Here is a 57,671-nt window from a genome sequence, read left to right as displayed (position 1 = left end):
AGAATATTCATATTCATCAGGGAATCAGTAAAACTGAATTTGCTCAGATGCGAAATCAGCGGGATTCAGGACTGAGTATGCCTAAACTGATTCTACCGGCGATTCAGATCAATATGAAAGCAGGGCAGTTTCCTGAGCCAGAAGAAAATGGTGTTTCTTACCTCAAGCTTCCTCTTAACTACTTCAAATAAGCTTGTGTCGTGATTCAACAAAAAGTTCAACCTTTATTGAATCACTTTTGTGGATAAGGGAGAGGGCGATGTGGGCATTAATACTTGAAGGGCTGGTTATCGGAGTGCTATTGGGTTTGACTGGTGCCGGTGGCGGTATTCTGGCTGTACCGGCACTGATGGCGAGTCAGGGTTGGACCGTGGCCCAAGCTGCGCCGGTGGGATTGCTTGCAGTCACGCTGTCCGCCTTGGTCGGAACGTTCGAGGGTTTGTTCAAGCGTATTGTGCGTTATCGTGCTGCGCTCTGGATCGCGCTGATCAGTATTCCTTCAGCCCGTTATGGCGTACATCTGGCTGATATCGTTTCTCCGGTCTGGCTAACGCTGGCTTTCAGTCTGGTGATGCTGATTGTGGCTTACCGGATCTTCTTTAATAAAGTGACCGATCATGGCAATGCACCGTGCAAGGTCAATCAAACCACCGGTCGTCTGATCTGAAATGTCAAAACTGCTTCGTTCCTAGCAGGTATTGGTGTCGTGGCAGGTTTATTAACCGGTCTGTTGGGGGTGGGGGGTGGTTTTGTCATTGTTCCAGCCCTGCGTAAATTCACCGACCTTGATATGCGCAGTATCGTTGCGACTTCCCTGATGATTATTTTTCTGATTGGTGGGGTGAGTATTTCTGCACACGTGCTGGATGGCTTTCAATATCCTGTTTCGGTTACGCTGACTTTTGTTCTGGCCTGTATTGCGGGGATATTAATTGGACGCAGTCTGATGCAGCGGATTGACAGTAACAAGGTACAGAAAATATTTGCCACTACCGTGGTTGGGGTAGCGATGTATTTAATCTATTCAGCGCTCATGGGCTAAATAGCCAGTTGGAAATTTAAACTCAAACGCTTTCAATCTACCTGAGCATCGTTTATACAAAATATAATTTTAATGGCCGAGGAAGAATGAAAATGATGAAAACTGCAGAGCAATTGATCCAGAATGCAAAAAGCCGGATTCAGGAAGTCAGCGTAAATGAACTGTTTGAAGCGATGCAAAACCATCAACCAATTGCTCAACCATTTTTATGTCAGCAACATGTCCATTCGATAAAGCAGAACAACTAATTTCACCAAATTGGTTCATCACGATATGTAATTTACAGCCATAAAACCAACCCATAGAACTTTTGCCACGTGATGCGATTTGGGCTAATGATTTATGGCATTGAATACGTTGATTTTTACAAACAGGTAGCGTTGTTGAATCAATCTATAAGTATTGTTTATCTTTGCCTTTCATCAAAGCTACATACAGGGCATGTAATGCTAATTCATGCCTATTGATCAAGTGAATCATGCGTTGGCAGCAAGGCAAGTGCTTAAATAAAAAGCTTTTATCCAGCTTTAGCCATGTAAAAAAGGCTTTGAAATTATTGAAATGAGAACATTTGTACCAAATGGTGATAAAGCAGATTTCTGAAATTGTGAGCTGAGCATTTCTGATTCTTAGAGAATGATGACTTTGTTTGAGGAACTTCCAATAAGTTGCTTCAAATTTAAGAAAGAAATCATCAATTAAGCAGAATCGGTACTATTGAACATCAGGACTAGAGTTGTGAGTTTGGTTTGGTAACTCAACTGATGGCTCTAGTCCTCTTATTTTTCAAGTCAATTTCTTATCCGTGATTCGGGTTAAATTATTTAAATGATGATTCATTCTGTATTCAGATCTTCATAAATTTAAAGGATACTTATTAGGGATATATTCTGTTTTAGACTTAATTCAGGATGCATAAATGAAGTACTCATTTATACAGCAGGCTTTCACTGGTCCCGTGGACATCGTAGGGGATATTCATGGTGAGATTGCCGCGCTGGAACAACTGATCCAGGTATTAGGTTATGACCGGAATGGTCATCATCCAGAACAGCGCAAACTAATTTTTGTCGGTGATCTATGTGACCGGGGGCAAGACAGTGTTGCGGTGATCAAACGCGTCAAACAGCTGGTAGATGAAGGCTATGCACAATGTGTGATGGGTAATCATGAATTGAACCTATTGACCGATACTTTGCGGGAAGGCAATGGCTGGTTTTTTGGTTCACCGCATCAGGATGATCTGAAACCTTTTGATTCGATCCAAGCCTCAATCAAAGATCGACAATGGATTCTGGATTTTTTAAATAGCTTACCGTTGGCTTTGGAGTCGGAGCAGCTGCGTGTTGTACATGCCTGTTGGCATCAAGGATCAATTGATCAATTACGCAATTCTGGTTTTACTTCGCTTGGCGAAGCCTATGCTGATTTCGTTCAACATACAGCGCTGGATCTGCAAGCCTTAGGTATTAATGAATTCATCCAGATAGAGCAGCAACGCTACCAACACCAGTTCAAAGACCCGGCTACAACTTTACCTTTATTGCAACATCTCGCAGAAAAAGAGCTACGTGAGCAAATGCACAATCCGATTCGGGTCATTACTTCTGGTGCGGAAAAAATCGCCTTAGAACCGATTTATGCCGGTGGAAGGTGGCGGATGATCGACCGCGTGCCATGGTGGGACAGCTATACCGACCAAATTCCAGTCATTACTGGACATTATTGGCGGAACTTTAAATCTACTGAAGAAAAAACCGGTTTACTCAAATCGATCGATGCACTGCAATGGTATGGACAGCAACAAAACGTATTTTGTGTGGATTATTCAGTGGGTAAACGCTATCTCGATCGTCAACAGGGTGTCGCGTTCAGACATCGACTCGGCGCCTTAAGATTTCCAGAAAATATCTTGAGCTTTGAAGATGGCAATCAGTATTCAGTTCAGCGGTTCTGAGAAAAGGCAATTTTCTGATACAAAAAAAGCAGCTTTTCCAGCCGCTTTTTTTACAGAATCTAGATTTTATTCTGCTTCGATTATTTCATAATCATGGGTGATTTCAACACCGCCATCAGACAGCATTTTGCTGGCAGAGCAATATTTTTCAGCAGAAAGTTCTACGGCTTTTACGACCTGTTTCTCTTTAATCGCTTTGCCGATCACTACAAAATGCAAGTGAATTTTCGTGAATACTGCCGGAATTGTATCTGCACGTTCAGCCTTTAATTCGCAGCGTACATCGGTAATATCCTGACGAGCCTTCTTTAAAATGGTAACAATATCAAAAGACGCACAACCGCCCAAACCCGTTAAAAGCAGTTCCATAGGACGGGGACCACGGTTTTCACCACCGTATTCAGCTGAACCATCCATGATAAGGCTATGACCACTTTGAGTTTTTGCTTCAAAAGCAACATTCTCTAACCAATGAACGCTTGTTTGCATTGCAACTACCTAAAAAAAGCTATAAATTTGTCAAGTAACTGTACACTAACATAAATTGGGTTGATACGGAATTTCAATCCCACTGTGTGACAAGTTCACATTAGGTCTTGTGCGATCTATAAATTATCCATAATCGGAACTGTTAGCATGACTTCAAACTTTTCACAATTAAGCACTGATGCGCTTTCTCCGGGGCAATTACCAGAATCCGTGAAAGCACTGTTAAAACGTGCATATATTAATCGTTATCCAAAACGTACCACGATCATTGATGCAGGATCAGAATCTAAATCTTTATATTTAATTCTGAAGGGGTCTGTATCTATCATTCTTCGTGAAGATGATGATCGTGAAATTGTCGTGGCTTATTTAAATGCGGGTGACTTCTTTGGGGAAATGGGTCTATTCGAGGTTAATCCACAACGTACTGCGGAAGTTCGTACGCGTGATGTGTGTGAAATTGCCGAAATTACCTATGAAAACTTTCACGAAATCAGCAAGCAATATCCTGATCTGAGCTATGCGGTATTTGCTCAATTAGTACGTCGTTTGAAAAATACCACACGTAAAGTCACTGATCTGGCATTTATTGATGTTTCAGGCCGGATTGCACGTTGTCTGATCGACCTGTCTTCACAGCCAGAAGCGATGATTTTGCCAAATGGTCGTCAGATCCGTATTACCCGTCAGGAAATTGGTCGCATTGTTGGCTGTTCCCGCGAAATGGTCGGACGTGTACTAAAAACCCTGGAAGAGCAGGGCATGATCGAAACCGATGGTAAAGCCATCCTGATCTTTGATGCTTCATTAGAAGAAGCATCTGAAGCAGTGGCAGATGGTGCCATAGACGAATAATCCAGATATTAAAAAGCAAATCTTCGGATTTGCTTTTTTTATGCGTCATTACTCAATACATAAAAATTTAGAACAAGCTTCTCAGAAAAGATGATTTAAGTCTCCCTTATAATTCCGATAGGCTATAGCCCACTTAATCTCAATTCACTGAATAAAATTCACAGGATGTTTTTATGCAATTCAGACCGTTGGCGGATACCGGCATTCTTTTGCCAGAAATTTGTTTGGGCACCATGACCTTTGGTGAGCAGAACATGCAAGAACAGGCTTTTCAGCAACTGGATTATGCCTTAGATCAGGGACTGTATTTCTGGGATACTGCGGAAATGTACCCGGTACCGCCAAAACCCGAAACGCAAGGTGCTACCGAGCGTATTATCGGGAACTGGATCGCTGCACGTGGTGGCCGTGACAAACTTTTTTTAGCCTCAAAAATTGCCGGACCCTCGCAAGGTGGTAGTCATATTCGGGATGGAAAAACCCGTTTTGTTGCCGATGAAATTTCAGCAGCGATTGACCAGTCGTTGTCACGCCTGCAAACGGATTATATTGATCTGTATCAGTTACACTGGCCGCAACGCCCAACCAATTTCTTTGGCAAGCTGGGTTATGGCAATGCTGAAGCGGCAGAAAATCGTGCCGTCACAGATCTCGAAGAAACCCTGACTGCCTTGCAGTATGAAATTAAAAAAGGTCGTATCCGTTATATAGGCCTTTCCAATGAAACCCCGTGGGGCACGATGAAGTTCCTGCATCTCGCAGAAAAATTAGGTTTGTCCAAATTCGTCAGCGTGCAAAACCCCTATAACCTGCTGAACCGTACTTATGAAATTGGCATGTCAGAAATTGCCCGATATGAAAATGTAGGTTTGTTGGCGTATTCACCTTTGGCATTTGGTTATCTGACCAGTAAATTCCGTCATGGTGCGCGTCCTGCCAATGCACGTGTAACGCTATTCTCCCGCTTTAGCCGCTATAGCAATCCGCAAAGTGAATGGGCAACCGAGCAATATGCCCAGCTGGCAGAACAGCATGGCTTAAGTCTCACTCAATTGGCTTTGGCCTTTATCAAGCAGCAGTTCTTTGTGACCAGTACGATTATTGGTGCCACCAATCTGGATCAGCTGAAAGAAAATATTCAGGCATTTGAAATTGATCTGTCTGAGGAAATACTGAAAGGTATTGAGGCAATTCACCGTCAGCAACCGAATCCGGCACCATAATCATGGTGTTGTTATTTTAAAGCACCCTCCAAGCGAGGGTGTTTTAATTTTATGAGAAATTAAATTTGATGATAAACAACATGGCCGGAAAACAATAAAAGCAGCATAATCGAAATAAGACGCATCAAGATGATTTGATAAAAATGAATAGTGAAACAGGTATTTCTAAATCCCAAGTATTAGCTATAGCAGTATTCAACTTAGCTGAGCAGTTGCAACTGAAAGAATTCGAACTTGCATTGATTCTGGGTTTATCTGAGGCGGAATTATCTCTGGTTATAAATGAAAAAGAATTAGAACCAGATACTACAGCAGGCGAAAAAGCTATAGCTTTAGTAAATATCTATCAAAAGTTATTTAGCTTGCATGGTGGAGACTTGAGCTGGATGCGCCATTTTATCAATTCACCTAACAAGCTTTTGAATCATCAAACGCCAAGATCCTTGATGCAAAAAGAACATGGTTTGAGTGAAGTATTGCGATTACTAGGAAGGTTGCAACCGTACTAAAAATATCTCTCTATTCTCTACTAAGCTGAAAAATAGCAGAGTAAATTAAATAAAATATGAATTGTTTATCTTCACCTTAAAAATTCTTCTAACCTCACTTGAAATCTGCTTTATATATACCAATATTATTACTGATATCTGTCTCCTAATATAAATTAAGTTTTTGAAAAATATATAAAAATGATTTGAAATTTTATCAACCGCACCCATATATCCATCAAGTAGAAAATTTGTTGTGAGGAATAACAAGAATGCGTTTTGAAAAATTTACCAATCGCCTGCAGCAAACCCTTTCCGATGCGCAATCGCTGGCCATGAGTAAGGACCATACTTCGATTGATGGGATCCATATCTTGGCCACCTTGATGGATGAGGCATCCAATGTCAGCCTGCTGCAACAAGCCGGTGCTAATCTACGTGAGCTACAAACCAAGCTGCAAACAGCATTGAGCAATGCAGCAACCCTGACCAATCCATCAGCAGATATCAACCTCAGTCCTGAAGCGGCAAAAGTATTGCATCTGGCAGACAGCTTTGCGCAAAAAGCCGGAGATGAGTTTTTATCTACGGATTGGGTGCTGTTGGCGCTGGCAGAAACCGGAAATACCAAAACCTTATTAAATAGTGTTGGCGTAAAGGCAGAGACTTTAGGTCAAGTGATTAATCAATTTCGAGGCGATGAAAAAGTCATGAGCAACAATCATGAAGATCAGCGTGATTCACTGAATAAGTACACCATTGATTTAACTGAACGTGCATTGGCAGGCAAGCTTGATCCTGTGATTGGCCGTGATGATGAAATCCGCCGTACCATTCAGGTCTTGTCACGTCGTACCAAAAATAACCCGGTACTCATCGGTGAGCCAGGGGTGGGTAAAACTGCAATCGTCGAAGGTCTGGCGCAGCGTATTATCAATGGTGAAGTACCTGAAGGACTCAAAGGCAAACGTGTTTTATCGCTAGACTTGGGTTCATTGCTGGCCGGTGCCAAATACCGTGGTGAGTTTGAAGAACGCTTAAAAGCCGTTCTGAAAGATATTGCCAAACACGAAGGCGAAATCATCCTGTTTATCGACGAGTTGCATACGCTGGTGGGTGCTGGTAAAGGTGATGGCGCAATGGATGCCGGTAACATGCTGAAACCTGCGCTGGCACGTGGCGAGCTGCGCTGTGTCGGTGCGACCACACTGGATGAATATCGTCAGTATATTGAAAAAGATGCAGCGCTAGAACGTCGTTTCCAGAAAGTGCTGGTCGATGAGCCAAGCGTGGAAGACACCATTGCGATTCTGCGCGGTCTGAAAGATCGCTATGCCACCCATCACGGGGTACAGATTCTGGATTCCGCGATTATTGCGGCGGCGAAAATGTCGCATCGTTATATCACAGACCGTCAGTTGCCGGATAAAGCCATTGATCTGATTGATGAAGCAGCATCACGCATCAAAATGGAACTCGATTCTAAGCCAGAAGCTTTAGATAAACTGGAACGCCGTCTGATTCAGTTAAAAATGCAGCTGGAAGCGGTGAAAAAAGATGAAGACTCAGGTGCCAAAGCTGAGATTCAATACTTGTCCGATCAGATCGCCACAGTTGAAAAAGAGTATCAGGATCTGGAAGAAGTGTGGCGTGCAGACAAAGCCTTGGTTGCTGGTAATAAAGACATTCAGGTCAAACTGGATCAGGCTCGTATTGCACTGGACAAAGCGCAACGTGAAGGTGATCTGGCTGAAGCAGCACGGTATCAATATGGTGTCATTCCGGAGTTGCAAAAACAGCTGGAACGTATTGAAGCAGCTGAAGAAAGCGAAGCGCCAAAACTGCTACGTGATAAAGTCACTGACAATGAAATTGCAGAAGTGGTGAGTGCAGCCACCGGTATTCCGGTTGCGAAAATGTTGCAAGGTGAGCGTGACAAGCTGCTGCATATGGAAGAATTCCTGCATAACCGTGTGGTGGGGCAAGAAGAAGCCGTGGTGGCAGTCTCCAATGCGGTACGCCGTTCACGGGCAGGCCTGTCAGACCCGAACCGTCCAAGTGGTTCTTTCCTGTTCCTGGGGCCAACAGGTGTCGGTAAAACAGAACTGACCAAAGCCCTGGCGAACTTCCTGTTTGACAGTGACGATGCCATGGTGCGTATCGATATGTCGGAATTTATGGAAAAACATTCGGTCAGCCGTTTGGTCGGTGCGCCTCCGGGCTATGTCGGTTATGAAGAAGGCGGGGTACTGACTGAAGCGGTACGTCGTAAACCGTATAGCGTGATCTTGTTTGATGAAGTCGAAAAAGCGCATCCGGACGTATTTAACATCTTGCTACAGGTACTGGATGATGGCCGTTTGACTGATTCGCAAGGCCGGGTAGTGGACTTTAAAAACTCTGTGATCGTCATGACTTCGAACCTGGGTTCGCAGGATGTACGTGAATTGGGCGGTAATGCCACTAAAGAAGAAGTCCGTACGGTGGTGATGAATGCGGTATCGGAACATTTCCGTCCGGAATTTATCAACCGTATTGATGAACTGGTAGTGTTCCATGCGCTGGAAAAAGACCAGATTCGCGGTATTGCCGATATCCAGTTGGACCGTTTACGTCAACGTCTGGCAGAACGCGATATGCGCTTGTCGGTAGATGACAGCGCTTTCGATCAGCTGATCGAGGCCGGTTTTGATCCATTGTATGGAGCACGTCCACTGAAACGTGCAATCCAGCAGCGGATTGAAAATGGTCTGGCGCAGAAAATCCTGGGCGGAGAATTCCAGCCGGGCGATACCATTCTGGTGAAAGCTGAAGCAGGTGAGTTAATCTTTGAAAAAATGAAACTTAACTAAACCGCTTCTCCTTGCAACAAAAAACCCAGCCTAGGCTGGGTTTTTTTTAATCTTATTTTAACTTCGAGCATTGCAACACTTTTGTATTCTTGTTGCGGCGAGCTTTAAAGCATGGCTTAAAACTCAGCTCAGGGAAAATAAAGAAGATATCAATCGTGATAAAGACAGTTAATTCATCATCAAATTACACTTGCGGATGACGGATTTTCCAGGCACGGTGAATCTTTTGATTCCGCTTGAAGTCAGGTCCAATGGTTTCCTGGGTAATTTCTTCAACATCAAAGAAGGCCAGAATTTCTTCATCCATCTCAAAACCACGATAGTTATTTGAGAAATACAAGGTACCATCAGTGGTTAAGCGGTTCATCGCACGTTTTAACAGGGACAAATGGTCGCGCTGTACGTCAAAGGTCCCATAGAATTTCTTCGAGTTTGAGAAGGTTGGTGGGTCGATAAAGATCAGCTCATATTGCTCATGACCTTCTTTTAGCCATTCGAAACAGTCAGAGGCAAAGAACTGATGCTGTTCATCCGCATGATCCACGGTTAAGCCGTTCAGAACAAAATTTTCTTTAGACCAGTTCAAATAAGTATTCGACAGATCGACGCTGGTTGTACTTGCAGCACCACCCAAAGCAGCATGTAAACTTGCCGTTGAGGTATAGCTGTACAGGTTTAGGAAGTGTTTGCCTTTTGCTTCACGTGCAATACGTAAACGCATTTGACGGTGATCCAGAAACAGACCGGTATCCAGATAATCGGTCAGGTTGACCAGAATCTTGGCTTGACCTTCCTGAACGATAAAACGCTTGGATGCTGTACTTTGTTTGGTGTACTGGTTTTTACCTTCCTGACGTGCACGGGTCTTGATAAAGATCGCATCACGGCCCAAACCGGTCACGGCACGAATGGCCTGTAGTGCCAGGTTAAAACGTTTTTTGGCTTTTTCCGGATCAATGGTTTTAGGCGGCGCATATTCTTGTACATGCAAACGCTCGCCATACAGATCTACTGCGACGTTAAAATCAGGTAAATCTGCATCATAGAGACGTAAACAATGGATCTGTTCCTTGACTGCCCATTTTTTTAGAGCTTGCATATTTTTGGTCAGACGGTTGGCAAACTCCATCGCACCTTCAATCGGTTCAAACTGCTGAGGCTGCCAGCTTTCTAGGAATGGACGTACCACTGCGGCCGGTTTAACCGTACCGAAGCGGATATAGATCGGCAATTTACCATTCATCAAACGCAGGATTTGCGGATCATTGAACGCCAGCACATCGGCCTGTTCCACTTGGGAGGCAATCACAGCCGCTTTTTGATTCGGGAAATTCTTTTGCAATAAAGCCGATAAACCCAGGTATAAAGAACGGTTTTGCGCTTTATCGCCGAGACGTTCGCCATATGGCGGGTTGGTCACGAAGAATACTTTCTTGCCTTCTGCATGGAAATCAGGCCAGTCATTTAAAGTCCGTTCTTCGATCATGATATTGTCGAGAGCAGCTTCAAAACCCGCCGCGATAATATTTTGTCTGGTGGCTTTAACCGCTTCCCAGTCCGCATCGAAGGCATAGAATTGTGGTAATGGATTTTCCATTGCCGCTTGATGACGTTCAGCAGCTTCGGCCTTGATGCTCATCCACAGTTCATGGTCATGGCCATTCCAGCCATTAAAACCGAAACGACGGACCAGACCCGGTGCACGGTCGGTCAAAATCATTAGGGATTCAATAATAAAGGTACCTGAACCACACATTGGATCGACAATGATGTCCGGATTTAACGCTTTTAAACCACCTTTTTGCAGAATCGCAGCGGCCAGGTTTTCCTTGATTGGGGCGTCAGTCATAAAGCGGCGATAACCGCGTTTATGCAAAGAGTCGCCAGACAGGTCCAGGCAGTAAGTATGTTCTTTCTTGCCTGCCAGAATATACATGGTAATTTCAGGCTGTTTGGTATCAATGCTTGGACGTTTGCCTACGGCTTCCATAAAGGAATCTACGACACCATCTTTGGCACGTAAAGTCGCAAACTGGGTATTGACCTTGATATCACGTTCGACATGCAAACGAATCGCAAAGGTACTTTGTGGTGCAAAAATCAGCGACCAGTCAAAGCTGAGAGCCCCTTCATAGAGTTCTTCTGCCACATCACGGGCATCATGAGAAAATTCAATTTCATGCGTGTGGATCGGCATCAAGACACGTGAAGCCAGACGTGACCACATGCAGATACGATAAGCATTTTCCAGTGTGCCTTTAAAGGTCAAACGGCCCGGAAAACGCTCAATATTCTGAACACCTAAGCCTTGTATTTCTTCTTCTAATAAGGTTTCCAGACCATCGGCACAGGTGACCCAATAATTGCTTAAACGTGGAGAGGTATTCATATAATAGAGAGACCAAAAAGATAAATAAAAAACTGCGCTAAGTTTACCGTATTTTTATATTGAAAGCTTTTGAAATTCTCTGAAAGGCCGTGGCATGTGATAGAGAAAAATAATATTCACACTATAAATTGAGGAACTGGTACGCATTTTGCTCTATACATGGCAAATCAGGCGGTCAGTCGATGGGGAGCGATGGCTGCCTGATTTTTCAATTTTATAATGGGGGTTAAGATGTTAGAGAATCAGTTACGCAACCATGATGCTTTTTCAGTGGCCACTTTAATTTATGCACGTTTACGACGGGTTTCCGGTCGGGTGATTGATGCAATTTATCTGGCAGAGAATCTGGACTATGCCCGGCATGTGATTCAACTGGCAGAGCAAACCCAGGATCCAGATTTGAATCATCTGATCCAGCGCCTGAAAATGGTACTGGAGATTTCGGAAACAGCACCAGACTCACAAACAGAATCTGCACAGCCGATCCAGCAGGAAGGGCTGATCTCGGTCGAACCGGATGAAGACGATATCTATCGTGCACAGGTGTCACATCGTTATATTGGTGCACTGCGTTAAACCTGAGATGGGTGTGAATGCTCCAGACTGAAGCGCCCGTTGGTTTTGTACTTAAAATCAGCAAGATGCAAATCGGGTTAAATTATCTTATTGAAAAAATACAAAGGAATCTGATTTTTTATTTTTATTGTTCAGATGCTTTTTGTACAAGTAGCAGCATGGCCAACTATAAAAATTCGCCAATCTCTGTATAATATGTTGACTTAACGCATAAGGAATCTCTCATGCACTTGGCGGCATTGCATACACCGAGCCAGATTCAACTCAATAAAGAAGGTAATCTAAAACACTTCTTGACCATCGAAGGTCTTTCTAAAGAAACCCTGACAAAAATATTGGACACTGCACAGTCCTTTTTTAATGACCAAAATCAGCTGATCACCAATAATTTGCTCGAAGGCAAAACGGTGATGAACCTGTTCTTCGAAAATTCAACCCGTACCCGCACCACCTTTGAAGCCGCTGCCAAGCGCCTTTCTGCCAACGTTCTCAATATCGATATTGCCCGTTCGAGTACTTCCAAAGGTGAAACCCTGCGTGACACCTTATGGAATCTGGAAGCCATGGCGGCCGATATTTTCGTGGTGCGTCATTCATCTTCAGGGGCAGCGCATTTTATTGCCAAGGATGTCTGTCCAACAGTGGCAATTATTAATGCCGGTGATGGCCGTCATGCGCATCCGACTCAAGCGATGCTGGACATGCTGACCATTCGCCGCGAAACCAATAAAAAATTCGAAGAAATGTCGATTGCCATTATTGGCGATATCAAGCATTCACGTGTCGCGCGTTCAGATGTGGCTGCCTTGCAAACTTTAGGTTGCCAGGATATCCGGGTGATTGCACCGAATACCTTGCTGCCATTAGGCTTTGAAGAATATGGCGATGGTGTTCGTCTATTTAACAATATGGAAGACGGCATTAAAGACTGCGACGTGATTATTACGCTTCGTATTCAAAATGAGCGTATTGATTCTCCGGCACTGGCCTCGCAAGCTGAGTTCTACAAAATGTATGGCTTGAATAAAGAACGTCTTGCCATGGCCAAACCGGATTGTATTGTGATGCATCCGGGACCAATGAACCGCGGCGTTGAAATCGACTCAAGTATTGCGGATGGTCCACAATCTGTGATTTTGAAGCAGGTGACCAATGGCATTGCAGTGCGTATGGCGGTGTTGGCTTTATCGATGCAAGGCCAGTTACAAGAACAAGGTTTGATTGAAGCGATTGCGGGTTAAGGAATAAGTCATGACTATTGTAAAAATTGAAAATGTCCGTGTTCTTGATCCGATCCAAAACACTAATTCTATCCAGACCGTGTATCTGGAAAATGGAAAATTCGTTGCAGAAACAGCAGATGTCTCTGAAACGATAGATGGTCAAGGTAAATGGTTAATGCCAACCATGGTCGATTTGTGTGCGCGTTTACGTGAACCGGGTCAACAGCAACACGGTACGCTTAAGTCTGAAGGAAAAGCGGCACGTGAAAATGGCATTTTGCACGTATTTACGCCACCCGATTCAAAGCCAATCGTACAAGATAATGGTGCGCTGATTCACGGTCTGGTCGAAAAAGCCATGCTGGATGGTGGGATCTATCTTCAAGTGATTGGTGCGCAAACCCAAGGCTTAAATGGTCAACAACCGGCAAATATGGCGGGCTTGAAAAAGGGCGGTTGTACTGCGGTTTCCAATGCCAGTGCGCCGTTTGCCAATGATGATGTGGTACTTCGTACCCTTGAATATGCTGCAGGTTTAGACCTGACGGTGGTGTTCTATGCAGAAGAACCACAAATCGCCAAAGACGGCTGTGTGCATGAAGGCTTTATTGCTTCACGTCAGGGCTTGCCGATGATTCCTGCACTGGCTGAAACCGTGGCAATTGCCAAATATCTACTGATGATTGAATCAACCAAAGTGCGAGCACACTTTGGTCTGTTGTCTTGTGGCGCTTCGGTGGAACTCATTCGTATTGCCAAGGAAAAAGGCTTACCGGTGACCTGTGATGTGGCCATGCATCAGTTACATCTGACCGATCATTTGATTGATGGTTTTAATTCACTGGCACATGTGCGTCCGCCACTTCGTTCTGAACACGATAAAGAATTATTACGCCAAGGTGTGAAATCAGGCGTGATTGATGCGATTTGTACTCATCATGAACCGCTGAGCAGCTCTGCGAAAATGGCGCCGTTTGCTGAAACGCAGCCAGGTTTCACTGCTTTTGATACCTATGTGCCTTTTGGTCTGCAACTGATTCGTGAGGGGTTGTTGACTCCACTGGAATGGGTGGAAAAAGTGACCTTAGCTCCGGCTAGTGTTGCGCAAATGGCAGATCGATGGATAAATGAATCAGGCTGGGTGCTGCTAGATCCGGAACTGGAATGGACCCTGAATAAAGAAAGCATCGTGTCACAAGGTAAAAATACCCCGCTAATTAATCAAAAAGTGCTGGGTAAAGTTGTTCAAACTTTTGCTGCTTAAGTGATCCCAATTTTATAAAAGTCAGCTTCGGCTGGCTTTTTTATTTATATAAATTCTCTATCTGTAAAATGAGTACTCAACAAAAACAGTGAAACTTTATGATATTCATACAATTATTTACATTTTCAAAAAATGGGGATCGTTACACTGATTAAATATTAAACATTAGAAAAATCAAAAGAATGGTGACGATTATGAATATAGACTTTATAGAACGCTTAAAAAGCGATGTTACGGCGATTGTGCTTCAAGGTGAAACCGAGCATTTATTTGCCAAAGATCAAGCTTTGGCTCAATTCTATCCCATCTTTTTAAGTATATTGCGTGCACGTCCCGCCTGGATTGAAAATATTGGTCAGCAACTCAATCCAAAAATCCATGAATTATTTAATGCAAACCCGGCACTCAAGCAGCAGTTTCTCGATCAAGTGGATCAGAGTGCACCGCAAGACGAAATAGAACATACCTTGAACCGGTCAATTGTACCGACCATGAATTCTTTACAGACTGAAGCGGGTGCTTCAAGTCCGGAAGCGATTAGCCATTTGCTCGAAACTCATGCCGATTCGATTCAGCGCGCATTACCCGTTTGGGCTGGCCCTATTCTGGCAGCGCTTGGAGTTTCACCCTTGGCAGGGCAGAATTTTAATCAGGAACCTGTATTGGCGGAGCAGACCATCATCGTTCAGGAAGAGAGAAAAACCGGCTTTTTATGGCCGTTTATTATTTTTCTGATCCTGGCGGGTTTGATCCTGTTTTTGGTTCGTAGTTGCATGCAGGATGATGTTGAAGATTCAAATACCCAGGCAACGAGCGAAGTTGCCGCAGTTCAGCCTGCATCCTTGCGATTAAGTACCGGCAGTGATGGAGAAATTGTCAGTTGCCAATTACAGCTGAATAATCCGCAGTATATGGAAATTCTACAAAATGAGATCAAACAGATCTTTAATTATAATATTGGTTGTGGTGCGCTGAGCAGTGAGGTTTATCATTCAGAATTTACCGATCAGGATACTATTCCTACTGTGTTGAGGACAATCCAGGGAATGCCAAATGTGTCACTCGACTGGATTGGCAATCAGGTTTCAGTGCGTGCAGCAACCAATGCAGAAGCCGAGCGTCTGGCAGCACAAATTCGTAGTCTGGCCAAAAATGTCACAGTGGTGACCCAGCAGCCGCTCAATAGAAGTGACGTGATTAATACCGCCAATAGTGAGGCAGAACAAGCCTTGGCCAGTATCAAGACCGATAATGTTAAAGCGCTGGATGTGGCGACTGCACTGAATTTACAGATCATTAATTTTGATACGGCATCGACTGAAGTTCCCGAGGTCAATAAATTGGTGCTGGATCAGGCTGCTGCATTATTGCAACGAGCACCGCATGTCATTCTGAAGGTTACAGGACATGCCGATGCTCAGGGTAGTGAAGCAGAAAATAAGGTGCTGTCTGTGCAACGAGCTCAAGCGATTACCAGTTATCTCGTTGGAAAAGGGGTCAATCCTGCACAGTTACAGGCAGTTGGCATGGGAGAGGATCAGCCGGTTGAACCCAATGCCACACCTGCCGGACAGTTTCAGAACCGTCGCGTGACCTTTGAGGTCGTGAATACCGAAACGGGAATTGTTCGTGAAGTAGATGATGAAGGTGTAGTTGAGAAGACAGGAAATTAAGAGAGCGGCCTAAATAAAAAAGGACGAATTTTCGTCCTTTTTTATTGTTTTGAATTAAGAAAATACCGGCGGGCTGTAGGTCAGCGTTCTTCCTAGGAACCAGAGCAGGAACAGTACCAAAGGCAGATGGAAAATCAGCTGGGTCACCGTGAATCCAATCACATCTTTAGCTTTCAGTTTCAGGATACCCAACATCGGCAACATAAAGAATGGATTAATCAGGTTGGGCAAGGCTTCTGCCGCATTATAAATCTGCACCGACCAGCCCAGATGCACTTTCAGGTCATGCGCAGCCTGCATCACATAGGGTGCTTCGATAATCCATTTGCCTCCACCGGATGGAATAAAGAAACCCAGAATCGCCGAGTATAAGCCCATCACAATGGCAAAGGTTTCCTGTGAGGCAATGGAAACAAAGAACTCGGCAATGTAATGTGACAAGGACAGATCGGCCGGGTTTAGCGCATTGGTCATCATAAAGGCAATACTGCCATACAGTGGAAACTGGATCAGTACCCCTGAAATAGCCGGAACGGCCTTTGAAACTGCATTCAGAAAATTTCGTGGTGTACCGTGCAAGGCCACGCCCAAAATCAGAAAGATAAAGTTATAGGTATTTAAGCTGGAAATGGCCAGAATCGGATTGCTTTTGGAAAATTCGTTAAACATCCAGACTGCGCCCAGAATCACAATCAGAATGCTTAAAATGGGTGAATTTTCCAGCCAATCCCCCGGTCTTTTTTCGGCAGATACTTCCGTTTTTTCTTCTTCAATCTGAATCGGGAAGTGTTCAATGGTTTTAATGTCAGAGCCTTTAGGAGCTGACCAGTAAGCAATTGCAATTGAAGCTACAATCAGTACCGCCGTCATGATCATAGACTGTGGCAAGAAAATAGTCTCAGTAAATGGAATCACGCCCGTCAGATTATAGATCGGTTCGGGTAAACTGCTTTTATTGGCCTGTAACTGTGCAGCAGAAGAACTGATGCCCAGCGCCCAGGTCGCACCCATTCCGATAATCGCAGCAGCCGCAGCAGCGCGGTAATCCATGTTCAGCTCTTTACGCTGTGCCAGTGCAATTACTAGAAGTGCAGTCAGTACAGTACTCATGGCCCAATTAATCAGAGAAATTAACAGGCTGACCGTGGCGACCAGGACAATCGCACCACGACCGGAATGTGGCAGGCGCGCCATTTTCTGGATCAGAAGCTGGACAGGCTTAGATACGGAAACCACATAACCGACCACGATCAGCATGCACATCTGCAAGGTAAAGGGGATCAGGCTCCAGAAGCCGTCTCCAAAGGAAATCGCGACATCCTGTGCGGGTGCACCAATTCCGATGGCGGCAATCGCCACAATGATGACGCCAAGCAGGGCAAAAATATAAGAATCCGGAAACCATTTTTCAGACCAGTCGCTGACGCGCAAGGCGAAGCGCTGCAAAATATTTTGTTGAGTTTGCATGGTTAAAATCCATTTATTCTGCGATTATTATTTTGAAATGAAACAGCTATATATAAAAAAGCCCTTAAGATGCTTCATTCTTAAGGGCTGGCTGGATCAGGCAGCGTTACGTAGTAGCGCTACCCCCGTGACTTTTTGAATCTCTTCAAAACTTACCTCTGGTGCCAGTTCAACCAGTCGAATTCCATCAGGAGTAACATCCAGTACACCGAGATCGGTAATAATCCGGTTCACCACAGCTTGGCCGGTAAGGGGCAGGCTACATTGCGGTACAATTTTCGGTGTACCATCTTTGGCGCAGTGTTCCATCAAGACCACGACCTTTTGTACACCCGCGACCAGATCCATGGCACCGCCCATGCCTTTGACCTTTTTGCCTGGAATCATCCAGTTGGCCAGATCACCAGTTTCGGACACTTCCATAGCACCCAGAATGGCAATATTGACATGACCGCCACGGATCATGGCAAAGGAGTCGGCACTTGAGAAAAATGAAGCACCTTTACGCGCGGTAACCGTCTGTTTACCGGCATTGATCAGGTCGGCATCCACTGTCTCCTCGGTTGGAAATTCGCCAATCCCCAGCAGGCCATTTTCCGACTGCAGCCAGACATTGATATTTTCCGGAATATAGTTCGCGACTAGCGTCGGCAGGCCAATCCCTAGATTGACGTAGAAACCATCTTCAAGCTCTTGTGCCGCGCGCTGCGCCATTTCATTACGTGTCCAAGCCATGATCAAGCCTCCGCCTTTAAAGTCATCTGTTCAATACGTTTTTCCGGTTGAGCATTCAGGACTATCCGGTTCACATAAATTCCCGGAAGATGGATTTCGTCCGGATCCAGCACGCCAATTTCGACAATCTCTTCGACTTCAGCAATGGTAATTTTGCCGGCCATGGCACAGACCGGATTAAAGTTCTGGGCGGTTTTACGGAAAATCAGGTTGCCAGCTTTATCGGCCTTATAGGCTTTAACCAAGGCGACATCAGCAGTTAAAGACTCTTCCAGGATATATTTCTTGCCCTTAAATTCACGTTCATCCTTACCTTCAGCAATCACGGTTCCGACACCCGTCGCCGTATAAAAAGCCGGAATACCGGCACCGCCAGCACGTAATTTTTCTGCCAAAGTCCCTTGTGGAGTAAGTTCAACTTCCAGTTCGCCATTTAAATATTGACGTTCGAATTCCTTATTTTCACCGACATAAGAGGAAATCATTTTTTTAATCTGTTTGGTTTCCAGCAGAAGTCCGAGACCGAAGCCGTCTACGCCGGCATTGTTGGAAATACAGGTGAGTTGCTTAGCACCTGTTTCTTTTAAAGCTGCGATCAAAGCTTCCGGAATACCACATAGGCCAAAACCACCAACGGCCAGGGTATGACCATCTTGCACCACATCCTTTAAGGCGGATTGAGCGCTGTCATAAACCTTGTTTGACATCTTGTCACCTCTATTATTGTTGTAGCAGACTTCAATCTGCTGCTTATATCCTTATGGTTTGCTTAAGAGCATTTTGCTCAAGCAAGTTTATTTTCAAGCACAGGCTTTTTGCCAATAGGCATTGGCATAATTGGATGGATTGTTGCGCTGCAAGACTTCACTGATATTACGGCTGGCCTGCATCAGGGCGTCTAGCTGAATACCGGTTTGAAAGCCCATATTCGAGAGCAGGTAATACAGGTCTTCAGTTGAAACATTGCCTGAAGCGCCTTTGGCATAAGGGCAGCCACCTAAGCCGGCAATGGAGGAATCAAAGACCCGAATGCCTTGAAGTAAAGACTGGTAAATATTGGCGATTGCCATGCCGTAGGTATTATGGAAATGTCCCGCCAACACTTTGGCATCAAGTTCAGCCAGACAAGCATCCCAGACATTTTTCACCCGATCCGGTGTTGCTGTGCCAATGGTTTCACCCAATGACACTTCATAGCAGCCCATCTCCAGCAAACGCTGGGTGACTTTCACCACCTGCTTCGGATCAATAGCACCTTCATAAGGACAGTCCACCATGCAGGAGACATAGCCGCGCACCTTAATATCATTGGCTTTGGCTGCTGCCATGACATCGGCAAACTTCTCGAAGCTTTCATCAATCGAGCAGTTGATGTTCTTGCGGGTAAAGCTTTCAGAAGCAGCGGTAAATACCGCGACTTCTTTGCAACCCACAGCCAGTGCCGATTCAAAACCTTTCAGATTTGGGGTCAGCAGACTGAACTGAATATTCGGATCTTGGGGTAGGCTGGCAAAGAGCACATCACTGTCTGCCATTTGCGGTACCCATTTGGCTGAAACGCAGGAGCCGACTTCGATGGACTGTAGACCGGTTTTCATCAGGTCCAAAATCAGGTTTTTCCGGTCATCCAATGTCAAAGGTGTTTTTTCATTTTGCAGGCCATCGCGTGGCCCGACTTCTACGATTTTGACAAAATTCGTCATGCCACTTCCTCCGCCAGCGGCTGGAACTCGACCAGTTCATCACCGGCTTTAACCTGATCACCCTTCTGGAAATATGAGCTTGCGATGATGCCGTCATGCGGTGCGCGAATCGAGTATTCGATCTTCATGGCTTCCAGCGTCATCAGCACATCATCTTTTTTGACTTTGTCATTGGCTGCCACGAGCACCTGGGTAATGACGCCTGGCATTGGCGCGATCAGGTTATTTTCCGTGCCTTGTTCATCCTGATTATTAAAATCAGACTTCAGGTAATTGAACTTATAGCTTTGACCATTCTGGAATAGGGTAATGCCTTGCTCAGTCTGGCTAAAAGCCAGTTTTTGCTGTTTACCCGCCAGTTGTAACGCTAAAGTATGGGCATCGACGAGCTGACCCTGAATTTTAATTTGCTGACCGTTATAGCTGGCGACAAAGCCTTGATCCTGAGTGCGGAACTGAACTTTCAGGTTGATGCCATTGTGTTGTAATTGCACTGTATGGCTATTTTGCTGGTTTAGGCGCCAGAATGCTTGCTGCTGCCATACCGGATTGCTTGGAGCGGGATTCTGTGCTTGACGTGCCAGGAGCTCAATCAGTGCGGCACTAACTACCAGTTCGGCACGGATATCCGCAGAAGGTTTGAGCAGAAATTCTTCTTCACGTTGAATCAGGCCGGTATCTAAATGTGCATTTTTAAACGAGTCACACAGCACTAGGCGATCTAGAAAAGCAATATTGTTACCCAGACCATCGACATGGAACTGACCCAGTGCATGGTGCATCTGGGTTAGGGCTGCTTCACGGTTTTTGCCCCAGACAATCAGTTTGGCAATCATCGGATCATAATAAGTGCTGATCTCGTCGCCCTCGACAATACCGCTATCGACACGTACACAGTCACTTTGCTCCGGATAATGCAGGTAGCTGATCTGACCAATCGCAGGAATAAAGCCTTTTTCCGGTTCTTCGGCATAGACACGGGCTTCGAGTGCATGTCCATGAATCTGTAATTCATACTGCTGCTTTGGTAAAGGCTCACCAAAAGCCACGCGCAGTTGCCATTCCACCAGATCCTGTCCGGTAATCATTTCAGTGACCGGATGTTCAACCTGAAGACGGGTGTTCATTTCCATGAAGTAAGCTGTGCCGTCTTGCTCCACGATAAACTCGACTGTACCGGCACCGACATAATTTACTGCACGCGCAGCATCGATTGCCGCCTGACGCATTGCCTCAAGTTTGTCTTCCGGCATTTTTGGTGCAGGCGCTTCTTCTAGCACTTTCTGGTGGCGACGTTGTACCGAACAATCACGCTCAAACAGATGTACATAGTTGCCATGTGTATCGCCAAAAACTTGCACTTCAATATGACGTGGCTGAATCACATAACGTTCAATCAGAACGTCTTCATTGCCAAAACTTGAACGTGCTTCACTCTTACATGAAGCAAGCGAGCTAAGAAAATCTTCGCTGCGTTCCACCAGACGCATGCCTTTACCACCACCGCCAGCACTGGCTTTGATCAGTACTGGATAGCCAATACTGTCAGCTTGTTGTTTCAAGAAATCGGCATCCTGATTGGTCCCATGATAGCCGGGGGTTAAAGGTACACCAGCTTTTTCCATTAAGGCTTTAGAGGTCGCTTTCAGACCCATTGCTAAGATCGCATCTACTGGTGGGCCAATGAAAACAATGTTGTTATCCTGACAGGCCAGGGCAAATTGGTCATTTTCAGACAGGAAACCATAACCTGGATGAATGGCCTGAGCACCAGTGCTTTTGGCTGCCTGAATAATGTGATCAATCTGTAAATAACTTTGTGCAGCTGGCGATTCACCAATATAGATCGCTTCATCGGCCAGTTTGACATGTTGTGATAGTGCATCGGCATCGGAGTAGACGGCAACAGTAGCAATACCTAATTTCTTCGCTGTACGAATCACACGGCAGGCAATTTCACCACGGTTGGCAATTAAAATCTTTTCAAACATCGTAGGATCCTTCTTGTTGTTATGCCGTGGTCTTGATCCAGGCCGGGCTTTGTTTGTTCAAAAATGCATTCAGTCCATTTTTCGCCTCATCTCCCTGGCGAATATGGGCAATATGCTGTGCTGTTTTAAGCAGTAAATCTTCGGTCAAAACCTGTTGGTCAACCAGTTGAATCAACTGTTTCGATGCGCTCTGTGCAGCAGGACCACCCAGTAAAAGTGCTTCTACAATTTCATCAATTTTGCTGTCGAGCTGTTCTGGTGTAGTAACTTCATGCGCAAGACCAATGCTTTTGGCCTGTTCAGCAGTAATCCGCTCGGCGGTCAGGAAATAACGTGAAGCTTGACGTGTACCAATTGCACGAATTACATACGGGCTGATGGTCGAAGGTGCCAGACCTAAGCGAACCTCGGAAGTGGCAAACTTGGCATCTGTACTGGCCACACAAATATCACAGGCTGAGGCCAGCCCCATGCCGCCACCAAAGGCAATGCCGTGTACCCGGGCAATGGTTGGCTGTTTTAAGGTCGCCAGACTTTGCAGCATTTTTGCCAGTTTGAGCGCATCCGCCTCATTGTCTGCCTGTGATGCCTGACCGGCCTGTTTCATCCAGTTCAGATCCGCACCCGCAGAGAAGCTTTTGCCACGACCCGCCAGAATCACCACGCGTACATCATCACGGTTATTTAAAGACTGGAAGCAAGCATGCAGTTCTTCAATGACTTGAGTATTAAAGGCATTGTGCAGTTCAGCACGGTTAATCCAAACCGTTGCCACCTGATTCTGCTGTTCGAGCTGTAAAAATTGATATGTCATTTTGTCACCTCTTACATGCGGAACACGCCGAATTTGGTTGGCTGGATTGGCGCATTCAGTGCCGCAGCCAGACTCAAGGCCAAGACTTCACGCGATTGCGCTGGATCAATCACACCATCATCCCATAAACGCGAAGACGCATAATAAGGGTGGCCTTGGCGTTCGTATTGGTCACGGATTGGTTGTTTAAACTGGTCTTCTTCTTCAGCTGACCAAGTTCCGCCTTTTTGCTCAATCTGGTCACGTTTTAAGGTCGACAAGACGCTGGAGGCCTGTTCACCGCCCATCACTGAAATACGCGAGTTTGGCCAGGTCCACATAAAGCGTGGCGAGTAAGCGCGTCCACACATACCATAGTTGCCTGCACCAAAAGAACCGCCAATCACTAGAGTCAGTTTCGGTACATTGGCATTGGCGACGGCCATCACCAGCTTAGCACCATTTTTGGCAATGCCTTCATTTTCATACTGGCGGCCGACCATAAAGCCGGTAATATTTTGCAGGAAAATCAGCGGAATATTGCGCTGGGTACACAGTTCAATAAAATGTGCGCCTTTTTGGGCAGACTCGGAAAATAGAATGCCATTATTGGCAATAATCCCGACCGGCATGCCATAGAGCTTGGCAAAACCGGTCACCAGGGTAGTGCCGAAACGTGCCTTGAACTCGTCAAAACGTGAGCCATCGACAATACGCGCTATCACTTCACGGATATCAAAAGGCTTGCGCGCGTCACTCGGCACAATGCCGTACAGTTCCGAACTGTCAAACAGCGGCGCTTCGATTTCATCCGCGGTCGTGTTTGGCTTTTTGTTCAGATTCGCCACGATATTGCGGGCAATCGCAAGCGCATGTTCATCATTTTCTGCCAGATGATCAGCCACGCCAGACAAACGGGTATGCACATCACCACCACCGAGATCCTCACTAGACACCACTTCACCAGTAGCTGCCTTAACCAGAGGAGGGCCGCCGAGGAAGATCGTGCCCTGATTGCGGACAATAATGGTTTCATCTGACATGGCAGGAACATAAGCACCACCGGCAGTACAGCTACCCATCACCACTGCAATCTGAGCGATACCTTGGCTCGACATACGTGCCTGATTGTAGAAAATACGGCCGAAGTGATCGCGGTCTGGAAATACTTCATCCTGTAAAGGCAAATATGCACCGCCTGAATCCACCAGATAGATACAGGTCAGATGGTTCTGTTCGGCAATTTCCTGGGCACGTAAATGCTTTTTCACTGTCAATGGATAATAAGTACCGCCTTTCACCGTAGCATCATTGGCGATGATCATGCAGGTCACACCGTTGACCTGACCAACACCAGCGACCACACCTGCGGCAGGCACATCATCCTGATAAACCTGATAGGCAGCCAGCTGACCAATTTCCAGAAAAGCGGTTCCTGGATCAATCAGGTGATTAATCCGTTCACGTGGTAACAGCTTGCCGCGATCTAAATGTTTTTGGCGGGCAGTTTCGCCGCCACCGAGGGCAATCTTTTCAACTTTCTGTTTCAGGTCATCCACCAGTTGCAGCATGGCAGTCTGGTTGGTTTTAAACTCTTCACTACGTATATTGATTTTGCTCGATAACTGATTCATGACGAACATCCTTGTTTTATTCTAAGTGTTAAGGTTTAGGCTGTTTCGTTGAAAAGTTCACGGCCAATCAGCATGCGGCGGATTTCTGAAGTACCGGCGCCAATTTCATACAGTTTGGCATCACGCCATAAACGGCCGGCAGCAAATTCGTTGATATAACCGTTACCACCTAAAGTCTGAATGGTTTCTCCTGCCATCCAGGTCGCTTTTTCAGCAGCATATAAAATGGCACTGGCAGCATCTTTACGCAGGCTACGGCTATGCTCAGCTTTGTCACATTCAGCACCGACCGCATAAACCAGTGCCTTACAGGCTAGCCAGGTCGAATACATGTCGGCAATTTTGCCTTGCATTAACTGGAATTCGCCCAGCGCCTGACCAAACTGTTTACGGTCATGAATATATGGAATCACGGTATCCATACAGGCATCCATAATCCCCAGTGGGCCAGCACTCAATACAGCACGCTCATAGTCCAGACCACTCATCAAGACCTTGGTGCCATTGCCGACACCGCCAAGCACGTTTTCTTTCGGAACTTCGACATTGTCAAAAAATAGGGGATAAGTATTGGAACCACGCATGCCCAGTTTGTCTAAATGGGTGCCGTGACTAAAACCTGGCATATTTTTCTCAACCAGGAAGGCGGTCATGCCTTTGGCGCCAGCTTGTAAATCGGTTTTGGCATAGACGACGAGTACATCGGCATCACCGCCGTTAGTGATCCACATTTTTGAACCATTCAACAGGTAGTGATCGCCTTTGTCTTCTGCTTTCAGTTTCATGCTCACCACATCCGAGCCTGCATTCGGTTCAGACATTGCCAAGGCACCGACATATTCACCTGAAATCAGTTTAGGCAGATAACGCTGTTTCTGTTCTTCAGTACCATTTCGCTTAATTTGGTTTACACATAGGTTAGAATGTGCGCCATAGGACAGCCCAATGGATGCAGAAGCACGGGAAATTTCCTGCATGGCAATGATGTGCGCCAGATAACCAAAATTTGAACCGCCATATTCCTCACTGACTGTCAGCCCGAGCAGGCCCATCTCGCCAAATTTTTTCCAAAGGTGAGCAGGGAACTCGTTGTCACGGTCAACCTGTTGAGCAATCGGGGTAATTTCTTTGGCGCAAAATGCGGCCACTGAATCACGAAGCGCTATTAGAGTTTCATCCAAACCGAAATCCAAGCTTTGTAAATTCATTCTTCATCCATCCTGAGGTTATATTTGTTGTGTCCAAAAAAGCATTGTTGTTGTGCTTGTGGTTTTAACATACAACGAAAAAATAAAAAAGTGAATCTATATTCACAAAATGATTTACAATTCATTTTATCTTGTTGAGATTAATTTTATGAGTTATAAAAGATCATCATTGATGCAGGAACGAATGGAACAAAATCGCCTGTCGATTTTGGAATCTGCTCGTGAACTGATTATTCAAGGGGGCTTGAAGGAGGCATCGATTCAGGCGATTGCAGAACGCGCAGGCGTTTCTACAGGGCTGGTCTATCGATATTTCGAAAGCAAAAGCCAGATTTTAATTGAGGTTTTGTCGGCCGCGATTCAGCATGAAGTCGGAATTCTGAACCATATTGCCGAGTCAGATTTATCGCCAAAACTGAAATTGCAAAAATCTGTTACAACTTTTGTCAAGCGTGCCATGAATAGCCCCCAATTGGCGTATTCACTGATGTTCGAACCGGTCGATCCGGAAATGGAACATGAGCGTTTTCGCAGTAAGCAGCTGCTCAAGCAGAGCATTAAGGAAATTCTGGCCGAAGGAAAGGTCAATGGAGAATTCGAATTTGAAGATTTGAATACGGCAGCATTAGGTGTGGTTGGTGCCATGACCTTTGTCGTGATTGAACCTTTAAATCCGTCCCGAAATGTCATGTTTGATCAGAAGTATAAGGATCACTTTGTCAAACAGATTGCCGATTTTTGTGTCAACGCAGTACGTGGGCAGGAGGAAAATTTACAAGCATAAACACACAAAAAACCGGTACACAGACAAGGTCGTCGTGGTCATAAAACAATTAGTAAAGTTGAAAATCAGAATTACAAAGAATCAAGGAGATCGATTCAATGACACAAGTACGGTTAAGCTATGCCTATGGAACCAGCAGCCAGCCTTTATTGGGCATGACGATTGGTGAAAAATTTGATCAGGCTTGCGAGCAGTATGCAGAACGTGATGCGGTAGTGAGTTTGCATCAGAACATACGCCTCAGTTACCGGCAGCTACAGGATCAGGTCAATGCCTTTGCCTGTCAGCTGCTGAAACTGGGTATGCAAAAAGGTGACCGTCTGGCAATCTGGTCGCCGAACTGTGTGGAATGGACCATTACCCAGTTTGCGGCCTTCAAGGCAGGCATTATTCTGGTGAACCTGAATCCGGCCTATAAAAGCAATGAGCTTGAATATGTGCTAAACAAGGTCTCCTGTAAGGGACTGGTGATTGCAGCGCAGTTTAAGACGACGGACTATCAGGAAATTCTGACTAAAATTGCACCTGAGCTGATGCAGACTGAAAGTAAATTCCTCAATGCAGAGCGCTTGCCGCATTTAAAGCATGTGATTAAAATTGATGATCAGCAGCATACCGGTATCCACCGTTTTCAGGATTTACTAAGCTCGCCAAGCGCCCAAGAGCTGGAACAACTGCAACAGATCTCCAGTGAATTGCAGTTCGATGAAACGATTAATATCCAGTTTACTTCGGGCACTACGGGCAATCCGAAAGGCACCATGCTGACCCATAATAATATTTTAAATAACGGGTACTTTGTCGGTGAAGCGATTCATTTAGGTCCAGAAGACCGCGTCTGTATTTCAGTTCCTTTATTTCACTGCTTTGGTATGGTGATGGGTAATCTGGCCTGTATTACGCATGGTTCTGCCATGATCTATCCATCAGCTGTATTTAATCCGCTGGAAACCTTGAAAGCCATTCAGCAGGAAAAATGTACCGCGGCTTATGGTGTGCCAACCATGTTTATCGCTATTCTTGAGCATGAACAGTTTGACGAATTTGACCTGTCCAGTCTGCGTACCGGGATTATGGCGGGTAGTCCATGTCCGCAGGAAATTATGCAGCGCGTGATTGAACGCATGCATATGTCTGAAATCACGATTTGTTATGGCATGACCGAAACTGCGCCAGTGAGTGCACAAAGCTCAACGGCAGACAGTGTCGAGCGACGTGTTAGTACGGTTGGCCGGGTACATCCGCATCTGGAAGTTAAAATTGTCGATGAAAATGGCAAGGTGGTGCCACGCGGTCAATTGGGCGAGCTATGTGTACGCGGTTATTCCGTCATGCTCGGTTACTGGGAAGACCAGGACAAAACTCAGGAAGTGATTGATGCTGCACGCTGGATGCATACCGGTGATATCGCTGAAATGGATGATGAAGGCTTTGTGAAAATCAAGGGTCGAATCAAGGATGTCGTCATTCGTGGCGGAGAAAACCTGTTCCCGAAAGAAATCGAAGATTTCCTTTATACCCATCCTGCCGTTTCAGATGTACAGGTGATCGGTGTGCCAGACCATAAATATGGTGAGGAACTTTGTGCTTGCATCATCCTGCATGAAAATGATCCGTGTACTGAGGAAACTATCCGTCAGTATTGTAAGGAGCATATTTCTCACAATAAAGTGCCACGTTATGTGCGTTTCTTCCAGGAATTTCCAATGACGGCTTCCGGTAAGGCGCAGAAGTTCAAATTGCGTGAATTTATGCGTGAAGAGCTGAACTTGAAAGAGATTGCTTAAATTGTATTGATGTGATTCTTAAATGGGGCAAAGCAGTATTTAATGCATGCATTGCCTCCATTTGTATAACGGTTTCGATATCAATGTTTAGGCTTTTCTTACTTTTGATGGGCCAAAAGTAAGCAAAATCCCTTTATTTTGCTGAAGGGACTTCCATGTCCCTCAGCAAAATGGCGACATCCATGTCGCCGGGTCTATGATCAAATTTCAAGAAAACAGTAAATAAGATCAAGCTACAAGATTTAAATATTCAATCTATCTAAATACCCGCCTGAGTTTTAGATTCGTGCATAGATTTAGAGTAAAAATATGGCAAAAAACTTTCACAGTGAAGTCGTGGTCGTCAGTTATGACGATCATATCCGTAAACTGATTCCCGGTTATGAACTGGTGCATCAGCAGATTGAAGCAATTCTCAGCACTGAACTCCCAGAAACCGCACATATATTAATAGTGGGTTGCGGAACAGGTTATGAATTGTCGTATTTATTAGAGCAACATCCAGACTGGACCTTTACTGCAATTGATCCATCAGCAGCTATGCTGGAACAGGCCAGAAAAAATTTGAATTCTATGGATCGACAAAGGGTGAAATTCGTCCAAAGTACGATTCAAGATTTGAATCAGCCAGATACGTTTGATGCTGCGTTAGCCATTCTGGTGGCACATTTCATTTCAAATTCCGAAAAAAACGGATTTTTTCAGGCTATCCAGCAGTGTCTTAAAACCAATGGTCTTGCATTGACCTATGACCTGATGCAACCCGAAGATCAGCAAGACATCAAAATTATGCAGAAGCTGGCACAACAGACAGGGTTAAGCGTGGTGCAAAGTAACAAGATGGTTGAACGCTTGGAGCAGGATTTTCACTTGTTATCTGCACAAAATTTTAAAGCGCTTTTAACCAAAGTCGGATTTAAACAGTGCAAGATTTATTGTCAAATCATGAATTATCATGGCTTTTTGATACGAAAATAAAGATCAAAGAACTTTTTGCAAATTCTAAAGTTTAAGAGAATATTCAGGGAAGTATTAAAACAATGTCGGCATATTACAGTTTTATTCAGCGCGAACAGCATGCAGATGGCAGTACTACTGCTTATTACCGTTCCAACCTTCATGCACAAGGTGCATGGAATCCGCATGAGCAGCACATGGCGCCAGCCACCGGTATTCTATGCGTCGAACTGGAACAGTTTCAGCCACGTGCTGACATGCGTATTGGTCGGGTCGGGCTGGATATTTTTGGCCTGATAGCCTTTGGTGAATTTTCGATTACCACACGCATGATCCGTCCGGGTAAAACCATTGAACTGGTTGAAGCTGAAATGTGTGCCAATGGTAAAACCTGTATCGTGGCACGCGCGTGGAGAATGCTAACTTCAAATACCACGGCCATTGCTGGAGTGGAAGATTTTCCGATCGAAAGTCCAGAATATTTACCGGTTTGGGAGGGTATGCGCTGCTGGCCGGGCGGTTATATCCAGAGTATTGAAACCCGGGCACATGCTGACCATCGTGCAGGCAAGGGCATTGTCTGGCTAAGAAATTCGCTGGACATGGTAGAAGGTCAACCGACGACAGACTTTAGTCGTTTGCTCGGTATGGTCGATACGGCCAATGGCATTGTGCCACGTCAGGACCCGAATTCCGGTTGGGGATTTCCGAATCTGGACCTGCAGATTCATATGCACCGTCTGCCACAGGGTAAATCGCTGGGACTGGAAGTGGTGCAGCAATATGGTGAAGATGGTATCGGCTTGACCAGCGGAATTCTGCATGATGTTCACGGGCCTTTTGGTCGAAGCGAACAGATTCTGACCCTGCGTAAGTTCTAAAGTCTATTCGAAACCTCAAGGCCAATTGCCTCAATCTTTATTTATTGGCATGCTGTGCGTAATTTATCAGGAAGAACAGCAGATGCGGATCAGTATGATTGGGGCAGGGCGAGTGGCATATCATCTTGCCCTTGTATTGTCAGCACAACATGAGATCGTACAGATCTATAGTCGAACTCTAGAAAAATCACAACAACTGGCTGAGCAATTCAACGCTCAGGCAATCGCTCAGCCTGAACAGCTGGATCATGAGGTGGATCTGGTCATTATCGCGGTCAGTGATCAGTCGATTGCCAACGTCATTGAACAGATTCATCCGTATCTACAGCAGAACCTGATCGTACATACCTCTGGCAGTACCCATCTCGATTTACTGAAAAATGTGCATGTGCGTGCAGGCGTATTTTATCCTTTGCAGACCTTTAGTCTGGAACGCCAGATTGATTGGCAGCAGACGCCACTATTTATTGAGGCGGAGAATGAACAGGACCAAATCCTATTATTAGAACTGGCAAATAGCCTAAGCAATCGTGTTTATATTTATAATTCTAGTCAACGTCTCAGTTTGCATCTTGCAGCGGTATTTGCCTGTAACTTTGCCAATTATTGTTATGACATGGGCAAGCAGGTGGTTGATGCACAACAGGTCGATTTTAGTTTGTTGTATCCCTTGATGCTGGAAACCGCCAGTAAAGCCACGCAGAATGATCCCAAACAAATGCAGACCGGCCCAGCGATGCGTGGTGATCAGAATATCTTGAATATGCATCAGCAGATGTTAGCTAATATGCAGCGGGAAGATTTGCAAAATGTCTATCAGTTGTTGAGCCAGCAAATCCTAGAACGTCATCGAAAATAAAAGAGCCGGATTTTTTAGTCTAAAATAAAATACTCAATACTTTTTCCTCTTTAATTTTGGTGAAAAATGAAAAGAAAAAATAATAAAAAATGGAAATAGTATAAAGATGAAAATCTATTTTTCTTCTTAAGTGTTATTTCGGGTGCATTTGTCTTTATATATAAGTGGATTGCAAAATTTCTCCCATAAAAAAGCGCTGATTAATCAGCGCTTTTTTTGAATCTTGGATTAAGAAATTTTCTTGAAGATAAAATCATTAATCTTGTGACCGGCTTCAATCCCGCGACGTTCAAACTTGGTTTGCGGACGCCATTCTGGACGAGGGTAGCTGTTGCCTTTGCCCGCCAGATTTTCCAGTCGTGGACGTTCTTCCAATACTTCAATCATCCACTCTGCATACGGTTCCCAGTCCGTTGCAGCATGGAAAGTTCCGCCAAGCTCCAGCTTTTGCTCCACCAGTGGCATACGGTCATGCGAAACAAAACGGCGTTTAAAATGACGCTTTTTCTGCCATGGATCAGGGAAGTACAATTGCACAGTATTGATACTGTTGTCTGGCATTTCACGTAATACCTGAATTGCATCTGCATCCAGTACACGTAAATTCGTTAGGCCTTCAACACCTGCTTCGTAAATGCATTGCGCAATACCCGGTACATGCACTTCAATCCCGACAAAGTTACGCTCAGGATTGGCTTTGGCCATCAATACCAGTGAACGGCCCATCCCAAAACCGATTTCTACAGTCAAAGGGCGCTCTGGATGTTCAAAGTGCTGACGCAAATCACCCACTGGATATTCCAAAATTAAGTGACCATATTGTTCAAGCGCAGTACGTTGAGAGGTGTTTAACGGCATTGAGCGGCGCATAAACGTCACGATTTCACGGTGCTCGCTTAAGTTTTCCAGCTCCACGACTTGCTGGTCTAATTGATCGTTCGACATAACTTTGGCAAATCTAAAAATTCAGAATGCGGTATTTTAAGTCCTGAGCCGAGCAAGTCAAACTTTTCTCGGTATTTCTCCATAAAAATTGGCGAGATATTCCAGATAAAATAAAAGAGCCAATTGAGGCTCTTTTATTAATCACCGTTCATCAGCTACTAAACCGGTCAATCAGTGTACTGCTGGCTTCATTTAAACCGATCACTGTTACGTCTATATTTTGGGCTTTAAATTTCTGGATCACATTATTCAACATGTTCACTGAGGTCACATCCCAGATATGCGCGTGGGTCAGATCCAGTTCCACGTGTTCAAGCTCCTCTTTAAAATCAAAGAACTGATAGAATTTTTCTGTACTGCTGAAGAAAATCTGACCGGAAATCACATAACAACGTGAGTATTCATCTTTTAAATAGGTTTCGACATGGACACTTTTTTCCAGTTTATTAATAAGGAACAGAGCAGAGAGTAATACGCCTACAAATACACCGAGTGCCAGATTATGAGTGGCAAGCACGACAATAATCACGGCAATCATCACGATATTAAATTCCAGTGGATGCTTGCCAAACTGTTTGATCGCTCCCCATTGAAAGGTGGTAAATGCCACCATAATCATGATCGCAACCAGTGCTGCCATTGGGATATAAGCCAGCCAGTCTTTCAAAAAAACCACGAGACAGAGCAGAAACACGCCAGCGACCAAGGTCGATAAACGGGTACGTGCCCCTGAAGACACATTGATAATTGACTGGCCGATCATGGCACAACCGGCCATCCCACCCATAAAGCCGCTGACAATGTTGGCCATCCCCTGACCACGACATTCCTGATGACGGTCACCTTCAGTTCCGGTCACTTCATCAATGACCGTAGTGGTCATCATGCTTTCCAGCAAACCGACAGTCGCCAAGGTAAAGGAATAAGGCAGGATAATTTGCAAGGTTTCCAGATTGAGTGGAATCTCGGGAAGCAGGAACACCGGCAAGGTATCTGGAAATTGCCCCAAATCACTGACGGTACGCATATCTGCACCCAAGAAGAGAGCTAAACCGCTAAGTACGATAATACAGATCAAAGGTGAGGGAATGGCTTTACCGATTTTAGGGATATAAGGAAACATATATATAATCGCCAGACCAATCGCAATAAACAGATAACCGGTGCTATCCATCCTGTTAATTTCCGGGATTTGTGCCACAAATATCAGGATCGCCAAGGCATTCAAAAATCCGTATACCACCGCCTGCGATACAAAGCGCATTAATTTAGCGACTTTAAAATAACCCGCAATGACCTGAATGATGCCGGTCAGAATTGTGGCAGCCAACAGATATTGCAAACCATGTTCTTTTACCAAGGTAATCATCAAAAGTGCCATTGCGCCTGTAGTCGCAGAGATCATGGCAGGACGGCCACCAAAAAAGGCAATGGATACTGCAATGCAGAAAGAGGCATATAAACCGACTTGCGGATCGACACCGGCAATGGCAGAGAAGGCAATTGATTCAGGAATCAGGGCAAGTCCCACCACCAGACCTGCCAATACATCTGTGCGGATATTGGAAAACCATTCTTCTTTTTTCAGGCTAATCACGAAATATCATCTAAATTTGGAAAACCTGTGTATGTTAAACAGATAGAGATAAAAATCTACACAAGATTGACTTGCAAAAGCCCGGAATATCCTGAATATTGAATGAGTAACTGTCTTGAGATCACAGTTACGCTTTTTTGCAATTTACAGGTTTGATCACTTGAAAGTTTGTCAGAAGCGATTTAAAACATTGAGAAGTGTATAACAAGGATCAGAAATGAAGCTTTACTATTCACCAGGTGCCTGCTCACTGGCAGCACATATTATTTTAAATGAAATTAATGTCGATTTTGATTTGGAACGTGTTGATTTAAAAACACATAAAACAGAAAAAGGTACGGATTATTACGAAGTTAATCCTAAAGGCTATGTACCAGCGTTAGAAATTAACCCTGGTCTGATCCTGACAGAAAATGTTGCAATTCTACCGTTTCTTGCTCAACACGATCCAAAACAAGATTTGATCCCACCATCGGGCATGGGACGTGCCAAAGTGCTGGAATGGTTAGGTTATCTGAACTCTGAACTACATGATGCCTATGCGGTGTTCTTCGGTGGCAAGTTATCCGACGATGAAAAGAAAAAAGCCTATGCGGAGATTGATCGTCTATTGAGTTATATCGATAAAGCTATCGGTGAATCGGACAATGATTATCTGGTGGATGATAACTTTGGCCCTGCGGATGCTTATCTGTTTGTTTTGACCAACTGGTCGAACCAGATTGAGCATGATCTGAGTCCATATAAAAATATTATTCATATCCGTAATAAGGTGGCAGAACGTCAGTCTGTACAGATTGCCATGCGTGATGAAGGTCTGATTCCTTAATTACTGGAAAAAATAAAGGACTCAATTGAGTCCTTTATTTTTGTTGATGAAAATTTATTTAAAGAAATAGCCGGTTTCCGGCGAGCTGGCATTGGCCATACGCTTGCGCGGCATACGGCCTGCAAGAAAAGCTTCTCGGCCTGCTTCAACGGCTTTTTTCATCGCAGATGCCATCAAGACCGGATTTTGCGCTGCCGCAATCGCTGTATTCATGAGTACGCCGTCACAGCCCAGTTCCATCGCAATCGCAGCATCACTGGCTGTACCGACACCGGCATCGACCAGAACCGGGACTTTGGCATTTTCCTTGATGATTGACAGGGTGTGTGGATTCAGAATGCCCAGACCAGAACCAATCAGGCTACCCAGTGGCATAATCGCGACACAGCCCATGCTTTCCAGCTCTTGCGCCACGATCGGATCATCCGAGGTATAAACCATGATCTCAAAGCCATCGTCAATCAAGGTGCGAGCGGCTTTCAATGTTTCAGTCACGTTTGGATAAAGCGTTTTTTCATCACCTAAAACTTCAAGTTTGACCAGATTGTGGCCATCGAGCAACTCACGCGCCAGCATACAGGTGCGGACGGCACTATTTGCATCGAAGCAACCTGCGGTATTCGGCAAAATGGTATATTTTTCCGGAGGAATGACTGACAGCAGGTTCGGCTGGTCAGGATCTTGGCCAATATTGACACGGCGAATAGCGACAGTGACAATCTCTGCACCACTGGTTTCAATGGCCTGCTGAGTTTCATTTAAATCTTTGTATTTGCCCGTGCCTACCAAAAGGCGTGACTGGAATTGGCGTGAACCAATCTGTAATAAATCTTGCATAATTGTCCCGAGTATTAGCCGCCACCGACCGCGTGAATAATTTCTATTTTGTCTGTATCGCAAATTGGCGTATCGCCCAATCTGCTTTTAGGAATAATCATTTCATTGACTTCAACTGCAAAACGCTTACCCTCAAGCGCCATACTCTGAATCAGTTCCAGCAGATTCTTGCAGTGAGTTTCCTGTTGTTCGCCATTGATGTAAATCATCATTCTAGCAACCCTCCATGATTAAGTGTTGTTCAAACTTATCTGGCGTATTTTAAAGCATTCCAGGCCAGAATTAACCATCCGGCAATCATTAAAGCCCCGCCGATGGGCGTAATAGCACCTAAACCGCGGGGTAATCCTAAGGCCATGATATACAGTGAGCCAGAAAACAGTAAAATGCCGACCTGAATCAGACCGAAGCTCCATTGAATGGGCAATGCAGGGATGACTTTCGCCAGTAAAGAAAGAATCAGTAGTCCTAAGGCATGATAGAAAAAATAATCCGTTGCCGTTTGCCACCAGCCGAGCTGTGCTTCAGTCGCCCGCGCTTTTAAACCATGTGCACCAAAAGCACCGAGCATGACTGCAAGTGCCAAATTAAGTGCTGAAATCGCAATCCACATTTGAATTGATCTTCCTGATAAAGTTTGCGCTCAACCTTAGCATAAATTCAAAATGCGGACATAAAAAAGCCTTCATCAAAGAAGGCTTTTTCGAGGTAAATCAGTAACAGAATTTGGTGTTAATTGGATGACATCGCCACTTTAATTTTTTCCATGGCATTTTTTTCCAGCTGACGAATACGTTCCGCAGAAACATTATATTCGGCTGCAAGCTCATGCAGGGTCGATTTCTCGTCATCTAGCCAGCGACGCTGCAAGATATTACGTGAACGATCATCTAGCTGATCCATGGCTTCATGCAGGGCAGAGGTGCTTTGCTCCTCATAGTCTTCATTTTCAATCAGACGAGCCGGGTCATAACGATTATCTTCAAGATATAACGCTGGTGCCACATGGGTGGAACCTTCATCATCGTCATCGCTTGATGCATCAAAAGCCGCATCATACGCCGTCAGACGGCCTTCCATTTCCAGTACTTGTTCTGGTGTGACATTTAAATCATTGGCAATAGACTGTGCTTCTGCGAGCGTCAACTTTTTCGATGATTTCTTCAGGCTGCGCAGATTAAAGAACAGTTTACGTTGCGCTTTAGTAGTGGCGATTTTCACAATACGCCAGTTACGGATCACGTATTCGTGAATTTCCGCCTTGATCCAGTGCACGGCAAATGACACTAAACGTACGCCCATATTCGGGTCAAAACGTTTTACAGCTTTCATCAGACCCAAGTTGCCTTCCTGAATCAGGTCACCTTGTGGCAGACCATAACCGGCATAACTACGCGCAATATGTACTACAAAACGCAAGTGCGACATGACCAGCATTTTCGCTGCATCTAAATCTTGGTCATAGTAATAGCGTTCAGCCAACTCTTTTTCTTGTTCGGCCGTTAAAATCGGAATCTGATTGACAGTGCTGATATAAGCACCGAGGTTGACACCTGGCGCCGATAATGACAGGGGCATCAACTGATTGCGGCTGTCACTCATGTGTTCTCCTTGAAGTGCGGGATAACCCTAAACTAGGTTTTATCTTAATCCAATCTCTCCGCAAATAATGGATATTTGGGTAGAGAAATGTAAAAAAGTATACGAAAGTGAAGATCAACAGTTTAATTGAAAATTTTTAAGATTCAATTAAGTAGTGAAACTCTGTATCAGAAATTTTTTTAGATTCAAGCTTGAGCTGATGCAGCTGACAATAGCGGCTGACATCTGTCTGGCTATGCGGATCAGATGATTTCAGCAGGAATGTTTTCTGATTTCCGGCCTTTAGTGCGCGCTTTAACATTAATAGCGGCATCGGGCACGGTTTTCCCATAGCGTCTATAAGGCTGAATTGCGCTGGATATTCGGACATTGCGGTTTTATTTAGATAGCAGAAAAGGCTATAAATAGTAGCAAATATGATGCCAGAACCAAACTGGTTTCAGAAAAAGAAGATCTAAATGACTTTATAAAGTCTTTTGACAATTTTCATGAAAAAAATAACTAAATCAAACAGAACATGCTAAAAAAAATCTATTAATTGTGATAAACCCATGTTAAGCTCATTGCGTATTTGGGACTTTGAATAAACAAAGTGATTGTTTTTCACCCTATTACATAAATGGATGTAACCGGGATTTTGTTGATAGTTTTACAGAATGATTACAAGCTTAAAAATAATATTTTCAAACTTGTTTGCTCTGCTGTTTGCAACACCGGGTGGTCCTTCTTTTAGTTTCAATGAGGATTAACTTATGACAGCTGCTCGCGAACAAGGCGTAGTTAAGTGGTTTAACGATACTAAAGGCTTCGGCTTTATTCAACGTAATGGCGGCGATGACGTATTCGTTCATTTCCGTGCTATCCAAGGTGACGGTCACCGTTCACTTCGTGACGGCCAACGTGTTGAATTCAGTGTTGTTAAAGGCCAAAAAGGCTTTCAAGCTGAAGAAGTTCAACCATTAGACTAATCTTCGGATTAAGCTAAAAAGAAAACGCTCCAATATAACTTGGGGCGTTTTTTGTTTATACTATCCTTATCTTAGTGATTACCCAATTAGAGCACCGCTTTATGTCATCTGGTTTTGAAACCTTAAATTTACATCCCAATCTAAAAAAAGCGATTGATGCTTTAGGCTTTACCACCATGACGCCTATCCAGCAGAAGGTTTTGAAATTCACGCTGGCAGGACATGATGCCATTGGCCGTGCACAGACAGGTACAGGCAAAACTGCTGCCTTTTTAATTAGTATCATGAATGATCTCTTAAATAATCCGATTCAGGAACAACGCTATCGTGGTGAGCCACGTGCGCTGATTTTGGCACCGACCCGTGAACTGGCGTTACAGATCGAAAGCGATGCACAGGATCTGGCGAAATATGCTGGTCTCAATGTGGTGACCTTGCTGGGTGGTGTGGATTTTGACAAGCAAAAGAACCAGCTTAATAAAGCGCCTGTCGATATTATGGTGGCTACACCGGGTCGTTTGATCGATTTTGTAGAACAAAAAGAAGTCTGGCTGGATCAGATTGAATTTTTGGTCATTGATGAAGCCGACCGCTTACTAGATATGGGCTTTATTCCTTCAGTAAAGCGCATTGTGCGTTTCTCGCCGCGTAAAGAACAACGTCAGACTTTAATGTTCTCTGCAACTTTCAGCTACGATGTGCTGAATCTTGCACAACAATGGTTATTTGAACCGGTCACAGTTGAAATTGAACCGGAAAAGAAAACCAATGCCGATGTCGAACAACGGGTTTATATGGTCGCCAAGGCGGACAAATATAAATTGTTGCAAGAAATTCTGCGTGATGAGCCGATTGAAAAAGTCATGATTTTTGCCAACCGTCGTGATCAGGTGCGCAAACTTTATGATCATTTAAAACGTGATGGTTATAAGGTGGTGATGTTGTCGGGCGAAATTGCTCAGGACAAACGCCTGAAAATGCTGGACCAGTTCAAAAATGGTAAACATAACATCATGATTGCAACAGATGTTGCAGGTCGTGGCATCCATGTTGATGGTGTATCGCATGTAGTGAACTTCACCTTGCCGGAACAGTCGGATGATTATGTGCATCGTATTGGCCGTACCGGTCGTGCGGGAACCAGTGGTGTGAGTATCAGTTTCCTTGCAGAAGATGATGCGTTCTATCTGCCAGAAATTGAAAAAGCCATTGGGCAAAAATTGCCTTTGACCCGCCTGGAAGGTTACTGCTAATCCAGACCATAGAAAAACCGCTCTTGAAGAGCGGTTTTTTATTGCGCTGTGGTTTAAGGCTTATTTGGCCTGACAGCGAAATGTAAGCACCGTCTGATAATCATCATTCTGGTTTAAACCGGTATTGGTACCTGCGATATTCCCGAGAACGGTAGCCGCTGCCTGAATCATCTGACCTGTTTGTTCATCGACCACGCCTTTTAAAGCGCCGTTATAAGCTGTCTTTTCATCCACAATAATTGGGGTTGATCGAGAGCCACAGGCTTTATTGGCCGCAGTAATCGCGTTGTTTTTCGAGGTCAGTTGATTTTTACCTAATCCGGTCACTTCGTACTGGTTATTTTCCTTTTGCACTGCCAATGCAGTCGGGTTTGAGGCACAAGCAGTAAGCAATAATGCGGAAATAGCTAATCCGCTGAAAGCGATTGTTTTTTTCATCATGAAATCTCGAGTAAATAGGATGCTGAATATTTCAACACAGCAAGCAGCGCAGATTTTGTAGCTGTTGTATAGGTTTGGCAATTTTTGGTATAGCTCTATGTGACTTAGGTGAAAAATAGAGCAGCACAGGATTGAAAAACCAAGCAACTTTATCTTCAAATTGTGATGAGCGTGCTGAATCGCTATGAAGTTTCTAGCGTATTTTTCTTTGAATATGCTAATCTTGAGTATGGTTTTTTAAGTGTAGATATACAAGGCAATGACGGAATCTGCGATTGACATCGTTCATCAAAATATTCACCAACGGCAATCGATTGGTCATCTGCTGGCACCCGCACCCAATGCAGAACAACTGGAAAGAGCCTTTCAAGCGGCATTAACTGCACCCGATCATCATCGGCTCAAGCCGACCACATTTGTGGTGGTTCCTGATGACCAACGTGAAGCCTTTGGAGAATTGCTGTCGCAGGCGCTCATCGATTTGGGTGAAACTGAAACAGCGCAGATTGAGCGGGTCAAGAATCATCCATTTCGTGCGCCTTTACTGGTACTTGCCTTAACGCGTTTGCAGGATCATCCTAAAGTTCCGCATTTTGAACAAATCCTGAGTTCAGGCGCAGCGATTCAGAATTTTCTGCTGTCACTTCAGGTTCAGGGTTTCTCAACCATGTGGCGTAGCGGTGCTGTAGTCGAGTCTGGCCTGTTTAAGCAGGCATTGGGAATTTCAAAAGACGATCTGGTCTCGGGTATTATTTATATTGGCACTGCCGCAAAAGCAATTCCAGCACGCACAGAGATTCGAACCGGTGATTTTGTCAGTTACTGGAACCAGAACAGCTAGTTTGCACGGTATAACAGGATATTAAAAAATAAGATGTCAGAATTAAATTTCTCAAAACTGGTAGAACCGGTTGCAGTTGATCATAAGACAGCTTTAAGAGTAACGGTATTGGGTGGGGGCAGCTTTGGTACTGCAATGGCCAATACTGCAGTGCGTAATGGTTGCAATACCATGATCTGGATTCGTGATGAAGCAGTTGCGGCAGATATTAATGCCACCCATATCAATAAACGCTATTTGCCAGATTTTAAGTTAGAAGAAAATCTGCTGGCGGTGTCAGATCTGGAACAGGCTGTGCGTGATCGCGATATTATTTTAGTCGCAATTCCGAGCCATTCTTTCCGGGATGTTTTGCAGCAAATCAAACCTTTTATTACATCGCAAGCCGTGATCTCGCTGACCAAGGGTATTGAAGCCAAAACCTTTAGTTTCATGAGCGATATTATTCGTGAAGTGTTGCCTGAAGTGCCTTATGGTGTGTTATCAGGACCGAATCTGGCCAAGGAAATTGTGGCAGGACAGCCGGCAGGAACCGTGATTGCCAGCCAGTCCGAGCTGGTGCGTTATGCCGTACAACAAGCCCTACATAGTGCCTTGTTCCGCGTATTTGCTAGTGATGATGTGCATGGGGTAGAACTCGGGGGCGCATTAAAAAATATCTATGCTGTCGCGATGGGCATGGCTGCTGCGTATAACGTGGGTGAAAATACCAAGAGTATGATCCTGACCCGTGCTTTGGCCGAAATGAGCCGTTTTGCAGTAAAACTCGGTGCTAATCCGCTGACTTTCCTTGGGCTTTCAGGTGTGGGTGATTTGTTCGCTACCTGTAGCAGCCCTCTTAGCCGTAATTATCAGGTGGGTTATGCGCTTGGTAAAGGTAAAACCTTGGAGCAGGCAACGACTGAGTTGGGGCAAACGGCAGAAGGGATTAATACCATTGTACAGGTCAAGGCACGTTCGGAAGAGCTCGATGTGTATATGCCGATTACCTCGGCCTTGTATGATGTGATTTTTGAAGGTGCGCCGCCACTCAATATTGCATTGTCATTGATGAAAAACGGTCATCGCAGTGATGTTGAATTTGTCTTGCCACATCATCAAGTCTGATCTATAACACAGGGACTGTCTGCGAATTGTCATATTCGCTGCTTATCATGCAGGCAAAAGAATATAAGGAAATCAAATGCAACTGACTTTAGTTCGACATGGCGAGGCCGCACCACCGGTCAATGGTAATGACACCAAGCGACCTTTAACGGAGCGTGGTCATCAACAGGCTGAGCAGACTTCACAGTTCTTAAAGGATCTGATTAAGCCTGAAGTCTTTGTGGTCAGTCCGTTATTGCGTGCGCAGGAAACTCTGGCACATTTGCAGCAGTATTTTAAAGATGTGCCGGTGGTGATCTGTAATACCATCAAACCAGATGATGATGCCAAAGTCGCAGTAGAATGGTTGTCGCAACTGCCTTATGAGTCGATTGCAGTGGTGTGTCATATGAATGTGGTGGCCCATATGTCTTCCATTCTGCTGGCTGAATCTTTTCATCCCTATGCATTGGCAGAAGCGCGTATTTATGATCAGGCGGTGATTGCCCCTGGCTTATCCACACAGATAAAAAGCTTTATTCCTACACTATAAAAAATTAATTAAAATGGCAGAACACAATTGATGTTGTATTTATGGATGCCAGAAGCCAATGGGGTTTGGCAATGGTCAACTGGGGAATTCTGGAACACTGCGGACACACTTGAGCAGCTGATTCAGGATATACAGGCTCATCATGGCGAAGAGGCAGTAGTATTTTTCCCGAGCCGTCATGTGCAAATTTTGCAGCAGACCTTGCCCAAGAGCCAATATAAGAAAATGGGTAATGATGGCATTAAATATTTGCTTGAAGAATACGTGGTGCTGCCGGTAGATGCCATGAAAGTGCTGCATCATTTTCAGCAGCCGGATCAGATCAGCATTATGGGGATTGCGAATTCAACGCTTGAGACCTTGCAACACGCGCTAAACTTGATCCCAGTCAAGCTGGCAGCTTTGTTACCGGACTTTTTGGTGCTGCCTGTTCCTGATGCCAATCAGCGTGTGATTGCGCAAATCGGTGGACGTTTGCTGGTGCGCGAGTCGGAATATATCGGCCAGTCGCTGGATGATCTAAGCCTTTATCTGGATTATCAGCCCAAGGATCTCAGCTATAAGGTGAGCAATCTGAATCAGGAGCAGTTGCGTAGTCTTGAAGCACTGGTCACTCAGGAGCAACTGGAGTCTTTCCAATATGGAATTCCTGTACTAAAAAAACCGAAACAGCATCCGTTTAATGTCTTGCCTAAAGCAAAATCCAATGGCGCTATTTCCGGCTACTGGAAAGCCTGCGCGGCGGTTTTTCTGGGTATTTTAGTATTGCAGTTTAGTTATGATGCTGTGCGCTGGTATCAATATAAGAAAGTGGCGAATCAGACCGCCGCGCAAGCCATCGACCAGTTTAAATACTGGTTTGGACAAAATTATCCGGTCACTGAGCAGAATATCAAAAGTCAGTTTGAAGGGCAGTTGCGTCAAAGCCAGATTGCAGATACGCATGCATTGCAGCTGATTAGTCGGGTGGGGCCAGTCTTGATGCAAAATCAGATTGTGGCACAACGGGTGAATTATGATGCTTCTGTGTTAAGTATGGAGCTTAAGGCCAATTCATCAGAAACGTTAAATGCACTGACCAGACAATTAAGCCAGCAAGGCTTTAAGGTGGAGCTGGGGAATATTCAGGCCAGCGGAACAGCTGCGATCGGACTGGTGAGGATTCAATAATGAAAGGCATTGAAGCGCTACAAAATCGTATGGATCAGTCTTTTGAAAAACTGAGTGATTATCTGGACAGCTTGTCGGTACGTGAACGGGTAATGGTGATTTTTACCACTGTTTTTGTGATTGTGGCGGCAGTCGGTTCTGCACTCTGGTATATGCATCAGGCAGCAGATACCCAGCAAAAACGCTTAAATCAGCTGAAAGATACCATTGTTTGGATGCAAAGTAATGCAGTAACCATGAAACCGGCTGGGGACACCCAACTGGATGCAGCGGAGAAAGTACAGCGAGTCGCACAGCAGCAAGGATTGTCGGTGGCTTCCCAGCAAATGGAAGGAAAAATTCAATTGGCGGTCATGCATGAAAATTATGCAGTACTGGCAAATTTCCTGACTCAGCTGGCACAAATGGGGCTAAGTATCGAGAAAATGGAACTAAATAATGAGGCAGGACAGATTAAATTAACGGCGACCATACAATAAACGGTAAAAATAAAGATTTGCAAAGCATGGTTTTTTTGTCAGCCTATGCCTATAATATGCCGACTTAAAAAGCAGTAGACTTTTCTGGATATGTTGTATTCTCTAGCCCGCCCTTTGTTGTTTTCTTTAGCACCAGAGCGTGCACATGAGCTGACATTATCACTATTGAAATCATCCCATAAAATGGGCTTGATGCGTCAAAACGTTGCTGCGAAACCTGTGACCTGTATGGGAATCGAATTTCCCAATCCGGTAGGTCTTGCGGCAGGTTTGGACAAAAATGGTGCCTATATTGACGCCCTTGCCGGTCAAGGTTTTGGTTTTATTGAAATTGGTACCATTACCCCGCGACCGCAAGCCGGCAATCCTCATCCGCGTTTATTCCGTTTGCCACAGGTCAAAGCCATTATTAACCGTATGGGCTTTAATAATGATGGCGTGGATCAGCTGGTTGAAAATGTCAAAGCGGCCAAATTTAAAGGCATTCTCGGTATTAATATCGGTAAAAACGCTGATACTCCGGTAGAAAAAGCAGTAGATGATTACCTCATCTGTTTAGAAAAAGTCTATAATTATGCTTCTTATATTACCGTCAACATTTCTTCTCCCAATACCAAAAACCTGCGCAGCCTGCAAAGTGGTGATGCACTCACCGAACTGCTGGAAACACTGAAGAAGCGTCAGCTTGAATTGGCTCAGGAATACCAGCATTATGTACCTTTGGTACTGAAAGTGGCGCCTGATCTGGATAACAGCGATATTGCCTTTATTGCCAAGCAATTATTGCAATTCAAGATTGATGGCCTGATCGTGACCAATACCACACTGTCACGTGAAGGTGTAGAGGGTCTGGAGCATGCAGAGGAAGCAGGTGGTTTGTCTGGCGCGCCAGTATTTGAGAAAAGTACCGCATGTCTGGCTGCATTTGCTGCGGTATTAAAAGGACAAATTCCATTGATTGGTGTGGGTGGTATTCTTTCAGGTGCAGATGCTGCTGCCAAGAAACAGGCAGGCGCCAGCCTTGTACAAGTTTATAGTGGCCTCATCTATACTGGACCTAAACTTGTAAAAGATTGTGTAGACGCACTTTAAATCCTATGAATGCCATTGATATCTTTCTACTGATTATCTTGCTCATTGGAGGGCTCAACGGTTTGCGTCAAGGATTTATTAAAGCCTTTGCGAACTTAGTGGGATGGATCTTTGCCCTGATTGTTGCGGCAAAATATTCAACGCTACTTGCGCCGTCTATGGTTGCTCTGAGTACAGATCCAGTCGTACAAAAGATTGCGGCCTTCGCTTTTATCGTCCTGCTGATTGTAGTTCTGACCTGGATCGTTACTGCACTGTTGAACCGTATTTTAAAAAGTCTTAAACTGGGCCCTCTCAACCGTCTGGCGGGTGGTGTCTTTGGTAGCCTGAAAGGTTTGCTGATTGTTCTGATTACCATGCAGGGAATTGGCCCGTGGGTAGAAAGCTCACCTCACTGGAAACAGTCCAAGTTTATTCAAGCCTTATTGCCTTATGCACCTTGGGCGACTCAAATGTCGAAAGAAGCCGCGAATGGCGCACTACAACATATCAAGCCTGAAGGGACATCGAAACCTTCAGCTTCATCATCTGAAACATCGTCCAAGTCTGGAGCTGCAGATGAGTCTACAAATAATCCTTTTTATTAATCCTAGCTTGTCTGCGAGGTTGCTATGTGTGGAGTAGTTGGTATAGCTGGTAAATCACCCGTTAACCAAATGTTGTTTGATGCATTAACGATGTTACAACATCGTGGACAAGATGCAGCTGGGATCGTGACATGTGATGAAGGACGTTTATTCCTGCGCAAAGACAATGGTATGGTGCGTGATGTATTCCATACTCGTCATATGCGTGCTTTGAAAGGAAATTACGGTATTGGTCATGTGCGTTATCCAACAGCCGGTTCATCGAGCAGTGCTGAAGCACAGCCGTTTTATGTGAACTCGCCGTACGGGATTACCTTGGCACATAATGGTAACCTGACGAATGCCGAAGAAATTCATGATGACCTGTTCAAAACTGACTTGCGTCATATGAACACCGATTCTGATTCGGAAGTCCTGTTAAACGTGTTTGCGCATGAATTGCAAAAACATGGCAAATTGGTACCGACGTCGGAAGATATTTTCCATGCGGTGACGCGTGTGCATGAGCGTTGCAAAGGCGCTTATGGTGTGGTGGCGATGATTACCGGTCAGGGGCTGGTGGGCTTCCGCGATCCGAACGGTATTCGTCCACTGATCTACGGTTCACGTGAAACTGAGCAGGGCATGGAGTATATCATTGCTTCAGAGTCTGTTGCGATTACTGCGCTGGGCTTTAAAGTTGAGCGTGATATTCTGCCTGGTGAAGCGGTATTTATTGATTTAGAAGGTAACTTCTTCACCAAGCAATGTGCAGTGAATGCTGAATACCGTCCTTGTATTTTTGAATACGTTTATTTTGCCCGTCCAGATGCCATCATTGATGGAATCTCGGTGTATAAAGCACGTTTGAAAATGGGTGAGAAGCTGGCGCAAAAAATTCTGCGTGAGTGGGGTGAAGAGCATGATATTGATGTGGTGATTCCGATTCCGGATACTTCACGTACTTCAGCGCTAGAACTTGCCAATATGTTGGGCGTGAAATTCCGTGAAGGTTTCATGAAAAACCGTTATATCGGCCGGACCTTCATTATGCCTGGTCAGCAGCTGCGTAAAAAATCGGTACGTCAAAAACTGAACCCGGTTGAGCTTGAGTTTAAAGGTAAAAACGTACTGTTGGTGGATGACTCGATTGTCCGTGGTACGACCTGTAATGAAATTATCCAGATGGCTCGTGATTCTGGTGCGAAAAAAGTATTCTTCGCTTCTGCAGCACCGATGGTGAAATATCCAAACGTTTACGGTATTGATATGCCGGCGAAATCTGAGCTGATTGCATCGGAACGTAGCGTGGAAGAAATCCGTGAAATTATTGGTGCTGACCGTCTGATTTTCCAGGATCTGGAAGATTTGAAAGATGCGGTAAGAACCACCAAAGTACCGGATGTCAAAGACTTTGATTGTTCAGTGTTTGATGGCATCTATGTTTCGGGCGGTATTGATGCGCAATATCTGGATGATCTTCAGCAAAAACGTAGTGACAGTGCCATGAAAGAAAGCAATTATATTGATGTCAATATTGATGCAGCCTCAGTGGATTTGACTGGCGTACGCGAAGTTTAAACATTTAAAATCATCATGAAAAAGCGGGAATTTCCCGCTTTTTTGTTTTATGATGAGCCCATTGAAAATTATCATTTTAGGGTTCTGCATTGCGAAACGTAGGATACGATTTTATAAAAAACAAAAATATAGTACTACCTGTAAGTTTTTGCCTGATTGCAATTCTGTTGACTATTTTTATTATTAATACCGTTGTTGGTCTCTTTGTCTTTTATACTGATCCTAGCCAGTCAATCTTCTGGCATGTGCTGAGTCCTTATCTGATTGCTTTGCTGTTATGTGCCATGATGATCTCGGTCATCTACGAGTTTTATATTTTTCGGAATGGTGGTTATTCACTGGCGAAGCAGTTGGGTGCGCGTCGGTTGAGTCCGATGGACAGTATTCCCGAAGAAAGTGCTGCATTGCACATTAACCAACAGTTGGCAGAGACTTTTCTGATTGATGTTCCTGCAGTATATGTGCTGTCCGATGAAGTCGGTGTCAATGCGCTGACGGCGGGTTTTAGTCCGCGGGATACCGCAATTATCCTGACTTGGGGTGCGATACAAACACTGGATAAAGTCGAGCTGTATGGCTTGCTCAGCCATGAATTCAATAAAATCCTCTCTGGTGAAGCTGCAGAAAATACCCGTTTGAAAATTCTGTATAGCAGTCTAACCACGTTTAGTCAGTGTGGCAGTAAGATTGCCAAGTCCGGTTTTTATCGAGCGGGTAGTCCCCGTGAAAACAAGTTTGAAACTTTCTATGTTGCAGTCGGTGCGGTGATCTGGCTAATTGGTAGTTTGGGTGTTTTGATTTCCCGTTTTATTAAATATATTTCACTGGGTGGTCGAACCTATAAAAATGATCGGAAGACCCGTCGCCTGATTCAAAATGATGCCAATATCCAGACTTTACTCAGAATCCATGTGCATCATTCCGGCTCCCAGATTTATAGTGAATATGCTGAATCCATTTCACATATGTGCTTTGCCAATTCCTTGAGCCCACAAAACTGGCTGAATATTCATCCCCATATCAATCAGCGGATTTATGAATTAAATCCTGCCTTGATTCAGGACTTACAGCTTGAGAATCTGAAAAAACTCAAAAATCAGCCTTTGTTTAGTTTGTTCCGTTCTTTAGAAGAAGTGGTGCCTGAAACTGCAATGAGCTGGAGCTCGCCACAGCCTTTGCCATTATTGCGGCTGTCTCCGATCAGTTTTGCGATTAAAGATGCGATCAAACCACTGAATCCGGAACTTCGGCTCAAGATGCCACGTCCGGAACTGATTGAGCGTGCATTACAAACCGCAACTGGTTCTCGTGAAGTGATGGTCGCCATTTTAATGATCCGTCAATATCGTGAATTTATTCCGACTGAGGCTGAAGTTAGCCGTGCCATTGTAGATTCATTGCTCAATCTGGACGGGCGGGTGCATATCTCGATTTTCCAGCAAGCTTGTAACAATATTGGTGGCATGCCGACAACTGTTGCACGCCAGTTTTTGATGAAGCTGGCACGGATTATTCAGGAAGATGGCGAAATTGGCCTGTTGGATGCATTATTACTGGAATGTGTGAAATACGAACTGAATTTGCTTCCTGCACATACGCCTACAGCACTCGATGAGGTCAAGCCACAGATTGTGCGTTTGATCGACGCCTTGCTGCATGTACAGCAGATTAATAGCGGCAACCAGCTTGAGGTGCGGGAGCGGATTTTAAACCGGATTCTGACCGCTCAGGAACTGGACTTATATAATGAAATTTCTGATGAGCCGATTGATCTAGCAGAAATCCTGAATGATATTGCGGGGCTGTTATTGCGTGATCGCCTCAGTATTTTAGGTATTGCAGAGGCCTGTTTGTGGAGTGATCGTATCGTGACACAGGATGAGTTGGACGTGATGGAGCTGTTGTATTGGCGCTTGGGTTTTGAGGCAGAACAGGTCGTTCAGCAAATGTTAAAGAAGAACAGTTTAACCATTCTGTAGAAAATAAATGAGAACGCGCAGCTTTAGCCGGAATCTGTTATAACAGCAGGAATGGTTTAATTGTGTATTAAAAGCACGGTTTTTAGCAGACAGCTAAACTTTGTACTAGAATCCATCAGGATAAAAAAGAAAAGCTGAAAAAGTTCGGCAAAGCACAGGCAATCCGGCTAAAATGTTCAGCCTGAAATTGGTGATGATGAAAAGATGATTGGGCATCAGCGTGACATACTGGCAACATTAGGAATCGATCTCTGGATTCCTAGGGACAGCGCATGTCAGCCGCACCAGGTTTCGATCTGGCGTGATCAGGCTGCACCTGAATTTCACACCGATATCGTCTTACCACAGCCTGCTTCCGTAGAGGCGTTGGCTGATCTACCGATTCCTGAGCCAGAGCCAATTGTTACGCTTAAGGTTGATACACCACCTGCGGCACCGACTCACATTGCACCTGTTCAGGAACAGCGTGAAATCGTACAGATCCCGCCATTCAGTTTGCAGGCTTTAAGTCTGGCGCATTGCAGTATCATGATTGATGCAACTAAAATGACCGAAGACACCCAGAATCTATGGGGCAATATCCAGCGTGCAGTCCTAGGTGAGTTTCATGAGCTGAACTGGCCATTTCCCTGGGCCAACGTTCAGGATGGACGTGGTGTAGAATCCTATATTCAGGGTTTTCTGGATGGAATGAGTGCAGAGAAAAATATTATTTTCCTCGGGCCTGTAGCGCATATATCAAATACGAAAATGATCCAGTTGGCATCTTTACAAGAAATGCTGGATCAGCCGATTCTAAAAAAACGTTTATGGCAGTTTATGCAAAATAGGACTGCCAGTCTGGAATAATCTTGCTGTGGAATAAAAATAGATGAAACAAAAAGTGGTTGTATTTAGTCAAATTGATACTGATATTCAAAACAAGCTGGAACAAAATTATCAGGTTAGTTATATACAACCGAAGCTAGGCGATGTGAATCAACAGCTTTTGCAGCAGGTTCAGGATGCTGATGGCATGATTGGCGCAGGGCGCTTGTTGAATCGCGATAATCTGGCCAGTGCCACCCGGTTAAAAATTATCTCCAGTGTCAGTGTCGGTTATGACAACTATGAACTGGATTATTTAAATGAAAAGAAAATTTATCTCAGTCATACGCCGCATGTACTGACTGAAACCACTGCTGACCTGGCTTTCACTTTACTGATGTCAGCAGCACGCAAAGTGGCTTACCTGGATCAATGGACCAAGCAGGGACAATGGCAGCGTACCGTGGGCGAAGCACAATTTGGTATGGATATTTTTGGAAAAACCCTCGGAATTATTGGTCTCGGTCATATTGGAGCTGCAATCGCACGTCGTGGTTTTTACGGTTTTAATATGAATATTCTGTATCATAATCGTCGGGAAAAACCAGAACTTGCTCAAGGGTTGAATGCGAAATATTGCCAGCTTGAGGAACTGTTACAGCGTTCTGACTTTGTGGTCGTTGCAGTAGATTTGAATGCGGATTCCAAGGCGCTGATTGCGACAGCGGAATTGGCTAAAATGCAATCCCATGCAGTATTGGTCAATATTTCACGTGGCTCGGTCATTGATGAACAGGCATTAATTTCAGCTTTAAAAGCCAAGCAGGTTTTTGCTGCCGGTCTGGATGTGTATCAGAAAGAGCCGTTAAAGGAATCGGAATTATTCCAGTTGGATAATGTGGTTACATTGCCACATGTGGGTTCGGCCACTGCAGCCACCCGTAAAAAAATGGCAGAACTGGCTTATCAGAATCTTGTTGATGCCTTGGAAGGACGAGTGCCCCGTTATGTGGTCAATCCGGAATTTTAAAATGCATCTGATTCGTCGTTTAAATGGTATTAAAAAATAACATTTTCTTGCGTCTCTGCTCATTGTTCTAATGCTATATTCAAGATAAATTAGATCGGCAGGATTAGAGATTTTTCATTGAAACGATTGGCGCTGGCGTGTGGCTTAAGTCTGTATATGGTAGCAGGGCACGGCTCTAACCATGATTTTAATCAAGTAAATGTACAATTTTCTGTGCCTGATATTGGTACAGGCGTCGGCTTACTCGATCAACAAAAAGAAAAAATGATCGGTGAAAAAGTCTATCGTGAAGTGCATAAACAAATGCCGGTCCTGCAAAATCCATGGCTTGAAGATCAGTTGCTTTCAGTATTTTCTCATATCCTGAGTCAGACTCAATTGCAACAGCCGATCGGTTTGCTGGTCATTAATGATCCCCAAATTAATGCTTTCGCCGTACCGGGTGGCCTCTTTGCACTTAATGCTGGTCTGATTAATTCAGCCCGAAACATGGATGAAGTGGCAGGAGTGATGGCGCATGAAATTGCACATGTCACACAACGTCATTACAGTCGCTCTCAGGATGCATTTAAAGGGCAAGGTTTACTGGCGCTAGCCGGAATTCTCGTCGGTGCTTTGGTCGCTTCTCAGGCAGATGGCGATGTCGGCACAGCGGTCATGATGGGTTCACAGGCAGCACTTCTGGATAAACAGCTCACTTATAGTCGTAATCAGGAACGTGAGGCAGACCGGATTGGTATGCAATATATGTATCGTTCCGGCTATAACCCGCATAGTATGGCAGATTTCTTTGAGGTCATGCATCGCTCGACCAGCCGATTAAGCTTTCTGCCGGATTTCTGGTTTACTCATCCGCTGACCACCGAGCGTATGAGTGAAGCGCGTTTACGTGCCAACCAGCTTCCTGCGGTGAAACGTAATCTCAATGATCAAGACTTTGAAATTATCAAGTGGTATAGCAGGGTGTTGTCTGGTCAGACCAATGCAGAGCAGCTTATACTGATGGACCGGCAAAATAATTTTGCAGGCCAGCTTGCCTTAACTGCCTATCAAATACAGCAAAGTGATTTTCAGGCCGCGCAGGCTACTTTAGATCGAGCAAAAAAGCATAACCAGAAGCATCCTTTACAGGTTTTATTCCAGACTGATATTTATTTAGCCCAGAACCAGCTTGATGCAGCTTTGAAAAGTGTAGCGTCAGCAGCGCGGATCATGCCAGAGAATCGAGCGCTCAATTATAAATATGCAGAAGTGTTGATTCGTGCCAAGCAACCCGATAAAGCAAAAGTTTTAGTGCAGCGATTTTTAAATGCCAATTCACGTGATGTGAGTGGCTGGCGACTGATGCAAGTGGCTGCCAATGCAGAGCCAGATTCGCCGATCAAGGCTGCTAATGTACTGCGCTATCGTGCAGAAGTAGAATATTGGTCGGGATATGAAGAAACCGCGATCAAATCCTTATTACATGCCCAGCGTAGCGTGAAAAACAATCAATCTTTATCGTCCACCATTCGCCAGCGTCTGAAACAGATGCAGCAGGCACATCAATACAAGATTTAAGGTTGCACTGGGTTTTAAGTTTTTGTATCAGGATGATATAGCAAGAATATATTCAATCAGGCTACAATCTTTTTGAAAGATCAGCGTGAATCAAACTGAAGCATAATATGAAAAAAATACTATTGGGTGTGTGTCTACTGGGGTGGAGTTATGGGATTTTTGCTGCGAGTGCAGTTGAATATATAGAAGCGATAGAGCGAATTAATGCAGATTATAAAAAGGAATCGCGTCAATTTTTAAGTGGGTTAAATCCGCAGCAACAGGGATTTAGTCCTGAGCAGAATGCAAAATTTTGTGGAATTGTAGGACGCTATGTTGATCGTTTATATCAGGCCGCTGACCAGAATCGTGCTTATCTGGATCGTCAGTTTCAAAATATGAGTAAACAGGATGTAATTGTAGAAGTGAAATCGTCTAAAGAGATGCAATTACTTAAGCGTTATCAGGTCGATTGTAATTTGTAATAAGAATACGTCAAGAACTGTCTTTGATGATTAAAGGCAGTTCAACGTTAAAGACAAGATGCTAGAAAGTAGGGATTAAGCAAGTTGCGCTTTGATTTTGGCGGAAACTTGTGCAGGATCGGCGCGCCCGGCTATGAGCGGACGCAGAGAATTCATCACCTTACCCATATCTTTCATGCTAGTAGCTTGTTGCGCTGCAATAGCTTGCGCAATCATGGAATCAAGTTCTTCCTCAGTCATAGCTTCTGGTAGAAACTGAGACAAAATCTCAATTTCGGCTTGTTCCTTACTAGCTAAATCATCTCGGCCAGCGCCTGCAAAGGCTTTAACCGATTCTTTACGTTGTTTAATTTGTTTTTCAATGACCGCAAGAACCTGAGCGTCGTCAAGTTCTTTGCGCTCATCGACTTCGATTTGCTTAATTGCTGCCTGTAGACTGCGAATGACCGTCAGCTTGGACATTTCTTTGGCACGCATTGTTGCTTTCAAAACATCCGTGATTTGGTCTTTTAAAGTCGTCATTATTTATTCCAGGCAATCAATCACAAATTAATCTTAGTAAAGGCGAGTCGTACGTACTGATTCACGCGCCAATTTCTTTTGGTAGCGTTTAACAGCAGCAGCTTTTTTGCGCTTACGTTCTTGAGTTGGTTTCTCGTAGAATTCACGCTTACGTACGTCAGCAAGAACACCCGCTTTTTCGCATGAACGTTTGAAACGACGGATAGCTACGTCTACTGGCTCGCCTTCTTTCAATTTAACTTGTGGCATGAAGAATCCTCATATCAGTTAGGGTAAGATCTCGGGCTGAATTGCCCTCAATCACAAGTGAAGGTCAGTATTTTACTCATTTACATCTCATACCACAAGTCTATAATAGTTGCTGCAATAGAATTGATACAGGTTATAGGCAGTTTAATGATCGTTTTAGGCTTGGAAACGTCGTGTGATGAAACAGGACTTGCGCTGTATGACAGCGAGTTGGGTTTGCGCGGACAGGTGCTTTATAGCCAGATTAAACTGCATGCAGAATATGGCGGTGTAGTTCCAGAGCTGGCGTCACGTGATCATGTGCGTAAACTGATTCCACTCATCAATGAGCTGCTTGAACAGAGCGGCGTGAAAAAATCAGAAATTGATGCAGTCGCATATACCCGTGGCCCGGGTCTGATGGGCGCACTCATGACAGGCGCATTGTTTGGTCGTACTTTGGCCTTTGCACTGAATAAACCCGCAATTGGTGTGCATCATATGGAAGGTCATATGCTGGCACCTTTGTTGTCAGAAACTCCGCCTGAGTTTCCATTTGTTGCATTATTGGTATCGGGTGGACATTCTCAGCTCATGGCTGCTTATGGCATTGGCCAGTATGAATTGCTCGGTGAATCCATTGATGATGCGGCAGGCGAAGCCTTTGATAAAGTCGCGAAAATGATGGGCTTGCCATATCCGGGCGGTCCGAATATCTCTAAATTGGCGGAACAGGGCGATCCAAATGCATTTGCATTCCCACGCCCAATGCTGCATCAAGGTCTGGAATTCTCATTCAGTGGTCTAAAAACGGCAGTTTCTGTACAGATGAAAAAACTGGGTGATGAAAACCGCGATGCCGACATCGCTGCCAGTTTTCAGGAAGCCATTGTCGATACTCTGGTGAAAAAGTCGGTGAAAGCATTGAAGCAAACGGGGCTTAAACGTCTGGTGATTGCGGGCGGTGTCAGTGCCAATAAGCGTTTACGTGAGCGTTTAGAAGCAGATTTAGCCAAGATCCGTGCATCTGTTTATTATGCTGAACCTGCACTCTGTACAGACAATGGTGCAATGATTGCTTTTGCGGGCTATCAGCGTTTAAAAGCAGGGCAGCATGATGGCTTGGCGGTGACCACCACACCACGCTGGCCAATGACGGAATTGACTAATCCGACAGAGGCATAGATTTCAGGCTTGAAAAAAAGAGGCTAAGGCCTCTTTTTTATTGTGAATTTTTAAATGAAAACTTATAGCAACGGTATGTTGTAAATATATAGTTTTATAGCTGTATTTAGAGCTTGTATATTCTATTGAAACCGGAAAAATAGTTTAATAGCTTAAGTTTATATCATGCATATTTTTACAGGTTTGTAGCAGAGGCAATCTCGGATGGAAAATATAAATTTCAAAAGTTTTCAGGATGCTGGAGAGGCAGTGTTAAAGTTTCTGCATCAGCATTTTGGCTTTAATTTATGGATGATCACCCGGGTAGAAGGCCAAGACTGGATTGTGCTGCAAAGTGAAGATCATGGTTATGATATACGACCCGGTCAAGTGTTTCAGTGGGCTGATTCTTTTTGTTCTCATATGGTCGCAGGTAAGGCCCCGAGAATTGCCCCCCGCTCTGAAGAAATTCCTTTATACGCCACAGCGCCGATTAATCAGCAGGTCTGTATAAAATCTTATATTGGTCAGCCACTCCTTAAAGAAGATGGTAGTTTGTTTGGAACGCTCTGTGCGATTGATCCAGAAACCAAATCGGAAGCTATTGTGCAAGATATGCAACTGGTCGAGTTGTTGGGACAATTGCTCAGTTCGATATTGCAGGCAGAATTACGTCAGAGTGAGCAGATAAGACAGCATGAATTATTGCAGGAAGAAGCCAGTAAAGATGAATTGACCGGGCTCTATAATCGCCGTGCCTGGGAAAAACTGCTGCGAGCAGAAGAAGAGCGTTGCAAGCAATATGGTCATCCCGCCGCTGTATTATTTATTGACCTAAATGACCTAAAAAAGGTGAATGATAGTTTGGGTCATGATGAAGGTGACAGGCTGATTCAAAATGCGGCTCAAGTATTACGAGATAATGTACGGATCAACGATATTGTTGCCCGTTTGGGTGGTGATGAGTTTGTGATTCTTAGCGTAGAAAATGATGAAACGGGTACTGAAAGTTTAGTGGATCGTTTAATTAATGCCTTTGCAGCAGCAAACATTGGCGCAGCGATTGGTATGGCGATGCGTCATCCTGGTCATGGTTTATTTGCAGCGCTCGCACAAGCGGATCAGAACATGTTTGAATATAAGCGTCGGAAAAAATCCAGTGAATCCATGACCAATCTAAAATAATCGACGCTTTAAATCTTCTGTAAATAATTAAGTATTTCATATCATAAAAATTATCATTTTATATGCTCTAAAGTCATCCTATCTTTCAATATTCTCTTTCATGGCTCTGTATAAAAGTTGAACATGATTCTCCATAAAAAGAAAATTCAATCCATCTTTAACTTAACCATTACAAATTTTATAAGCTTTGTTGCAAAGTAAATTGATTTAATTAAATGCGCTTTAATTGTATTGAAAAGTGACTCTGGTAAGGAGCGAGCTTCAAATAAGCACTTCATTTCTTATGATAATTGTTGTTTGAAATATACATTAAAATTACAGAACCAAAAATTTCTTTGTTTAAAAATAAAGCGCTATCTAAGGATAAAACTGGTTGCCAAGAAAAAACATTACCGGCAGAAATAGCATTTGAGCTGTTCAGTTTCGAGATGGCCAATCTTTAGTGATCACCAAATAAAAATGCAAAGAAATTTTAGGGAATAAATTTTATAAAAAAGCAGATTTCTATCTTTGGACTCGCTCTTGTCTCGGGTTTAATGAGTGCCTGTGGTGGTGGGGGAAGTAGCTCAGACAGTCCTACTGTCACTACACCTCCAAATGTTCCGAAAGAAAGTATTTCCTCTGAGCTTTCAGAGGAATTTGTCCTGCTTGAAGATCAGGACATTGTAGACAAAATTCGAGATAAAATTTCCGGAAATACCAGTAATGATACCGACTATAACGTTGCTCTAGGTCACATGATTGGAGAAGTATTTGCAGATTATCCTTATGGGCGTACTGCACGTATCATCAAAATTTATAATCTGGGCATCAATAGTATTAAATATCCAAATCTGATCTGTTCGGAAGTCAATACCACTGGTTCGGTCAAAACCCTGAAATTAAAAACAGATAAAGATAACTGTATTATTCTGGATAAAACTTACCGTAAAGGCTCAAACATTACTCAGACGGTGAATGGTGACACGACGACTTTAAGCTTTAGCAATGTCCGTTATGGTTCAAATGTAGATTTTAATCTCAAGGACGACTACCTGATTTCTGGCACAATTGTGCATCGTAAAACCAAAAATAACATGGGGCAATCCGAATCTTATCAAATCGATCAGTTGGAATTCCAGCGTATCGCCGAGACCGGTCAGGCAGGTACTTCTGGAATCGCGTTTGATACAAAGAGCAAAGAATATCTGCAGGTGCGTAATTATAATTACAGATTGGTCGATGATTATGGCAGTGGCAGTAATGGGATTCGTACCTTAACCAGTCGTGGTACGATTATCGGTCAGCCTGATCTGGCAGATTATCGTTACAGTTTTGATTTTAATACCACGACACCATTTAAAATGGATGAAACCGTATTAAATAACTATAAGCATTTGCCAAAAGAGGGCGTGCTTAGAATTAAGGACAGCGATGATCAGGTAATTGAGGTCAAACAGAACCAGCCTGAATCATTGAAGGCTACTGTTTATTTCAATGGCAGTGAAATTGATGACCTGCTATGGTCTACCATTATCGGTGATAAACAATAATTCGAGATGTCAAAAAAGCCCTGTATTTCCAGGGCTTTTTTTATTATTGATTGGGGAGAAGTCTTTATTACAAAACTATTTTGAATAGCCGTGCTAATAAATCAGGTAACTGTAGCATCCAATAACAATTCGGCGGGATAAACCGCTTGCCATGAAGTTTTAAACTGTTTATGCACTTGGTCAATTGGGAAAGTACTGAGTTTTGCAATATTTTGCGCTTTTTGAATATTGTCGGCGCGCATATATGCAATCAAATAGTCCTGACCATGAAGTTGCAGATAAAACCAGGACTCGACATGAACCTGTTCAGCCTTAAGCGTTTCAATTACTTCGTCTTGACGTGCTTTCAAAGTACGCTGCCAGTCATGAACTTGCTGCATGTGTAAGGGCTTAAGTTGAATGAGAACTGCGCCGACATCCATAATTTTAATTTTCTTTTGAGTATCATCATTATATATAGGACTTACGCATTGACGGATTCAAAAAAGTATTAAAATACTTTATAAAGTATCTGTGATCAGACGAATTAA

The 57,671-nt window shown here is 44.3% G+C and carries 55 protein-coding genes and 2 pseudogenes (1 of these 57 running past the window's edge); 35 read left to right on the top strand and 22 right to left on the bottom strand.

What is annotated here, in order from left to right; translation table 11 throughout:
- Positions 1-191, top strand: partial view of an MBL fold metallo-hydrolase gene (locus PV763_RS04295; protein WP_420937411.1) — the 3' portion only. Its footprint begins 682 nt before the window's first position; the window shows 191 of its 873 coding nt (coding positions 683-873); its start codon lies beyond the left edge, outside the window; it ends in the stop codon at positions 189-191.
- A 68-nt stretch (positions 192-259) separates the two neighbouring features.
- A pseudogene (locus PV763_RS04290) lies at positions 260-1,042 on the top strand (sulfite exporter TauE/SafE family protein).
- Between the two features lie 168 nt (positions 1,043-1,210).
- Here the strand turns inward: PV763_RS04290 and PV763_RS04285 are convergent.
- A pseudogene (locus PV763_RS04285) lies at positions 1,211-1,741 on the bottom strand (transposase); the annotation flags it as partial.
- 220 nt (positions 1,742-1,961) lie between these two features.
- Between PV763_RS04285 and PV763_RS04280 the strand changes: the two are divergent.
- Positions 1,962-2,999, top strand: coding sequence for a metallophosphoesterase (locus PV763_RS04280; protein ID WP_420937410.1), 1,038 nt, complete (start codon positions 1,962-1,964; stop codon positions 2,997-2,999).
- Between the two features lie 66 nt (positions 3,000-3,065).
- Here the strand turns inward: PV763_RS04280 and PV763_RS04275 are convergent, their stop codons facing one another.
- Positions 3,066-3,488, bottom strand: a complete 423-nt coding sequence (locus PV763_RS04275; protein ID WP_420937409.1) for an OsmC family protein — start codon at positions 3,486-3,488, stop codon at positions 3,066-3,068.
- Positions 3,489-3,635: 147 nt separating this feature from the next.
- On the opposite strand from PV763_RS04275, the gene crp reads away from it, so the two are divergent.
- From crp to clpB, 4 genes are all read left to right on the top strand, one after another.
- Complete coding sequence (crp, locus tag PV763_RS04270; protein WP_004280141.1) at positions 3,636-4,343, top strand: cAMP-activated global transcriptional regulator CRP; 708 nt, start codon at positions 3,636-3,638, stop codon at positions 4,341-4,343.
- Between the two features lie 173 nt (positions 4,344-4,516).
- Positions 4,517-5,566: an NADP(H)-dependent aldo-keto reductase gene (locus tag PV763_RS04265; RefSeq protein WP_420937408.1), complete on the top strand. Its 1,050-nt coding sequence runs from the start codon at positions 4,517-4,519 to the stop codon at positions 5,564-5,566.
- Positions 5,567-5,709: 143 nt separating this feature from the next.
- Entirely contained in the window at positions 5,710-6,075 is a 366-nt protein-coding gene (locus PV763_RS04260; RefSeq protein WP_396469702.1) for an antitoxin Xre/MbcA/ParS toxin-binding domain-containing protein, read from the top strand.
- A 251-nt stretch (positions 6,076-6,326) separates the two neighbouring features.
- On the top strand, positions 6,327-8,906 hold the full coding sequence (gene clpB / locus PV763_RS04255) for an ATP-dependent chaperone ClpB (protein ID WP_420937407.1): 2,580 nt from the start codon (positions 6,327-6,329) through the stop codon (positions 8,904-8,906).
- A 184-nt stretch (positions 8,907-9,090) separates the two neighbouring features.
- Here clpB and rlmKL read toward each other — a convergent pair whose 3' ends face one another.
- The gene (gene rlmKL, locus PV763_RS04250) at positions 9,091-11,295 is read right to left on the bottom strand and encodes a bifunctional 23S rRNA (guanine(2069)-N(7))-methyltransferase RlmK/23S rRNA (guanine(2445)-N(2))-methyltransferase RlmL (RefSeq protein WP_004280136.1); all 2,205 of its coding nucleotides are present in this window, start codon (positions 11,293-11,295) and stop codon (positions 9,091-9,093) included.
- A 231-nt stretch (positions 11,296-11,526) separates the two neighbouring features.
- Here rlmKL and PV763_RS04245 point away from each other — a divergent pair, with 231 nt between their 5' ends.
- The 4 genes from PV763_RS04245 to PV763_RS04230 all read left to right on the top strand — a co-directional run bounded on the left by PV763_RS04245 (position 11,527) and on the right by PV763_RS04230 (position 16,031).
- Positions 11,527-11,871: a hypothetical protein gene (locus PV763_RS04245; protein ID WP_168386798.1), complete on the top strand. Its 345-nt coding sequence runs from the start codon at positions 11,527-11,529 to the stop codon at positions 11,869-11,871.
- Positions 11,872-12,095: 224 nt separating this feature from the next.
- On the top strand, positions 12,096-13,112 hold the full coding sequence (locus PV763_RS04240) for an aspartate carbamoyltransferase catalytic subunit (RefSeq protein ID WP_004280134.1): 1,017 nt from the start codon (positions 12,096-12,098) through the stop codon (positions 13,110-13,112).
- Between the two features lie 10 nt (positions 13,113-13,122).
- Positions 13,123-14,358, top strand: coding sequence for a dihydroorotase (locus tag PV763_RS04235; RefSeq protein WP_168386799.1), 1,236 nt, complete (start codon positions 13,123-13,125; stop codon positions 14,356-14,358).
- 182 nt (positions 14,359-14,540) lie between these two features.
- Positions 14,541-16,031, top strand: coding sequence for an OmpA family protein (locus PV763_RS04230; RefSeq protein WP_420937406.1), 1,491 nt, complete (start codon positions 14,541-14,543; stop codon positions 16,029-16,031).
- A 54-nt stretch (positions 16,032-16,085) separates the two neighbouring features.
- Here the strand turns inward: PV763_RS04230 and PV763_RS04225 are convergent, their stop codons facing one another.
- The 8 genes from PV763_RS04225 to PV763_RS04190 all read right to left on the bottom strand — a co-directional run bounded on the left by PV763_RS04225 (position 16,086) and on the right by PV763_RS04190 (position 25,562).
- The gene (locus PV763_RS04225) at positions 16,086-17,498 is read right to left on the bottom strand and encodes a short-chain fatty acid transporter (RefSeq protein WP_004280129.1); all 1,413 of its coding nucleotides are present in this window, start codon (positions 17,496-17,498) and stop codon (positions 16,086-16,088) included.
- Positions 17,499-17,594: 96 nt separating this feature from the next.
- Entirely contained in the window at positions 17,595-18,233 is a 639-nt protein-coding gene (locus tag PV763_RS04220; protein ID WP_005262069.1) for a CoA transferase subunit B, read from the bottom strand.
- Between the two features lie 2 nt (positions 18,234-18,235).
- Positions 18,236-18,940, bottom strand: a complete 705-nt coding sequence (locus PV763_RS04215; protein WP_420937405.1) for a CoA transferase subunit A — start codon at positions 18,938-18,940, stop codon at positions 18,236-18,238.
- Between the two features lie 93 nt (positions 18,941-19,033).
- Positions 19,034-19,936: a hydroxymethylglutaryl-CoA lyase gene (locus tag PV763_RS04210; protein WP_312585871.1), complete on the bottom strand. Its 903-nt coding sequence runs from the start codon at positions 19,934-19,936 to the stop codon at positions 19,034-19,036.
- Complete coding sequence (locus tag PV763_RS04205) at positions 19,933-21,927, bottom strand: acetyl/propionyl/methylcrotonyl-CoA carboxylase subunit alpha (RefSeq protein WP_420937404.1); 1,995 nt, start codon at positions 21,925-21,927, stop codon at positions 19,933-19,935. The genes PV763_RS04210 and PV763_RS04205 overlap by 4 nt, the downstream gene beginning before the upstream one ends.
- 19 nt (positions 21,928-21,946) lie before the next feature.
- On the bottom strand, positions 21,947-22,741 hold the full coding sequence (locus PV763_RS04200; protein WP_219309672.1) for an enoyl-CoA hydratase/isomerase family protein: 795 nt from the start codon (positions 22,739-22,741) through the stop codon (positions 21,947-21,949).
- 11 nt (positions 22,742-22,752) lie between these two features.
- Positions 22,753-24,354, bottom strand: a complete 1,602-nt coding sequence (locus tag PV763_RS04195; RefSeq protein WP_224216339.1) for a carboxyl transferase domain-containing protein — start codon at positions 24,352-24,354, stop codon at positions 22,753-22,755.
- A 35-nt stretch (positions 24,355-24,389) separates the two neighbouring features.
- Positions 24,390-25,562: an isovaleryl-CoA dehydrogenase gene (locus PV763_RS04190; protein WP_420937403.1), complete on the bottom strand. Its 1,173-nt coding sequence runs from the start codon at positions 25,560-25,562 to the stop codon at positions 24,390-24,392.
- 148 nt (positions 25,563-25,710) lie between these two features.
- On the opposite strand from PV763_RS04190, the gene PV763_RS04185 reads away from it, so the two are divergent.
- The 5 genes from PV763_RS04185 to PV763_RS04165 all read left to right on the top strand — a co-directional run bounded on the left by PV763_RS04185 (position 25,711) and on the right by PV763_RS04165 (position 30,830).
- Positions 25,711-26,346 (top strand): TetR/AcrR family transcriptional regulator, encoded by a 636-nt coding sequence (locus tag PV763_RS04185; protein ID WP_005251442.1) that lies wholly within the window; start codon positions 25,711-25,713, stop codon positions 26,344-26,346.
- Between the two features lie 98 nt (positions 26,347-26,444).
- Positions 26,445-28,133, top strand: coding sequence for an AMP-binding protein (locus tag PV763_RS04180; RefSeq protein WP_247143621.1), 1,689 nt, complete (start codon positions 26,445-26,447; stop codon positions 28,131-28,133).
- 309 nt (positions 28,134-28,442) lie between these two features.
- Positions 28,443-29,111 (top strand): class I SAM-dependent methyltransferase, encoded by a 669-nt coding sequence (locus PV763_RS04175; RefSeq protein WP_420937402.1) that lies wholly within the window; start codon positions 28,443-28,445, stop codon positions 29,109-29,111.
- Between the two features lie 62 nt (positions 29,112-29,173).
- Positions 29,174-29,971 carry a thioesterase family protein gene (locus PV763_RS04170; RefSeq protein WP_420937401.1) on the top strand — a complete coding sequence of 266 codons (798 nt, stop codon included), beginning with the start codon at positions 29,174-29,176 and terminating at the stop codon, positions 29,969-29,971.
- Between the two features lie 82 nt (positions 29,972-30,053).
- Positions 30,054-30,830 (top strand): Rossmann-like and DUF2520 domain-containing protein, encoded by a 777-nt coding sequence (locus PV763_RS04165; RefSeq protein ID WP_420937433.1) that lies wholly within the window; start codon positions 30,054-30,056, stop codon positions 30,828-30,830.
- A 228-nt stretch (positions 30,831-31,058) separates the two neighbouring features.
- Here the strand turns inward: PV763_RS04165 and trmB are convergent, their stop codons facing one another.
- Both trmB and PV763_RS04155 read right to left on the bottom strand, forming a co-directional pair.
- Positions 31,059-31,775, bottom strand: coding sequence for a tRNA (guanosine(46)-N7)-methyltransferase TrmB (gene trmB / locus PV763_RS04160; RefSeq protein ID WP_004729978.1), 717 nt, complete (start codon positions 31,773-31,775; stop codon positions 31,059-31,061).
- 151 nt (positions 31,776-31,926) lie between these two features.
- Positions 31,927-33,372, bottom strand: coding sequence for a SulP family inorganic anion transporter (locus tag PV763_RS04155; RefSeq protein WP_420937400.1), 1,446 nt, complete (start codon positions 33,370-33,372; stop codon positions 31,927-31,929).
- A gap of 217 nt (positions 33,373-33,589) precedes the next feature.
- Between PV763_RS04155 and PV763_RS04150 the strand changes: the two genes are divergently transcribed.
- The gene (locus tag PV763_RS04150) at positions 33,590-34,201 is read left to right on the top strand and encodes a glutathione binding-like protein (RefSeq protein ID WP_004729975.1); all 612 of its coding nucleotides are present in this window, start codon (positions 33,590-33,592) and stop codon (positions 34,199-34,201) included.
- A 54-nt stretch (positions 34,202-34,255) separates the two neighbouring features.
- Here the strand turns inward: PV763_RS04150 and PV763_RS04145 are convergent, their stop codons facing one another.
- The 5 genes from PV763_RS04145 to PV763_RS04125 form a co-directional block, all read right to left on the bottom strand.
- A complete protein-coding gene (locus tag PV763_RS04145) occupies positions 34,256-35,038 on the bottom strand; it encodes a thiazole synthase (protein WP_004646601.1) in 783 nt (260 codons plus the stop codon).
- Positions 35,039-35,052: 14 nt separating this feature from the next.
- Positions 35,053-35,250, bottom strand: a complete 198-nt coding sequence (thiS, locus tag PV763_RS04140) for a sulfur carrier protein ThiS (RefSeq protein WP_004280105.1) — start codon at positions 35,248-35,250, stop codon at positions 35,053-35,055.
- Positions 35,251-35,285: 35 nt separating this feature from the next.
- On the bottom strand, positions 35,286-35,651 hold the full coding sequence (locus tag PV763_RS04135) for a DUF423 domain-containing protein (protein WP_004280103.1): 366 nt from the start codon (positions 35,649-35,651) through the stop codon (positions 35,286-35,288).
- 119 nt (positions 35,652-35,770) lie between these two features.
- Positions 35,771-36,640, bottom strand: coding sequence for an RNA polymerase sigma factor RpoH (rpoH, locus tag PV763_RS04130; protein WP_004280101.1), 870 nt, complete (start codon positions 36,638-36,640; stop codon positions 35,771-35,773).
- A gap of 136 nt (positions 36,641-36,776) precedes the next feature.
- A complete protein-coding gene (locus PV763_RS04125; RefSeq protein ID WP_026055754.1) occupies positions 36,777-37,010 on the bottom strand; it encodes a sulfurtransferase TusA family protein in 234 nt (77 codons plus the stop codon).
- Between the two features lie 382 nt (positions 37,011-37,392).
- Here PV763_RS04125 and PV763_RS04120 point away from each other — a divergent pair, with 382 nt between their 5' ends.
- Together PV763_RS04120 and rhlB are read left to right on the top strand one after the other, a co-directional pair.
- Positions 37,393-37,608: a cold-shock protein gene (locus tag PV763_RS04120; RefSeq protein WP_004280099.1), complete on the top strand. Its 216-nt coding sequence runs from the start codon at positions 37,393-37,395 to the stop codon at positions 37,606-37,608.
- A gap of 101 nt (positions 37,609-37,709) precedes the next feature.
- Positions 37,710-38,861 (top strand): ATP-dependent RNA helicase RhlB, encoded by a 1,152-nt coding sequence (rhlB, locus tag PV763_RS04115; protein WP_004280098.1) that lies wholly within the window; start codon positions 37,710-37,712, stop codon positions 38,859-38,861.
- Positions 38,862-38,921: 60 nt separating this feature from the next.
- Here rhlB and PV763_RS04110 read toward each other — a convergent pair whose 3' ends face one another.
- Positions 38,922-39,302, bottom strand: a complete 381-nt coding sequence (locus tag PV763_RS04110; protein ID WP_004646604.1) for a hypothetical protein — start codon at positions 39,300-39,302, stop codon at positions 38,922-38,924.
- Positions 39,303-39,561: 259 nt separating this feature from the next.
- On the opposite strand from PV763_RS04110, the gene PV763_RS04105 reads away from it, so the two are divergent.
- From PV763_RS04105 to PV763_RS04045, 13 genes are all read left to right on the top strand, one after another.
- On the top strand, positions 39,562-40,143 hold the full coding sequence (locus tag PV763_RS04105) for a nitroreductase family protein (protein ID WP_253100221.1): 582 nt from the start codon (positions 39,562-39,564) through the stop codon (positions 40,141-40,143).
- Positions 40,144-40,176: 33 nt separating this feature from the next.
- Positions 40,177-41,250, top strand: coding sequence for an NAD(P)H-dependent glycerol-3-phosphate dehydrogenase (locus PV763_RS04100; protein WP_004280094.1), 1,074 nt, complete (start codon positions 40,177-40,179; stop codon positions 41,248-41,250).
- A 76-nt stretch (positions 41,251-41,326) separates the two neighbouring features.
- Positions 41,327-41,782 carry a phosphoglycerate mutase family protein gene (locus tag PV763_RS04095; protein ID WP_348962264.1) on the top strand — a complete coding sequence of 152 codons (456 nt, stop codon included), beginning with the start codon at positions 41,327-41,329 and terminating at the stop codon, positions 41,780-41,782.
- Positions 41,783-41,812: 30 nt separating this feature from the next.
- Positions 41,813-42,952: a type II secretion system protein GspL gene (gspL, locus tag PV763_RS04090; RefSeq protein ID WP_114541764.1), complete on the top strand. Its 1,140-nt coding sequence runs from the start codon at positions 41,813-41,815 to the stop codon at positions 42,950-42,952.
- Positions 42,952-43,431 carry a type II secretion system protein GspM gene (gene gspM / locus PV763_RS04085; protein WP_004280088.1) on the top strand — a complete coding sequence of 160 codons (480 nt, stop codon included), beginning with the start codon at positions 42,952-42,954 and terminating at the stop codon, positions 43,429-43,431. Before gspL ends, gspM begins: the two co-directional genes overlap by 1 nt.
- 90 nt (positions 43,432-43,521) lie before the next feature.
- Positions 43,522-44,523, top strand: a complete 1,002-nt coding sequence (locus PV763_RS04080; protein ID WP_114541763.1) for a quinone-dependent dihydroorotate dehydrogenase — start codon at positions 43,522-43,524, stop codon at positions 44,521-44,523.
- Between the two features lie 5 nt (positions 44,524-44,528).
- Positions 44,529-45,110: a CvpA family protein gene (locus PV763_RS04075; RefSeq protein WP_005246742.1), complete on the top strand. Its 582-nt coding sequence runs from the start codon at positions 44,529-44,531 to the stop codon at positions 45,108-45,110.
- Between the two features lie 24 nt (positions 45,111-45,134).
- Positions 45,135-46,670: an amidophosphoribosyltransferase gene (gene purF / locus PV763_RS04070; protein WP_180038885.1), complete on the top strand. Its 1,536-nt coding sequence runs from the start codon at positions 45,135-45,137 to the stop codon at positions 46,668-46,670.
- Between the two features lie 89 nt (positions 46,671-46,759).
- Positions 46,760-48,649, top strand: coding sequence for a M48 family metalloprotease (locus PV763_RS04065; RefSeq protein ID WP_420937399.1), 1,890 nt, complete (start codon positions 46,760-46,762; stop codon positions 48,647-48,649).
- A 204-nt stretch (positions 48,650-48,853) separates the two neighbouring features.
- On the top strand, positions 48,854-49,498 hold the full coding sequence (locus tag PV763_RS04060; RefSeq protein ID WP_247143630.1) for a hypothetical protein: 645 nt from the start codon (positions 48,854-48,856) through the stop codon (positions 49,496-49,498).
- 22 nt (positions 49,499-49,520) lie between these two features.
- Complete coding sequence (locus PV763_RS04055; RefSeq protein ID WP_005246738.1) at positions 49,521-50,486, top strand: 2-hydroxyacid dehydrogenase; 966 nt, start codon at positions 49,521-49,523, stop codon at positions 50,484-50,486.
- A 117-nt stretch (positions 50,487-50,603) separates the two neighbouring features.
- A complete protein-coding gene (locus PV763_RS04050; RefSeq protein ID WP_224216353.1) occupies positions 50,604-52,046 on the top strand; it encodes a M48 family metalloprotease in 1,443 nt (480 codons plus the stop codon).
- 107 nt (positions 52,047-52,153) lie between these two features.
- Positions 52,154-52,510 carry a hypothetical protein gene (locus tag PV763_RS04045; protein WP_247143631.1) on the top strand — a complete coding sequence of 119 codons (357 nt, stop codon included), beginning with the start codon at positions 52,154-52,156 and terminating at the stop codon, positions 52,508-52,510.
- Positions 52,511-52,585: 75 nt separating this feature from the next.
- Here the strand turns inward: PV763_RS04045 and PV763_RS04040 are convergent, their stop codons facing one another.
- Positions 52,586-53,032, bottom strand: a complete 447-nt coding sequence (locus PV763_RS04040; RefSeq protein ID WP_004280076.1) for a GatB/YqeY domain-containing protein — start codon at positions 53,030-53,032, stop codon at positions 52,586-52,588.
- Positions 53,033-53,065: 33 nt separating this feature from the next.
- Positions 53,066-53,281: a 30S ribosomal protein S21 gene (gene rpsU, locus PV763_RS04035; protein WP_001136722.1), complete on the bottom strand. Its 216-nt coding sequence runs from the start codon at positions 53,279-53,281 to the stop codon at positions 53,066-53,068.
- Between the two features lie 147 nt (positions 53,282-53,428).
- Here rpsU and tsaD point away from each other — a divergent pair, with 147 nt between their 5' ends.
- From tsaD to PV763_RS04020, 3 genes are all read left to right on the top strand, one after another.
- Positions 53,429-54,445: a tRNA (adenosine(37)-N6)-threonylcarbamoyltransferase complex transferase subunit TsaD gene (gene tsaD, locus PV763_RS04030; RefSeq protein WP_004280030.1), complete on the top strand. Its 1,017-nt coding sequence runs from the start codon at positions 53,429-53,431 to the stop codon at positions 54,443-54,445.
- Between the two features lie 204 nt (positions 54,446-54,649).
- Complete coding sequence (locus tag PV763_RS04025) at positions 54,650-55,609, top strand: diguanylate cyclase (RefSeq protein ID WP_420937398.1); 960 nt, start codon at positions 54,650-54,652, stop codon at positions 55,607-55,609.
- Between the two features lie 488 nt (positions 55,610-56,097).
- On the top strand, positions 56,098-57,141 hold the full coding sequence (locus PV763_RS04020) for a hypothetical protein (protein ID WP_420937432.1): 1,044 nt from the start codon (positions 56,098-56,100) through the stop codon (positions 57,139-57,141).
- Positions 57,142-57,242: 101 nt separating this feature from the next.
- On the opposite strand, the gene PV763_RS04015 is transcribed toward PV763_RS04020, so the two are convergent.
- On the bottom strand, positions 57,243-57,563 hold the full coding sequence (locus tag PV763_RS04015; RefSeq protein ID WP_004280027.1) for a DUF6176 family protein: 321 nt from the start codon (positions 57,561-57,563) through the stop codon (positions 57,243-57,245).
- Positions 57,564-57,671 lie beyond the last annotated feature (108 nt).

Source organism: Acinetobacter sp. AS5 (assembly GCF_048957595.1).
In the GTDB taxonomy this organism is placed as follows: Bacteria; Pseudomonadota; Gammaproteobacteria; order Pseudomonadales; family Moraxellaceae; genus Acinetobacter.
Note: the sequence above shows the minus strand (reverse complement) of the source record. Positions and strands in the feature narration are given on the sequence as shown.

Excerpts from the sequence above, each read along its gene's own strand:
- PV763_RS04280 (WP_420937410.1), top strand. The coding sequence starts at position 1,962 with ATGAAGTACTCATTTATACAGCAGGCTTTCACTGGTCCCGTGGACATC.
- PV763_RS04275 (WP_420937409.1), bottom strand. The coding sequence starts at position 3,488 with ATGCAAACAAGCGTTCATTGGTTAGAGAATGTTGCTTTTGAAGCAAAA.
- crp (WP_004280141.1), top strand. The coding sequence starts at position 3,636 with ATGACTTCAAACTTTTCACAATTAAGCACTGATGCGCTTTCTCCGGGG.
- PV763_RS04265 (WP_420937408.1), top strand. The coding sequence starts at position 4,517 with ATGCAATTCAGACCGTTGGCGGATACCGGCATTCTTTTGCCAGAAATT.
- PV763_RS04260 (WP_396469702.1), top strand. The coding sequence starts at position 5,710 with ATGAATAGTGAAACAGGTATTTCTAAATCCCAAGTATTAGCTATAGCA.
- clpB (WP_420937407.1), top strand. The coding sequence starts at position 6,327 with ATGCGTTTTGAAAAATTTACCAATCGCCTGCAGCAAACCCTTTCCGAT.
- rlmKL (WP_004280136.1), bottom strand. The coding sequence starts at position 11,295 with ATGAATACCTCTCCACGTTTAAGCAATTATTGGGTCACCTGTGCCGAT.
- PV763_RS04245 (WP_168386798.1), top strand. The coding sequence starts at position 11,527 with ATGTTAGAGAATCAGTTACGCAACCATGATGCTTTTTCAGTGGCCACT.
- PV763_RS04240 (WP_004280134.1), top strand. The coding sequence starts at position 12,096 with ATGCACTTGGCGGCATTGCATACACCGAGCCAGATTCAACTCAATAAA.
- PV763_RS04235 (WP_168386799.1), top strand. The coding sequence starts at position 13,123 with ATGACTATTGTAAAAATTGAAAATGTCCGTGTTCTTGATCCGATCCAA.
- PV763_RS04230 (WP_420937406.1), top strand. The coding sequence starts at position 14,541 with ATGGTGACGATTATGAATATAGACTTTATAGAACGCTTAAAAAGCGAT.
- PV763_RS04225 (WP_004280129.1), bottom strand. The coding sequence starts at position 17,498 with ATGCAAACTCAACAAAATATTTTGCAGCGCTTCGCCTTGCGCGTCAGC.
- PV763_RS04220 (WP_005262069.1), bottom strand. The coding sequence starts at position 18,233 with ATGGCTTGGACACGTAATGAAATGGCGCAGCGCGCGGCACAAGAGCTT.
- PV763_RS04215 (WP_420937405.1), bottom strand. The coding sequence starts at position 18,940 with ATGTCAAACAAGGTTTATGACAGCGCTCAATCCGCCTTAAAGGATGTG.
- PV763_RS04210 (WP_312585871.1), bottom strand. The coding sequence starts at position 19,936 with ATGACGAATTTTGTCAAAATCGTAGAAGTCGGGCCACGCGATGGCCTG.
- PV763_RS04205 (WP_420937404.1), bottom strand. The coding sequence starts at position 21,927 with ATGTTTGAAAAGATTTTAATTGCCAACCGTGGTGAAATTGCCTGCCGT.
- PV763_RS04200 (WP_219309672.1), bottom strand. The coding sequence starts at position 22,741 with ATGACATATCAATTTTTACAGCTCGAACAGCAGAATCAGGTGGCAACG.
- PV763_RS04195 (WP_224216339.1), bottom strand. The coding sequence starts at position 24,354 with ATGAATCAGTTATCGAGCAAAATCAATATACGTAGTGAAGAGTTTAAA.
- PV763_RS04190 (WP_420937403.1), bottom strand. The coding sequence starts at position 25,562 with ATGAATTTACAAAGCTTGGATTTCGGTTTGGATGAAACTCTAATAGCG.
- PV763_RS04185 (WP_005251442.1), top strand. The coding sequence starts at position 25,711 with ATGAGTTATAAAAGATCATCATTGATGCAGGAACGAATGGAACAAAAT.
- PV763_RS04180 (WP_247143621.1), top strand. The coding sequence starts at position 26,445 with ATGACACAAGTACGGTTAAGCTATGCCTATGGAACCAGCAGCCAGCCT.
- PV763_RS04175 (WP_420937402.1), top strand. The coding sequence starts at position 28,443 with ATGGCAAAAAACTTTCACAGTGAAGTCGTGGTCGTCAGTTATGACGAT.
- PV763_RS04170 (WP_420937401.1), top strand. The coding sequence starts at position 29,174 with ATGTCGGCATATTACAGTTTTATTCAGCGCGAACAGCATGCAGATGGC.
- PV763_RS04165 (WP_420937433.1), top strand. The coding sequence starts at position 30,054 with ATGCGGATCAGTATGATTGGGGCAGGGCGAGTGGCATATCATCTTGCC.
- trmB (WP_004729978.1), bottom strand. The coding sequence starts at position 31,775 with ATGTCGAACGATCAATTAGACCAGCAAGTCGTGGAGCTGGAAAACTTA.
- PV763_RS04150 (WP_004729975.1), top strand. The coding sequence starts at position 33,590 with ATGAAGCTTTACTATTCACCAGGTGCCTGCTCACTGGCAGCACATATT.
- PV763_RS04145 (WP_004646601.1), bottom strand. The coding sequence starts at position 35,038 with ATGCAAGATTTATTACAGATTGGTTCACGCCAATTCCAGTCACGCCTT.
- thiS (WP_004280105.1), bottom strand. The coding sequence starts at position 35,250 with ATGATGATTTACATCAATGGCGAACAACAGGAAACTCACTGCAAGAAT.
- PV763_RS04135 (WP_004280103.1), bottom strand. The coding sequence starts at position 35,651 with ATGTGGATTGCGATTTCAGCACTTAATTTGGCACTTGCAGTCATGCTC.
- rpoH (WP_004280101.1), bottom strand. The coding sequence starts at position 36,640 with ATGAGTGACAGCCGCAATCAGTTGATGCCCCTGTCATTATCGGCGCCA.
- PV763_RS04125 (WP_026055754.1), bottom strand. The coding sequence starts at position 37,010 with ATGTCCGAATATCCAGCGCAATTCAGCCTTATAGACGCTATGGGAAAA.
- PV763_RS04120 (WP_004280099.1), top strand. The coding sequence starts at position 37,393 with ATGACAGCTGCTCGCGAACAAGGCGTAGTTAAGTGGTTTAACGATACT.
- rhlB (WP_004280098.1), top strand. The coding sequence starts at position 37,710 with ATGTCATCTGGTTTTGAAACCTTAAATTTACATCCCAATCTAAAAAAA.
- PV763_RS04110 (WP_004646604.1), bottom strand. The coding sequence starts at position 39,302 with ATGATGAAAAAAACAATCGCTTTCAGCGGATTAGCTATTTCCGCATTA.
- PV763_RS04105 (WP_253100221.1), top strand. The coding sequence starts at position 39,562 with ATGACGGAATCTGCGATTGACATCGTTCATCAAAATATTCACCAACGG.
- PV763_RS04100 (WP_004280094.1), top strand. The coding sequence starts at position 40,177 with ATGTCAGAATTAAATTTCTCAAAACTGGTAGAACCGGTTGCAGTTGAT.
- PV763_RS04095 (WP_348962264.1), top strand. The coding sequence starts at position 41,327 with ATGCAACTGACTTTAGTTCGACATGGCGAGGCCGCACCACCGGTCAAT.
- gspL (WP_114541764.1), top strand. The coding sequence starts at position 41,813 with ATGTTGTATTTATGGATGCCAGAAGCCAATGGGGTTTGGCAATGGTCA.
- gspM (WP_004280088.1), top strand. The coding sequence starts at position 42,952 with ATGAAAGGCATTGAAGCGCTACAAAATCGTATGGATCAGTCTTTTGAA.
- PV763_RS04080 (WP_114541763.1), top strand. The coding sequence starts at position 43,522 with ATGTTGTATTCTCTAGCCCGCCCTTTGTTGTTTTCTTTAGCACCAGAG.
- PV763_RS04075 (WP_005246742.1), top strand. The coding sequence starts at position 44,529 with ATGAATGCCATTGATATCTTTCTACTGATTATCTTGCTCATTGGAGGG.
- purF (WP_180038885.1), top strand. The coding sequence starts at position 45,135 with ATGTGTGGAGTAGTTGGTATAGCTGGTAAATCACCCGTTAACCAAATG.
- PV763_RS04060 (WP_247143630.1), top strand. The coding sequence starts at position 48,854 with ATGATTGGGCATCAGCGTGACATACTGGCAACATTAGGAATCGATCTC.
- PV763_RS04055 (WP_005246738.1), top strand. The coding sequence starts at position 49,521 with ATGAAACAAAAAGTGGTTGTATTTAGTCAAATTGATACTGATATTCAA.
- PV763_RS04045 (WP_247143631.1), top strand. The coding sequence starts at position 52,154 with ATGAAAAAAATACTATTGGGTGTGTGTCTACTGGGGTGGAGTTATGGG.
- PV763_RS04040 (WP_004280076.1), bottom strand. The coding sequence starts at position 53,032 with ATGACGACTTTAAAAGACCAAATCACGGATGTTTTGAAAGCAACAATG.
- rpsU (WP_001136722.1), bottom strand. The coding sequence starts at position 53,281 with ATGCCACAAGTTAAATTGAAAGAAGGCGAGCCAGTAGACGTAGCTATC.
- tsaD (WP_004280030.1), top strand. The coding sequence starts at position 53,429 with ATGATCGTTTTAGGCTTGGAAACGTCGTGTGATGAAACAGGACTTGCG.
- PV763_RS04025 (WP_420937398.1), top strand. The coding sequence starts at position 54,650 with ATGGAAAATATAAATTTCAAAAGTTTTCAGGATGCTGGAGAGGCAGTG.
- PV763_RS04015 (WP_004280027.1), bottom strand. The coding sequence starts at position 57,563 with ATGGATGTCGGCGCAGTTCTCATTCAACTTAAGCCCTTACACATGCAG.